Consider the following 57,311-nt stretch of genomic DNA (forward strand, 5'->3'; position numbering starts at 1 on the left):
CAAAGGACATGGCGTAGACAACCACATCCTTGCAGGTCGGGTGCACCTTTCCTTGATCACCCTCGATACCCGCTATCTACTCTGAATAGCGGAGGTCAGGGACGATCCAGGCACTCGCTGGGCCTGAGGTGCTGACATGGCGAATGAGCTGCGGGTACAAGGCCTCCGACGGAGTCTCCCTGACTAGTGCCAGTACGTACGCGTCCGGGCGGTGGCATAGCCTCACCCTTCAGTTCATGGCGACCGACCGCTAGAGCACCGTTCAGTCTGATCCACGATTCCCTTCGTCCATCCCTAAAGGATGCCTGCTCATCATCCTTCGCCTTACCTGGGAGACCTCGTGTTCACGCCCGGCACGTCACAGCCTGACAGTGGAGAAGCTTCCAACTCGACTTGACTCCAAGCATTTCGTGGAGTTCTTGAGTCGCCGACGACGACGAGGACACCGGCTTTCTTCTGGCGGGTGGCCATGCACTGCTGATCCAGAGTCCGTTGACGCGCGAGGGTCCACCTTCGAATAGGCAGCGCCTGTGAGTTGCTGTTCAAGTTCGCGTCCTCGCGCGAGGCCGAACCTGGGTCGGCCGCGCTTTGCGAGCGGTCCGCGGAACAGGGCAGCAGGTAACGCGATTCCGGCGCATCGGCGGTCAGCGCTATACCCGCGACGCCGGACCTGGACGGCTCTCGGGTCGGAGGAAGCGTTTTCACCCGAACTACTGAAGGAGGGCAGTAGCCATAGTCGATTTCGAGATCAGGCCTAATCGGAAGCCGATGCCCGAGGCGGAGCGCCGAGCGGCGGTCGACACCGCTGCGTTCGGTCAGGTGTTCACCGATCACATGATCACTCTGCGCTGGGATGAGGAGCGCGGGTGGCACGACGGACGGGTGGAGGCCTTTCAGCCCATCTCCCTGCTGCCGTCGGCGTCGGTCTTCCACTATGGGCAGGAGATCTTCGAGGGGATGAAGGCGTACCGCCACGCAGGTGGGTCCATCGCCCTCTTCCGGCCGGAGCGCAACGCCTCCCGTTTCAACGCTTCCGCCCGTCGGATGGCGATGCCGGAGATCCCGCGGGAGACGTTTGTCCGCGCCGTTGAACTGCTCGTCCGGCAGGACCGCGAATGGGTGCCGGACGGCGAGGGCAACAGCCTGTATCTGCGGCCGATGATGATCGCGACCCAGCCGACGCTGGGGTTCACGCTTCCGTCCGACAGCTATCTGTTCTGTGTCTTCGCGAGCCCGGTATCCGGGCCCTTCAACGGACGCACCGGGCCGTCTGCGCTGTCCGTCTGGCTGTCCGAGGAATACAGCCGCGCCTCGCCCGGCGGAACCGGTGCCGCGAAGACCGGCGGCAATTACGCCGCGGCGTTCCTGGCTCAGCGAAACGCTGTGAAGAACGGCTGCGACCAGGTCGTCTGGCTGGATGCGGTCGAGCACACGTGGGTCGAGGAGATGGGCGGGATGAACCTCTGCTTCGTCCAGGGTGCCGGTGACTCTCAGACGCTCATGACACCTGCGTTGACCGGAACGCTACTGCCGGGGGTGACGCGGAACTCGCTGCTCCAGCTCGCCGAAAGACTCGGCCTCGGTTGCGAGGAGGGGCGCATTTCGGTAGATCAGTGGCGCAAACAGTGTGAAACCGGCAATACCACCGAGGTCTTCGCCTGCGGGACCGCAGCAGTCATCGCGCCAGTTGGACAGGTGCGCGGCGCCAATGGCGGATGGACGATCGGCGACGGCCGCCCCGGACCGGTCACCATGCGGCTCCGCGAAGCGTTGATCGGCATTCAGTACGGACGCATTCCAGATGAGTTCGGGTGGGTGCATACCGTGTGCTGACCATATTTGGCCGCAGGCAGGACTCACAGAGGAAGGTGTCCCAACTTGAACGAATTTGACAATCCCAACGGCACGTTTGTGGTCCTGGTCAATGACGAGGAACAGTACTCGTTGTGGCCGTCGAAGCTGGAGTACCCGACCGGTTGGCGGGAAGCACGGCAGACCGGCTCTCGCGAAGAGTGCCACGCATTCATCGAATCAACGTGGTCCGACATCCGGCCGGCGAGTGCCCGAGGCACCGCGCCTGAGCACGACCCGGTAGCGCTCATCCACGACATGGTTGCCGACCAGGCCAGGCGTACGCCCCACAATGTGGCGGTCAACCACGCAGGGACCGCGTTGACCTACGAGGAACTGGACACGCAGGCTGAGTCGCTGGCCGCCCGACTGCGTTCGGCAGGCGTGGGCGGCGGGTCCGTCGTCGCTGTCGTTCTCGGCCGGTCATTGCCGCTCATCACAACGCTGCTGGCCATCCTGAAGGCCGGCGGGGCGTACCTCTATCTCGACCCGACCGAATCGCCCGACCTGCGGCGTCGCATCTTGGCGGACTCCGCCGCCCGGTTCGCCGTCGTCAGCGGCGAGACTGCGGACGCGGTCCCGGAGATCGGCCAGATCCTGTGCGTCGACGACGAGACCGCCGACCGGTTCTCGCCGGAGCCGGCCGACGAGACGCCGATCACGGCGGACACCCCCATGTACGTCTGCTACACCTCGGGGTCCACGGGCGAGCCCAAGGGCGTCGTGGTGCCGCACCGCGCGGTCTTCCGGCTGATCAACAAGCCCGATTGGATCGATGTCCAGCCCCAGGACGTCTTCCTCCAGCTCACCCGCGTCGGGTTCGACGTCTCCACCTTCGAGATCTGGACCCCGCTGATCCGCGGCAACCGGCTCGCGCTGGCCAGCACCGGCCACGCCGATTTCGGCGAGCTCATCGCCACGGTACAGAACGAGGGCATCACCGTTCTGTGGCTCACGACCGGGCTCTTCCACAAGATCGTCGACCACCATCTCGACGGCCTCGGTGGGGTCCGCCACCTCCTCGCCGGCGGAGACGTCCTGTCGCCGTCGCACGTCCGGCAGCTCATGGAAGCACACCCGCACCTCATCTTCACCAACGGCTACGGCCCGACGGAGAACACGACGTACACGACCTGCTGGACGTCACGAACGCCACCCAGTGGTCCCCGGGTGTCGATCGGGCGGGCCATTGAAGGCACTACGACCATGATCCTCGACGACGCGCTCCGGCCGGTGAAGCCGGGCGAGGTCGGCGAGCTCTGGGTCGGCGGCCCCGGAGTCGCCACGGGCTACCTGCGCAGGCCGGTGGCCACCGCGGAGAAGTTCGTCGCCGACATCGACCCCTCCAGTCCCGGCGCCCGAATGTACCGGACCGGCGATCTCGTGGTCGTCGACGACTCCGGCGACCTCGACTTCCTGGGCCGTGCCGACCGACAGCTCAAGATCCGCGGCTACCGCGTCGAGCCGAGCACGGTGGAGATGGAACTGATGTCCCATCCGAAGGTGCAGCGGGCTGTGGTGCTCGCTCACACCGACGGTGCGGGCGACGCCCGGCTCATCGCCACCGTTGCCGTCGGGGAACTCCTGGCGGACGAAGCGAGCACTCTGGGCAACGAGTTGCGCGACTACCTGCACAAGAAACTGCCCGCGCACCTCGTCCCATGGGGGATCTTCCCCGTCACAGACATCCCACTGAACCCGAATGGCAAGGTCGATCGCTCGGCCCTGCCCGCGGCCAAGATGCCGCGCAACGTCTGGAACGAATACGTCGAGCCCTCCAACGATCTCCAGAGGAAGCTGGCGGAGATCTGGAGTGACGCCCTCGAGATCGAGCCGATCGGCATCACCGACGACTTCTTCGAACTGGGCGGGCACTCACTGCTCGCGGCCGAACTGCTGGCCGCACTGGAGAGTCGATTCACGGTGGCCATGTCCGCGCGCACCCTGTTCCTGAATCCCACCATCGAGGCTTTGGCCGAAGAGGTCTCGCAGAGGCTGGATCTCGCTGCGGCCGAGGTCGGAAAGGCGTGACGAAGATGACCGATCTGGAGGAGACGCCTGCCCGCCTGGTGGGCAGATGCCCGGTGAGTCACACGGCGGCGTTTGGTCCCGCCGACCCAGTGCTGTTCAGCGACGGTGACTACCGTGCCACCTGGGCCAACTTGCGCGGCCTTGATCGGCTCACCTGGCAGCAGGTGGACGAGCGCCGCGGCTTCTGGTCCGTGGTCAAGTATGACGACGCTGACCGTGTCCTGCGCGACCACGAGACGTTCACATCTGAACGCGGAACGATGCTCGACACCCTGGGTAGCCAGGACCCCGCGGGCGGCCGTCAGATTCCGGTGACCGACCCTCCGCGACACACCGGAATGCGCGCCAGGCTGCAGAGGGCGCTTACGCCCAAGTCGCTGGAGGCCCAGCACGCGGCGATCCAGGGTCTGGTGCGCGAGCTGTTCGCGCCGCTCGGTGACGGCGGTTCGTTCGACTTCGCCCAGGCCATGCTCATGCTCCCCGTGGCGGTGGCCGGCGTCGCGATGGACCTGCCCCGGGAGGACTGGCCGCGGCTGTGCCACCTGCTCAACGCATCGATCGCGGGCAGCGATCCCGACTATCTGGACGCCGGCAGCGGCGATGCCGTGGCGACGGTGGACAACGCACACCGGGAGCTGTTCGCCTACTTCCAAGAGGTCTACCGCGAGCGCAGGCGCAAGCTCGGAGACGACCTCATCAGTATCTTGATGACCACCCAGGTGGACGGTCGCCCGATGGCACCCGGCGAGGTCATGTCCAACTGCTACAGCGTGCTGCTCGGCGCGTCGGTGACAACGCCGCACTCGCCCAACTACGTCATGTCCGAGCACATCGGGGACGGGCTGCTCGACGAGTGGGCCGCCGACATCAGTGTCACCGGGTCGGCGGTCGAGGAGGCCCTGCGGCTCGCGGCGCCCGTGAACTACTTCATGCGCCATGCCACCAGGGACGTCGAGGTGCGGGGAACCGTTGTCCAGGAGGGCGACCCGCTCGTCGTCTGGTTCGGATCGGCGAACCGAGACCCGGACGCGTTTCCCGATCCCGACACGTTCCAGCTGCGCCGCAAGCCGAACCGGCACCTCTCGTTCGGGATGGGACCGCACTACTGCGTCGGCCACTCGCTCGCCCGCACCACCCTGAAGATCCTCTTCGAAGAACTGCTGACCACATACCACCGGTTTGAGCTCGCTGGCACTCCGGTACGGATGCGCTCGACGTTCGTGTCCGGTTACAAGCATCTGCCGATCACGGCACGCCGTATCTGAGGAAGACCGGAAGGTAAGAGGTTCCATGTCCGACGGACATCGCTGGTTCAAGCGATTTCAAAGCCCGGCAGCTGAGGCGACCACGCTGCTGTGCCTACACCACGCGGGCGGCAACGCAGCGATGTTCCGCGAGTGGCCGCGGCTGCTGCCACCGTCGATCGATCCGATCGCGGTGCAGCTGCCCGGCCGTGCCAACCGGATCGACGAACCGCCGTTCCACGCCATGGACGAGTTGGTCGACGGCCTCGTCGATGCCGTCGAGCCGCTGTTGGACCGGCCGGTCGCCGTCTTCGGGGCAAGCATGGGTGCGCGGGTCGGGTGGCAGCTTGCACATGCCCTGCGCGAGAGAGAGCTGCCGATGCTGCGTGCGCTGTACGTCTCGGCGAGCTCGGCGCCGAGCCTTGATCGCGAGGTGCGCGGCTGGGACGGCCCGGACGAGGGCCTGGTGCAGTACATGCAGAGGCTGGGAGGGACACCGGCCCAGTTCCTCGACGATCCCGAACTGTTGGCGGGAATCGTGGCCACCCTGCGCGCTGACCTGACCGTGCTCAGTACGCACACGTATCAACCCGACGTGCTGCTCGACATCCCGATCACAGCCTTCGCCGGCGTGGACGACGAAGAATCCACGCCGCAGCAAATCGAGCCGTGGGGCAAGGAAACCACCGGTCCGTTCGTCATGAACGTCATCGAGGGCGGGCACTTCCTCGACACGTTTGCCATGAGGCTCGTGACCGACGCCATCTCGGAGGACCTGCGATGAACGATGTCAACGCGAGACTGAAACCGAACAAGTGGTTGCCGCGTGTGCCGCTGGCCGACGCGTCGGCGCGCCTGTTCTGCATCCCCTACTCCGGCTGCGGGGCGATGATGTACCGGAATTGGCCGGAGTCCTATCAGGGAATCGACTTCTGCCGCCTGCAACCGCCGGGCCGGGAGAACCGGTTCAACGAGCCGATCTTCGCCACCTACCAGGAGATGGCGGCGGCGCTGGCGGACGTCGTCGAGCCCTACCTCGACGTCCCCTATGGGTTTTTCGGCCACTGCGGTTCAGCGCTCGCGGCGTATGAGGTATCTGCAGAGATCGAGCGGCGCGGATGGCCGACGCCGAGCTCCCTGTTCATTTCGTCGCAGGTCGCACCGCAGGACGGCCCGACCGGGCGATGGCTCGTGATGAACCGCTCCGAGTTGAACGACGAGCTGGACAAGATGACCATAGCGATGGGCGGCACCCCGATCCCCGAGCTCAGCGACGTCTACCTGGACATTCTCGAAGAGGACATCGCCACCAACAAACGGTACGTCATGCCGAATCCTCAGCGGCTGATGACGCCGATCGTTACGATCGGATGGAGCGAGGACATCGAGGTCGATCATCGGAGCATGGGCGGGTGGGCGGCCTGCGGGGACACGAAGTTCGTGCTCCTCAACGGCCCACACCAACAATTCCTCAATGCGCCGGCGGAACTACTCGATACCTTTGCCATGAGCCTACCGAGCCGTGCATGAAGCCCTCCCCGGGTTGGGGGCAGACATAGGCTGAAACCGCCGATCCCGTCCTGTGGTACCGCCTCGGCCTGCTCACCTCGGCAGGGGTGCTGATACCCAGCCAGCCGGGTCAGGACGGCGCTAGGCCGTCGTGTTTCCCGTCGGTGACTGGCGGCGCGTCAGCGACGGAGGCGGGTGCGGCTACGACGAGTGCGGGTGTGCGAGAAGGTGACATCGGGTCCTCGTCGGGTCGTGAACCGCCGCAACTCGATGATCATAGGCGCCGCCTCATGCGCCGACGTCTCCACAGAGGCCGGAATCGCCTCGAAGTTCCTGGTCAGCACCTCGGCTGCCGACTATGCAATTTGCCCTGTCCGGGGCCACCTCCCGTTTAGAGAAGCGGTCTCAGCTGTGGAAGTACGCCCAGGTAAACGCCCACACTCCCGGCCGCTGATCCCGCACACCCCACGAGGAGCACCATCGCCCTGACTGATGTCAGTACGCCTGCCGCCGGAGGGTCGCTAGTGTGCAGTTCCATACAGTCAAAGAAATGCCCCCGCTCAGGGCCTCGCACAAACCGGCAGGAGATGACCTAGCTGCGATAGAGATTGGCTGCCACACATGGAGACGTTCAATCCGACCTAGCTCCCGTCGGAGCAAACCCAGTTTTGGGCTCCTTCTCGTGGCCGTGATAGCCCGTGAAGTGAAACTCAGAATTGCCGACCGAGATGTCGTCCGGCTACCCACCAGCCCGGCTGGGGCGAGGCCGACGCGCCGCTCGCCTAAATCTAAGTGCGCTCCCTTTGCGGCCTGCCGCGGGGGAGCCGCCAGGCCGGGAGCGGCAGTTACTGGACAAACCCGTATGGGAACCGACGATCGCACGAAGGATCTGATTAATGGCACAGCTCTTTGCGCGAACGCTACTGCCTGAGGTGCGCGACCACCTGGAAACGACAGGTCACCTTGGCGACGGCAAGCTCTCCGAGCGAGCCGGGGCAGTGGTCCGCAGCCTCGCCAAACACGACGAGATGCGGTATCTGATAGATCAGACGCTATCGGACGACGGTCAACTCGCCGAGATCGCAGCGCGGTCATATTATCACGCCAACAGCTTTCTCAAGCTTGTTCTGGCGGTCGGCGACGAGAATGCCTGGAAGCTTCGCCTCCATGTATGGCATCCACAGTCGGAGTCGGATCGCCCGCCGAGGGAAGACATCCACTCGCATCGCTGGGACTTCACGACCGCCCTGCTGCTCGGCGAGTACAACGCCCGCGAGTACATGATCGCCCCCGGCGAGGAGTACCACCACTACAAGTACACCCCGGTTCGGGCGGACCAGTTCTTCTCGCTGGAACCCATGGGAACCGGGCAGTTGGCCCAGATGTGCGAATCCATCGTCCCGGCGGGCACGATTTACCACCTTGACCACAGGGTCCTCCACAGCATCGCACGTTCGCACGACGGGCCGACGGCCACACTCGTCCTGCAAGGGCCCACGGTGCGGGACTCGACGAATGTTTATCGCACGACCCCGGTAAGCGAGAAGGGCGGAGTCGGACAAGTCTACGTCGCGCGGCCCTCCGTCCAACAGCTGCGCGCGGAGCTGACCCAGCTCCTCCGCTGGCTGTGACCCCAGGCCGGGAGCACAAAGCCGTGACTCAATACAAATACACAACTGAGGCAGCCGCACGCTTCAGCAAGCACGGCGTCGACCTGAGCGTATACGGACTGGTCGATTCTTCTGTGACTGTCGCCCATGTCCGTGTCGCGGAAGGTCACTTTGAAGAGTTCTACAACCTGAAGAGCACGTACACGCTTTACATCATCAGCGGCTCTGGCACCTTCTATCTCAACGACGAAGCCCTGGATGTGAGCGCCATGGATCTGGTCGTCATTCCACCGAAAACGCGCATCTACTATTTCGGAACCATGGAGATGGTTCTCACTGTCTCGCCGGCGTGGGACGAAGCAAACGAACGGCACGTTAGATTTCTGGAAAAGAGCCACATTTCTAACCTCCCCGCCTCTCTAGATCGCCGCCCGGTCTAGACAACGCTGGACCCAGGCGACGGGCAAAACTCTCTCTAATCGCGTGACGGGAAGGCCGTACAATGAATCCTCTTGAACTGGAAGCAGACCGCAGAGCCGCCTCGCAGTCTGCGGCTGACATCTTCAACTCGGCAGTCGCGTCCTGGGCAATCGCCGCAGGATGGGAGATCGGCGCACTCGATGAGCTGAGCGAGAAGGGCAAGCTCGATACGCGCGACTTCTCCGAGCAGCATGACCTGCATGTCCAGTCGGTGAGGGGCATGTTCACCGCGCTGGCCAGCGTCGGCGTCGTCGAGCGTGATGGCGACACCATCCTCCCTGGCTCATTGTTTGACGAAGTGTTCCAGACTAAGTCATTCTTTCATTGGCTCAGCCGCGGTAGCGCGCCTTTGTTTACGGCGATGCCCACGGTCATGAAGAATGCCAACCGCGTCGGCGACTTCTACACCCGAGACGCGCCGGCGATCAGTTATGCCTGCCGCGAAATCAATGCGGAGGTCTTTGATCCTCTCTTCTGGTCGGTGATGGAGAGTCTGGATTTCCCCTTCACCAAGGTTGCCGATCTCGGTTGCGGCAGCGGTGAACGACTGCGGCAGATCGCCCGACGCCATGCCGGAGTCCAGGGCATCGGGCTCGACATCGCCGCCCGTTCGCTGGAGGCCGCCGAGGCCTCCACCGTGGAGGCCGGGCTCGGCGATCGCATCTCGTTCGGCATCGCAGATGCTCGCGCGCTCGAGCCTCGTCCCGAACTCGTCGACGTCGATCTCGTTACCAGCTTCATGATGGCGCACGACTTCTGGCCGCGCGAGGAGTGCATCTCCTCCTTCCGGAAACTTCGTGAGGTATTTCCGAACGCGCGCCGATTCCTACTGGCGGACACCGCTCGGTTGACCGATCTGCCCGACCACCGATTCCCGATGTTCAACCTGGGCTTCGAAGTCGGACACGACCTCATGGGCGTCTATCTGCCGACGATGGAGGATTGGGAAGGCGTCTTTCCCGAGGCCGGCTGGCGGCTGGTGAAGACGCACCGGGTGCAGGGGTTGACTAACGGATTCATATTTGAGCTCGAATAAACCGTGTTAAGGAGCTGAGAAGTACGTGCAGGAACAATCAATAGAGACCTCCGACCCGTACTATGTCGCGCGACGTGCCGAAATAGCGACCTTGGCGGATCGCTGTGGTCCGGATGATCCGATCCCCACGATCAAGTACACGGAGGAGGAGCACGAGGTCTGGCGTCTGGTGTGCGAAAAACTCGCCGCGCGCCACCGCACGGACGCCTCGAACGAGTACCTTGAAGCCGCGGAAGGTCTCGCAGTTCCACGGGAACGGATTCCGCAGCTGCGAGACATCAGCAGACGTATCGATTCGCTTTCCGGCTTTCGGTTCAGGTCGGCACCCGCGCTCGTTCCTTTTCGAGATTTCTGCAACGGCCTGGCAGGTTCGGTCTTCCACTCCACACAATACCTGAGGCACCCTAGCACGCCCTTCTACACTGCCGACCCGGATATGTTGCACGATGTTGTCGGGCACGGAAATGTTCTGGGGGATAAGCGGTTCGCCCGTCTATACCGCCTGGCTGGAGAGGCGGCCGCGCGAGCCGAAAGTGAGGCGGCGCTGCAGTTCATTGCCAAGGTGTTCTGGTTTACTCTTGAGTGCGGACTGATCCGACAGCAGGGAACGACCAAGGCATACGGTGCTACGATCGTTTCTTCATACGGAGAACTGAACCACTTTCGCGGCGCTGACATCCGTCCGTTGGATCTGAAGAGCCTGGCCGACGTCGATTATGACATCTCGACCTACCAGAAAACCCTGTTCGAGGCGGACTCGATGGACCACCTCGAAGATGTTGTGGGCGGCTTCTGGGAGACCTGCGACGACAATACTATTGAGGCCCTCCTGGAACTCCAGCCGTTCAGATGACGTGACGGCAGATGGGCTGAGGTGAGGCCAAGAAGGGTCAAGTTGGTGTGCGGGTATGGCGTTCGCAGGTGGTTGACCGGCAGTACCCGGTGAGCTAGGTCGTGGTCCGCTCGATGACCCACCTGCGATCGCCGACGTGCCCTGAGGGCTCGATTCCCCTTGCGGGGTATACAGAGCCGATGCGTTAACCGTGGCCAGTCTCCACAGCTCAGGTATACCGGCGCCGTGTCGGCGCCCAGGCGCTGGAGCGCGCTCCTCGTGCAGCCGGTCCCGGAACACCGGCACGTGACTGGAGCAGGGATCGTTCCGCCACTCTGTCGCGACACCTCACCTCCCACAACCGGGGGTGGAACGAGGGGGACCAGTGCTGGAAGCTGGCACGGATCGGCGTGCTGATCACACGGACGTGGCACGCCAACTACACACCCAGCGGGGTGAGCAAGATGCTGCGGCGGCATGGCCCCTCCGCACAGGTGTGCCCAGCACTGGGCCCCGTTCCTTCGTGTCTCAGTCGCAGAACGCGAAATTTTCCGCCGACTCCGTCAGCGGTTCATCACGAACGACGCCAGGAAGCAGGGAAAGGTGTTCCTCGCGGACCAGGTCGAACCTGAGGGCGAATGCGACCAATGCTTCACGCTTGGAGTGCATACGGCCTCCGTCCACATACTTGGCCCAACGGCTGATCGGTAGCTTCTGATCGGCGAGATATTCGACGTGATAGTTGATGCTGCTGCGGTTTGCTCCTCTGAACTGGTCAGTGCACTTCAGCCTCTCGACCACCTCGTGCACGGAGGGCACTGCCGCCATGGATGAACCGCGCAATCGAGGCTCACAGAGCGCAGCGAGCACAGCGAAGTACTTGCTTGTCGTGTCCAGCTTGAACATGTTCGATTCGACCGCTGTAGCGGCCCGCTCAGGTGTAAGCATGGTCGGCGGCGGAGCAAAAACAGTAAGTTCGGTAATTCCTGAATCTGATGGAATTAGAATGCGAGACATTTCAAATGGAATTACCATGCCCAATCGCCGGGGGCGGGCTTTGATCAGCTCCGCACCCCCCTCCAGGTTCTCGATGACAAAAGTCGAGCACGCGGTGAAATTCGAGAGGAGGAGATGGCTGTCTGAAACCTCGAACGCCCCGAAACCTGGTGCAACATTGAGTTGGAATTCCCCGGTGCGGCTTGATATGCCAAATTCCAGACGATCGTCGGCTTTCAGGTTAACGCGACCCGCCTTGGGATTTACTCCGTTAGGGCTGCGATAGTTTCCCCGCCAGGTCACGATCACTTCTACGTCGGATTCAGTTTGCTTAGGCATGAACAGCACTTCCCCGTTTTTGTTTACACGCCATTTTTAACTGTGTCGGCCCGGAAGCCTTTCCATCGCCTCAACTGTCACCGTTTACTCAGTGTGACGTGGGTGTCGATCGGCAGGCTTCATTGACCCGGCAGGACAAACCTGGTATCGAAGCCCGCTGGCATAGGGCTTGACGAACCCACAGCCGGCAACACTCCCAAACGTCGTATCTGACCCGCTTGTCGATCCTACAACGCCCACTGCGAACCTCGCCAGGGTCAATGCGTAATGGGATAAGCGCTGGTCACGGTGGCGATGATGTCGTGTGGCACGGTTGGCCTGGGCGGTGGTTGGCCTCGTCGTTCGTGCGGGGCAGCGGCTTGAAGTGTCGGGCAGGGCAGTAAGGACGGCGGGTCCGATGCCTGTCCGCGGCTTGTGGAGGTCCTTACGGAACGTGACGTCCCGGCTGGGATGTGGGCGGCTCCGGATGTGCTATCTGCAGCCGGTGCGGTCGCGTAGCTTGGCGGTTGGGCCTGCTCGGCGGGTAGCAACACCGCGACGTAGATGGTCTCGCGGCTGTTTCGAGTGACCACAGGTGGATGTGATCTCCATTCTTGACGCTCGACCGCCCCTGGGATAGCATCCTGAATATTTGTGATTTCGCAGAACTTCGTGACGGTCCTGCATTCCGACGCGGATCCCCCCTTGGTGTGATCTCGCATTTTGACGATTCGAATGCAGGCCGCAATCACGCTGCACGTGTCCAGTGTCGAAGAGGTCGAAAAGCGGATGGCCGGCAATTCGAGATCGGGGCATGGAGCAGGTCTCACCTCCTCTACACGAATGGGCGAAGCCGTGAAACCCGCATCCCTCATAAAGCTCGCGACCTGGAACATGGGGGGCGGGATTCTCGGCGCATCCCATCAGCATGGCGCAATCCCCTCGCCGGACTACTATGCATCGGTACTGCGGCGGCATGGCCCCGATGTGGTCTGCCTTCAGGAGGCTCACGACTACCACGGGCGTTTCGAGAGTCAGCCGCACTACCTGGCGCGCCAAGCGGGGTATCCGCACGTGCTGTCGTTTCCGACCAGCGCCTCGCACCTAGCCGAAGACGCCAGCCTTACGCTGGCGGTCCTCTCCCGATTTCCGCTCGGCAACGGGGTGTACAGGCAGTTCCCCAATCCCGGTTTGACTGGCACCGGCCCTGACGGGGAGCCATGGTTGCTGGCGGACAAGGGATATATGATCACGCAGGTAGACCTGGGTGGCCGTCAGATGGGCCTGATCAACGGCCACTGCTTTCCGTTGCGATACTTTGGCGCACGTGCCACCGACCCAGGTTTTGCTGAGGTATGGCACATGCTCACACAGGACATGCTGAAGCTCAAGGAGATCGGCCCGGCGGTGGTCGCCGTCGACCTCAACCACGAACCCATCGAGGACGTGCTGAATGATGCCCTCACGCGAGACAGGTACATCAACGCTTTTGCGAATACCGTCACGACTGTCAGGGGCGCCAAGCGGGACTACATCCTCTACGAGCAGGGGATGCGTCTACTAACGGCTACTGTGACGGCCACGGAATCAGATCACGCGTATCGCCAGGTGAGCCTTGTCCTCTAGGCCGTGACCTCGAAGATGCACAACCATGCCCTCTTCGCCGACGGCAGGTACCTGGACAGCGCTTCCTGCTCGACGTCGGACAACTCGTAGCGACGGACCACGCGCTCCATCATCCGACACCACGAGCCCTTGATGACGCCGCCTAGGGGCGGGCCGGTTCCCCGGCCCGCCCGACGATCAGCGGATCTCGGTGGTGTCCTCGGGCCGCGACTGCCCGCGCGGTGGCGCTGACCAGGGCGACTCGCCGCCCACCCGGCGCGGCAGCGGCTCGGTCGGCGTCGGGTCGGCCGGGTAACCCAGGGTGAGCGGAGCGGTGTCCCGCTCAGCAGGCTCGGCGGGCGGCCAGTCGGTCAGGGTGAAGTTGTCGCCGCGGGGGCCGTCCGAGGGCGCCGGGACCGGCGTCTCAGCGGGAACGGCTACCGGCTGCGGCCACCGCCGCCAGCGCTGCCCGCTGAACGTCGCCATCAGCAGCAGCATGCCGAGCAGGAAGAGCGTGCCGTTCTCCACCGGCAGCCGCAGCGGCAGCGGGTCGCCCAACACCTTCCATCCCTGCGGGACCGCGTCGCGCACCTCGAACGGCGCGACGAACATCCCGACATACGGGGTGACCAGCAGCAGCCCGGCGACCAGCGGACCCAGCGGCGAGAAGCGCAGCGTGCCGAGCAGACCCAGCAGAACACCGCCAACACCGAGGTAGACGGCCGGCTCGATCAGGTTGGCGGTGTTGAACGTGCCGATCTCCACCCAGCGGTCGACCGTCCGGCTCGACCCGTCCTGCCCCAGTGTGACCAGCAACCAGGTGATGGGCGCCACCACCAGCCCGGCGAGGAAGCTCCAGAGATGTCGCATCCGCGCACCGTACCGTTTCCGGCATGACCGAGCACCTCTCCGCCGCTCCGACCGGCAAGCCGACGTCGTACTCCCGCGTCACCCTCAGCAAGATCATGACCGCCGCCGACGTGAACCTCTACGGCACCGTGCACGGCGGGGTCCTGATGAAGTTCGTCGACGACGTGGCGGGCGCGGCGGCGGCCCGCCACAGCGGAGGTACGGCGGTCACCGCGGCGATCGACGAGATCGTCTTCTCCGAGGCGGTCCGGGTCGGTGACCTGGTGCACGCGCACGCACAGGTGAACTGGACCGGGCAGACCTCGATGGAGGTGGGCGTACGGGTGGTTGCCGAGCGGTGGGACTCGGCCGAGGACGCGCCGGTGCGGGTGGCCACCGCGTACCTGGTCTTCGTCGGCGTGGACGTCGGCGGCGCGCCACGGGTCGTCCGCCCGGTGCTGCCGGAGACGCCGGAGGACGAGCGCCGGTACCGGGAGGCGGAGATCCGCCGCGAGCACCGGCTGGCCCGCCGCCGCGCCATCCAGGCCCACCGCGCCGGCTGAACCACATGGGTTGGCCGGGTGGAGTGTGGGCCGGGCACGCGTCGGTCGGTGCACCCGGTGCGCAGAATGGCGCTTCGAGGTAGGGCAAGATGGCGCCACGGCCCGTTCACAGTGTCGTGCCGGGCCAGGGGAGGGTGGACCAGTGGGTGACATGCTGTGGGCGCCGCCGGCGGACGTACTGGAGCGGTCCCGGATCGGCGACTACCTGCGCTGGCTGCGCGAGCACCGCGGGCTGGACTTCGCGGACTACGACGCGCTGTGGCACTGGTCGGTCACCGACCTGGACGGGTTCTGGCGCTCGATCTGGGACCACTTCGAGGTGATCGCGCACACCCCGCCGACCGCCACCCTCGCCGAGCGGGGCATGCCCGGGGCCCGCTGGTTCCCCGGCGCCACGCTCAACTACGCCGAGAACGTGCTGCGGATGCCGGGTCGCGCCGACGACGACCCGGTGGTGATCGCGCACGGTCAGACCCGGGCACCGGTCACTCTGACCGCCGCCGAACTGCGTGAGCAGGTCCGCCGGGTGTCGGCCGGGCTGCGCCGGCTCGGCGTCACCGCCGGGGACCGGGTCGCGGCGTACGCCCCGAACATTCCCGAGACGTACGTGCTGCTGCTCGCCACGGCCAGCCTGGGGGCGATCTTCTCGTCCTGCGCGCCGGAGTTCGGCACCCGCAGTGTCACCGACCGGTGGCAGCAGATCGAGCCGACCGTGCTGGTCGCCGTGGACGGCTACCGGTACGGCGACAAGCCGGTGGACCGCCGGGCCGAGGTCGCCGCGATCCGGGCCGCCCTGCCGTCGCTGCGGCACACCGTCAGCATCGCCTACCTCGACCCCGGGGCCGCGCCGGAGGGCGTACTCGACTGGGCCGAGCTGGCCGCGCCGACCGACGAGCCGTTGACGTTCACGCCGGTGCCGTTCGACCACCCGCTGTACGTGCTGTACTCCTCGGGCACCACCGGGCTGCCCAAGCCGATCGTGCACGGCCACGGCGGCATCCTGCTGGAGCACCTGAAGATGCTCGCCCTGCACCACGACCTGGGCCCGTCCGACCGGTTCTTCTGGTTCACCACCACCGGCTGGATGATGTGGAACTTCCTGGTGTCCGGCCCGGCGGTCGGCGCGGCCATCGTGCTCTTCGACGGCAACCCGGGCCACCCTGACCTGGGTGGGTTGTGGCGCCTGGCGGCGGAGACCGGGACGACGTACTTCGGCACCTCGGCGCCGTACCTGCTGGCCTGCCGCAAGGCCGGGCTGGTGCCCCGGGACATCGCCGACCTGTCCGCGCTGCGCGGTGTCGGTTCCACCGGCGCGCCGCTGCCCGCCGAGGGCTTCCGATGGGTGTACGAGACCGTCAGCGACCGCGTGCAGCTCCAGTCGCTCTCCGGCGGCACCGACGTGTGCACCGGTTTCGTCGGTGGGGTGCCGCTGCTGCCCGTGTACGCCGGTGAGATCGCCTGTCGGGCGTTGGGCGCGAAGGTGGAGGCCCGGTCCGCCGACGGCACGCCGGTCATCGGCGAGCTGGGCGAGCTGGTGATCACCGAGCCGATGCCGAGCATGCCGGTGGGCTTCTGGAACGACCCGGACGGCAGGCGCTACCGCGAGGCCTACTTCGACGTCTATCCGGGCGTCTGGCGGCACGGCGACTGGATCACCATCAACTCCCGGGGCGGTTGCGTGATCACCGGGCGCTCCGACGCCACCCTCAACCGGGGCGGGGTGCGGCTGGGCACCGCGGAGTTCTACTCGGTGGTCGAGGGGCTGGACGAGGTCGTCGACTCGGTGGTCGTGCACCTGGAGGACGACGAGGGCGGCGCCGGCGAGCTGTTGCTCTTCGTGGTGCTGGCCGACGGCCTGGAGCTGGACGACCCGCTGCGCGCGAAGATCTGCCGGGAGTTGCGGACCGCGCTGTCGCCCCGGCACGTACCCGACGAGATCCACCAGGTTCGTGCGGTGCCGCGCACCCTGTCGGCGAAGAAGCTGGAGGTCCCGGTCAAGAAGATCCTGACCGGCGTCCCGGTCGATCGGGCCGCCGCCAAGGGTGCCCTGGCCAACCCCGAGTCCCTGGCGTCCTTCGCCGCCTTCGCCCAACGCCGGACCACCGACAACACGCCCGCCTGACAGATCCTGCCGGCGGCCCACTCGCCCACTCGCTCGCTCGCGGGCCCAGGCTCCGCGAGGTCCCGGCCAGGTGCCGCCACCACCCTCTGCTCTGCTTCAACGGGCGCAACAGGTTGGGCCCGTTGGTGGTGCGTCCCCTGAAGCAGTGCAAAGGGCGCGGACACACCCACCGGCCTCGACGGCGCCGGACGCCCAACCGGGCGCCGGAGTGGGGCTACGGGAGGGTGTGGGTGACTTTTTCCGTGGCCTGGCGGCTGGCCAGGCGGTTCTGGTCGAGGTTCGCGCAGAGGACGACGGTGGCGGCCCGGGTGAGCGGGGCCAGCAGCCAATCCACCGGATCGGGGTAGCGGTCGGCGTCGACGAGCACACGAGCGCCGGGCTCGATGCCCAGCTCCGCGGCGCGAGCCTCCGCGCGGGCCAGCAGGTGCGCGTCGGCGGGACCGGGCCCGGCCTGCGGGGTGAAGTGGTCGCCGTGCCGGCGTACCTCGACCACGTAGTCGGCGAACCCGGGCGGCACCTGGCGTAGCGGAGCGGCGAGCGGGGCCAGCCCCAGGGCGTACCGCTCGTCGGCCGACCAGGACTGCGCCTCGTCGAACCGGTCGACGGCGGCGAACAGCACCTCCACCTCGCCCGGCGTGTCGGTGACGCTCAACGTGGCCGACCAACACCCCAGCAGCACCGCCGCGGTCTGCCAGTGCGGCGGCAGCAGCACGCCGGCCGGTGTGCCCGGCGCGAGGCCGACCTCGTCGACGAGGAGATTGGCGGTCTTCGCCACCCAGTTCGCCAGCGTGGCCCCGGACAGTTCGGTGCGGTCGCCGCTGGCGTCGTCGTACCAGGTCAGCAGCGGTCGGGTCGGGTCACTCGCGATCGCGTCGGCGAAAACCCGGGCAATGTTGTCGGCCATCGGCGCGAACGATACGCCCCTGTGGGCCGTACTCGAAGACGATGACAAGTCGGCGTACGGTCGGGTCGCAGTCAGCGTCGGCCCCGTACTCCGGCGTAGGCTTTACCCCCGGAGTGTTGTTCCCCACAGACCCGCCAGTGCAAGGAGTCGCCCCGTGACCGCCGGTCGCCCGCCCCGCGTGCTCATCGACGCCACGAGTGTCCCCGCCGACCGTGGTGGTGTCGGTCGATACGTCGACGGTCTGCTCGGTGCCCTCGGCAAGGTGTGCGGGTCGGGGGTGGAGTTGGCCGTGGTCAGCCTCCGCACCGACCTGGAGCGGTACACCCGGATGCTGCCCGGCGCGGAGATCATCCCGGCGCCGGCCGCCGTGGCGCACCGTCCGGCGCGGCTCGCCTGGGAGCAGACCGGCCTGCCGCTGCTCGCCCAGCAGGTGGGCGCGCACGTGCTGCACTCGCCCTTCTACACCTGCCCGCTGCGGGCCGGTTGCCCGGTTACGGTCACCGTGCACGACGCGACGTTCTTCACCGAGCCGGAGCACTACGACAAGTCGCGCCGGACGTTCTTCCGCAGTGCCATCAAGACCTCGCTGCGTCGAGCGGACCGGGTGATCGTGCCCAGCAAGGCCACCCGGGACGAGCTGATCCGGCTGCTCGACGCCGACCCGACCCGCATCGACGTGGCCTACCACGGTGTCGACCACTCCGCCTTCCACGCGCCCAGCGAGGAGGAGAAGGCCCGGGTTCGCGCCCGGCTGGGGCTGGGCAACAGCAGCTACGTCGCCTTCCTCGGTGCCAAGGAGCCCCGCAAGAACGTCCCCAACCTGATCCGTGGTTGGGCCCGCGCGGTGGCCGACCGGGCCGACCCGCCGGCACTGGTGATCGCCGGTGGCCAGGGGCACGACGACGACATCGACCGGGCGGTGGCCGAGGTCCCGTCGCACCTGCGCCTGCTGCGCCCCGGCTACCTGCGCTACGCCGACCTGCCCGGCTTCCTCGGTGGCGCGCTGGTCGCCGCCTACCCGTCGTACGGGGAGGGGTTCGGCCTGCCGATCCTCGAGGCGATGGCATGTGCCGCCCCGGTACTCACCACGCCCCGGCTGTCGCTGCCCGAGGTGGGCGGCGACGCGGTGGCGTACACCTCGGAGGACGCGGAGCAGATCGGCACCGACCTGGCGGCCCTGCTGGACGACGAGCAGCGCCGGTTGTCGCTGGCGAAGGCCGGTTTCGACCGGGCCAAGGAGTTCACCTGGGAGTCCAGCGCGGAGGTGCACATCGCCGCGTGGAGCCGCGCCCGGTCGTGACCGTCGGGGGCTCCGGGGGCGACCCGACCACCGGGCGGAACTCTGTCGGGCATGATGTGCGGATGCTCTATGCGGTCATCCCGGCAGGTGGCAGCGGCACGAGGTTGTGGCCGTTGTCCCGCGCCGGCCACCCCAAGTTCCTCCACCCGCTGACCGGCACCAACGCCTCGCTGCTCCAGGCGACGGTGGCCCGGCTCGCGCCGTTGACCACCGTCGAGCGGACCCTTGTGGTCACCGGCGCCGCGCACGTCGCGGCAGTGGCCCGGCAGCTGACCGGTCTGCCCGAGGAGAACATCCTCGTCGAGCCGTCCCCCCGGGACTCCTGCGCGGCGATCGCGCTGGCCGCGGCGGTGATCGCGCTGCGGGAGCCGGAGGCGGTGATGGGTAGCTTCGCCGCCGACCACCTGATCGGTGACCCGGAGAGCTGGGTGCGCACGGTTCGGGAAGCCGCCCGCGGCGCCGAGCGGGGCATGTTGATGACGGTCGGGATCACCCCGACCCGACCGGAGACCGGCTACGGCTACCTGGAGACCGGCGAGGAGACCGACGGCACGCCGTGGCGGCCGGTGGCCGAGTTCAAGGAGAAGCCGGCCGCCGAGGTCGCCGAGGCGTACGTCCGTTCCGGACGACACCTGTGGAACGCGAGCATGTTCGTGTGGCGGGTGGACGTGTTCCTCGCCGAACTGGCCCGGCAGCAGCCGGCCCTGCACGCCGGTGTCACCGCCATCGCCGCCGCGTGGGGCACCCCCGAGCAGGACGAGGTGCTCGGGGCGATCTGGCCGACCCTGCCGAAGATCTCCGTCGACTACGCGGTCATGGAGGGCGCTGCCACCGCGGGTCGGGTGGCCACCGTGCCGGGCGATTTCGGCTGGAACGACGTCGGAGACTTCCACACCCTCGGCGACGTCCTGCCGGCCGACGAGGCGGGCAACGTGGTGCTGGGCACCGATGCCAAGCCGGGTGTGCTGCTGCGGGACAGCGCCAACCTGGTGGTCGTGCCGCAGTCCGGCCGGTTGGTGGCGGTGCTCGGTCTGCGGGACCTGATCGTGGTGGACACTCCGGACGCGGTGCTGGTCTGCCCCCGTGACCGGGCCCAGGACGTCAAGGCCCTGGTCGACGACCTCAAGGAGCGAGGCGAAGAGGGCTACGTCTGAGGGCCGCGAGGGCCGGCGCGACGAGTTGCGCGGTCCCGCTGGCCAGCGGCTCGGGCAGCGCGTCCGGCGGGAACCACCCCAGCGCCTCGGCCTCGTCGCTGACCTGTTCCACCGCGCCGGGCGGCGTGAGTACGGCGAACCGGACGTCGAAGTGCAGGGAGCCGCCCTGGCAGGCCACCGTGTGCACGTCCACGTCGATCGGCACCGGGTCGATGCGCAGGCCGTCGATCCCAGATTCCTCGGTGGCCTCCCGTAGGGCCGCGCCGACCAGGGTGTCGTCGGTCGGCTCGCAGTGGCCGCCGAGCTGCACCCACATGCCGAACTTGCCGTGCAGGCAGAGCAGCACCCGCGAGCCGGTCGAGTCCAGGATCAGCGTGCTGGCGGTGAGATGACCGGGACGGTGCTGCCGGCTCATCGCGACCGGACCGGCGGCGAGCAGTCCCAGGGTCCTGTCGCGTGCTGCGGCGGCGTCCAGGCTGGTGGGCTGCCAGTCGCCGAGCAGCGCGGTCGCGTCGGCGTGCAGCGCGGCGTACGTCTCGGGGTCGGTCGGGTGGGCGGGGGGTCCGGTGAGCACGGTGTCGGGCACCTCGCCACTGTACGAGCGTGTGCTCCGTACCCTGGCGCGGTGACCCTGCGACTCGTTGAATTCGTGGTGGCCGGTAACGAGGCCAGCGACCTGCTGCCGGTGCGTTCGGCCGAGCTGCTGCGCGCGTACGGCGCCCGGCGGGGCTTCTGGACGGTGCTGGACGAGGGGCCGGTGGAGCGTTGCCTGGCCCTGCTGCTGGAGTTGGACGACGGCGAGTGGACGGCACGGCACGTCCTGGCCGACGCCGGATTGGAGAACGGCCGCACCGAGGATGGCGAGGCGCTCGCCCACCACGACGGCTGGGTGTACGTCTTCGGCTCCCACTTCGGGTCCAAGGCCGGCCCGCTGCGCCCCCGACGTGCCTTCGTGGCCCGGTTCCGGGAGGCCGACGCGGCGTCCGGGGTGCTGCCGGTGCAGGTGGTGCGCAACCGGTTCGGCTGCACCGGGCGGTCAACGACGCCCTCGCCGCGGCGCCGCTGAGTCTGCTGCCGCCGGGGGAGCGGGTGCGGGACCGGTTCATCGTGGAGACCCTGGCCCGGGGGACCGCCCGGGCGAAGAGCTGGGTGAGCCGGCTGGCACCGGACGACCTGCCCTTGAACGTGGAGGCGGCGGCCTTCACCCCGGCGGGGACGGCGCTGCTCGGGCTGCGCTACCCGGTCAGCGGGGCCGGTGAGCCGATCGTGGTGGAGGTGGCCGACGTGCCGGGCATGTTCGCGGCGGAGCCGGCGTGGCCTCGGGCGCTGCGAGCGTACGCGGTGGCCGGGGTGACCCCGCCGGGCGTGTTGACCGGGTTCCGGGCGATCACACCGACCGTCGACGGCGGGTACGACGCCGTGATCGGGTCGATCGACGCGTTGGGCAAGGGTTCGGTGCTGCTCGACGACCACCCGGGCGGGGGTGACGTCCGGTCGCGGCACGTCCGGTTCCGGCTGCCTGCGGTCGAGTCGGGCGGCGCGGTGCCGGACACGTACCGGCTCGACGGGGAGGTGGTGGCGGACCTGGCGCCGTTCCACCACGTCGAGGGGCTGGCCACGCTGGACGGGCGGTTCTTCTACGTCACGGACGAGGACCACCGGGTCGCGCTGTGGGTGGGCTGAGCGGGGCGACGATGCGGCGGCGGGATGATCGGACGGCACCTCTGCGGAGCAAGGGCCGCAGACCCTCGTGGTGCCGCCCGATCACGGGTCCTCCCCGGTCCCGGTGCCCAGGCGCCGGATGCGTCCATGACGTACCGGCACCGTGCTCGGGCACTGGAAGCATGCCGAACCGGCACGGGAGACGTCGAGCTTTTTCAGCCCAGGCTTAAAGATGGAGATAACTGCCGGCCGGGTAGAGTCGAACGGTCACTCGGCATCCCCCTGCCGGCGACACGGGAGCGCCCCATGCTGAAAATCCACTTTTCTGGCGAGGACATCCTCCGGACCCGGGTGGCCCCGGCGGCGGACCCGGTCTGGGAGCTGGTCCTCAGCCTGCACGCGTTGCAGAGCCGCAACCGCGACCCACTGACGTCGACGTGGCGACGCACGGTGAGCCGGGAGCTGCGCCAGGATGCTGCCTCCGAGCAGCTCAGACTGCTCTTCGCGCTGAACCCGCCGCGTGGCTACTTTCCCGACTTCCTCACCCCGTACGCCAGCGTCGACGGCCTCGAGGCCGGACTGGACGCGATCCACAGCACGCCCGTCGGGCTGCTGCAACGTGACCTGGGCGTGCTGGCCGCCGAGACGCCGCTGCCGGCGTCGGCCGCCGCGCTGGCCCGGGGTGACGTGGCGGCGCTGTACCACCTCACCGAGTCGATGGAGCAGTACCGGTCGCTGGCGATCAGCCCGTACTGGAACCGGATCCAGGCGGCGGTGGCGGCGGACCGGAACCGCCGCGCCCGGGCGCTGCTCGACGGCGGGGTGGAGGGGTTGCTGACCAGCCTCCGGCCGGCGATGCGCTGGGAGGGTGGGGTCCTCGAGGTTCGCGCCTACCCGCACAGCCGGGAGCTGCACCTGGACGGCCGGGGACTGTTGCTGGTGCCGTCGTTCTTTTGCGCGGCCACCCCGGTCGCCCTGCTCGATCCGGCGCTACCGCCGGTGCTCGTCTATCCGGTGGACCGGCTGGGCGGGTTGGCCCCGACCGACCGCGTCGGGACGGCCGCGCCGGGTGCCGGCCGGGACTCGCTCGCCGCGCTGCTCGGGCGCACCCGGGCGGCGGTGTTGCAGGCCAGCGACGACGGCTGCACCACCGGGGAGGTGGCCCGTCGGCTCAACATCTCACCGGCGGCGGCGAGTCAGCACGCCACCGTGCTGCGCAACGCCGGTCTGCTCGTCAGTCACCGCGAACGCAACACGGTGCTGCACACGTTGACCCCGCTCGGCCGGGCCATGCTCGACGCCTGACCCCGGTCAGCCCTGCCGCGAGGCCGGGCCGCCGCGACGCCGGGCCGCCGCGACGCCGGGCCGCCGCGACGCCGGGCCGCCGCGTCCGGCCGCGACGCCGGGCCGGCCCGGCCCGGCGGTCACAGGGCGAGCGCGGCGCTCGCCGTGCTGCCGGAGGGCGGGGGGAGCAGGGTCGACCCGATGCCCTCGGCGGCCAGGGCGACGCGCAGGCGGTGCAGGTCGGCGCCGAAGCGGACCAGGTCCATCGGGTCCACCGGGGCCGGCGGTGCGCCGAGCACCAGGGCGGTGGCGCTGTCCGGCCAGCCGGGAACGTCGGCGATCAGGCCGGCGCGTACCTCCGATTCGTCGACCAGGGTGAAGACCGTGCCGGGCGCGACCACGCCGGCAACCGCCTCGATCGCCCGTCGCGTGGCCGCCGGATCGGCCGGCGTCGGGCCGGGACCGTCGGTCAACGTGACGGCGTCGGTCAGGCCGGCCGACCGGGCCTCGGCGGTGCCGAGCGAGAACAGGTCCTGCGCGGCGTCGCGGACCAGCACCCGCGCGCCACCGCCGTCGTCCGGGCCGGTGGCGGACAGGTATCCGCGGACCACCGCGACCGGGACCTGGTCACACTTGCCCTTGATCAGCTCACCGGCGCCGGCCAGCTCGTCCACCACGGCCATCTGGGTCAGTTGCAGCTCGTTACCGTACGGGTCGACCTCGCCCCGGTGGTCGCGGATGGCCGGCATCCCCGCCACCCCGAGCGCCACGTCGGTGAGCCCGTTGCGCCAGGGCCGACCCATGGTGTCGGTGATGATCACGGCGACGTCCAGGCCGTAGTGCTCCCGCAGCGCGGCGCGCAGCGCGCGGGCCGACGCGTCCGGGTCCACCGGGAGCAACACCAGCCGCGTCTTGTCCACGTTCGACGCGTCGATGCCGGCGGAGGCCATCACGAAGCCGTGATGCGTCTGCACGATCCGGGTCGGCCCCCGGCTGGCGACGACCCGCGCCGTCTCGGCGGCCAGCACCTCGTCCCGGGCGGCGAGGCGCTCGGGACCGTCCGCCGGAACGTCGACCAGCCGCCCCTCCGCCTTCGACACGATCTTGCTGGTGACCACCAGCACATCACCGTCGTGCAGCCAGGGCGCGGCGGTCGCGATCAACGCCGCCAGGTCGTCCCCCTCGGTCACGTGGCCGATGCCCAGCACCGGCAGGATCTCCAGCCTCACGTCAACACCACCGCGGCGCGGACCATCGCCGCCGTCGCCGCCTCGTCGGTCATCCGCAACGGCACCGCGCGGACCGTCACCTCCGGCACCACCGTGCCCGCGTCCTCCTCGGCCACCAGCCATCCGTCCAGCAGGCCACCGGCCGGCCGGCCGCCGTAGAGCCGGCCCACCCCCGCCGCGCTGCACTCGACACCGAGCACGGCCAGGCAACGGTCGGCCATCCCCCGGACGGGCGCGCCACCGATGATCGGCGAGACACCCACCACCGGCGCGGGCGCGTCGGCCACCGCCTCGCGCAGGCCCGGAACGGCCAGCACCGGCGCGACGCTCACCACCGGGTTGCTCGGTGCGATCAGCACCAGATCGGCCGTACCGATGGCGTCCAGCACCCCCGGCGCCGGCTTGGCCGTCTCCGCGCCGACGAAGACGAAACGGTGGGTCAGGATGTCGGCCCGGTACCGCACCCACCACTCCTGGAAGTGGATCGCCCGCTGGCCCTGGTCGTCCTCGACCACCGCGTGGGTCTCCAGGCGGTCGTCGGTGGCCGGCAGCAGGCGTACGCCCGGCTCCCAGCGGGTCGACAGCGCCTCGGTGACCGCGCTGAGTGGGTAACCGGCGTTGAGCATGGTGCTGCGGACCAGGTGGGTGGCGATGTCCTTGTCGCCGAGGCCGAACCAGGTCGGCTCCGCCCCGTACGCGGCCAGCTCCGTCTTGACCGTCCAGCTCTCCCCGACCCGGCCCCAGCCCCGCTCGGGGTCGGCGCCGCCGCCGAGGGTGTACATGACGCTGTCCAGGTCGGGACAGATCTTCAACCCGTGCAGCCACAGGTCGTCGCCGACGTTGACGACGGCGGTCACCTCGGCGCCGACCTCGCGGGCGTACGCCCGGACGCCGAGCAGGAACCGGGCGCCGCCGATGCCGCCGGCCAGAACCACGATGCGCATGTCGACCATCCTCGCGCACGTGACGCCTCCGGTCCGCCGGTGGCCGGGGAGACTAGGCTCACGTGCGCCCTGTCCGTCCACGCCCCGAGGGGGAGCTCGTGACCAGCCCCGCCGAGCCCGCGTCCACCGATGCGACGCAGGCCCGTCAGCTGACCAAGCCACTACGCGAACTGGGCGCGCTCGCCCTGCTCGGCGCCAACGCCGTGTTCCTCTTCGTGGGCCTGCTCCGGCTGATCGCTCCGAACGACTACAGCGACTTCACCGACCGCGCGGGCGGTGCCTTCTTCGCGTTCATCGGGGTGGAGGCGGTGGTCCTGCCACTGCTGGCCGTGCTGTTGGCCACCCACGTCTCGCCGGTGCTGCCGAAGGCCAAGCTGATCACGCAGGTGGCGCTCGGCGAGTACGCGGTCAGCGCCCTGTTCGGCACGCTGACCATGCTGATCTGGACGGTGGGCCGGCTGGCCAAGGCCGAGGTGCTCGACGCGCTGCTCGGCGTCCTCACCCGCTTCGCCTGGCTGGTGATCTTCGCGGTCGCCGCCTGGGTGGTCTACACCGTCTGGCGCGCCCTCTACTACGTGCCGAGGCCGAAGCCGCAGCCGGGCGTCTACGGTCAGCCCCAGCCGGGCTGGCCGCAGCAGGGTGGTTGGCCGGGTCAGCCCGGTGGCCAGCCGCAGGGCGGGTGGCCCGCTCCCGGCCAGCCGGGCGGATACCCGCAGGCCGGCCAGCCGGGCGGCTACCCGCCGGGGCAGTTCGCCGGCCAGTACGGCCAGCCGTCGCCGACGTTCCCGCAGTCGGCGCCGCCGCACCCCCAGTCCGCGCCGCCGTTCCCGGCCGCTCCGCAGTCGGCGCCGCCGGTGAATCCCGCCCCGCAGTCCGCCCCGCCGTCCCCGGCCGCCCCGCCGTTCGGGCAGCCGCCGTCGGCCGACCCGACGCAGACCATCCCGCGTCAGTCGGCTGCCCCGGCGCCCGGCGACCCGACGTCCGCCGACCCGACCCAGGCGATCCGCCGCCCCGCGGACACGGACACCGACCGTACCCAGCACATCAACCCGGGCGAGCACCCCGACCAGCCGCGCTGAGCCGGCGCCAGCAGAGCTTCTCGATCACCGCCGCACCCCCAAGGGGTACGGCGGTGTCCGGGTCTGCCGTGAGCAGGAGCGGGTGCCGTTTCCCGCGCTGCGGGCCGGGCCTGGTGGTGCGGGCACGCGCGGCGCATAGGGTGAGCGGATGGTTGATCGCACCCACTCCGGCCCGAGCGACGCTGCCGTGCGGCGGGCACTGGGCCGGGCCGCGACCGGTCGGGCACTGGACGTCGACGAGGCGACCGCGCTGCTCTCCGCCCGCGGTGACGCGCTCGACGAGCTGCTCCGGGTGGCCGGTGGGATCCGCGACGCCGGCCTACGCGAGGCCGGGCGGCCGGGCGTGGTCACGTACTCGAAGAAGGTTTTCATCCCGCTGACCCGGCTCTGCCGGGACCGCTGCCACTACTGCACGTTCGCCACCGTGCCGCACCGGCTGCCGGCGCCGTTCCTCGACCGTGACGAGGTGCTGGCCATCGCCCGCGAGGGGGCCGCGCAGGGTTGCAAGGAAGCCCTGTTCACCCTGGGTGACCGGCCGGAGGAGCGCTGGCCGGCGGCCCGGAGCTGGCTGGACGAACGGGGCTACGACTCCACACTGGATTACCTGCGCGCCTGCGCGGTGGCCGTGCTGGAGGAGACGGGGCTGTTGCCGCACCTCAACCCCGGAGTGCTGTCCTGGTCGGAGCTGCAACGGCTCAAGCCGGTCGCGCCGAGCATGGGCATGATGCTGGAGACCACCGCGACGCGGCTCTGGTCCGAGCCGGGCGGCCCGCACTACGGCTCACCGGACAAGGAGCCGGCGGTCCGGCTGCGGGTCCTGGAGGACGCGGGCCGGGTCGGGGTGCCGTTCACGACCGGCATCCTCATCGGCATCGGTGAGACGCCGGCCGAGCGGGTGGACGCGCTCTTCGCGATCCGCCGCGCCCACCGGGAGTACGGCCACCTCCAGGAGGTGATCGTGCAGAACTTTCGCGCCAAGCCGGACACGGCGATGCGCGGCATGCCCGACGCGGAGCTGCACGACCTGGCCGCCACGGTGGCGGTGGCCCGACTGCTGCTCGGCCCGAAGGCCCGGATCCAGGCCCCGCCGAACCTCATCGCCGGCGAGTACGACCTGCTGCTGCGTGCCGGCATCGACGACTGGGGCGGCGTCTCGCCGCTCACCCCGGACCACGTCAACCCGGAACGTCCGTGGCCGCAGATCGAGGAACTGGCCCGGCACACCGAGCTGGCCGGGTTCACGCTGCGGGAGCGGCTGACCATCTATCCCGAGTACGTGCGCGCCGGCGACCCGTGGCTCGACCCGAGGCTGCTGCCGCACGTCAACGCGTTGGCCGACCCGAGTACCGGCATGGCCGTGGAGTCGGCCATGCCGCAGGGTCGCCCCTGGCAGGAGCCGGAGGAGGTGTTCGGCGGGCGGACCGACCTGCACGCCACCATCGACACCACCGGGCGCACCGACGACCGGCGCGGCGACTTCGACAGCGTCTACGGCGACTGGTCCGAGGTGGCCGGCAAGGTCACCCCCGAGGCGGTCGCGCGCCGGGCCGGCGTACCCCCGGTGCCGGCCCGCAGCGGTGCGGACCGTGACCTGGCGGCCGGGCTCAAGCTGGCCGCCGACGACCCGGCGGCGCTGCTCGACCCCGCCAACACCGACGCGGCGCTGGCGTTGTTCGCGGCGGACGGGCCGGCGCTCGACGAGGTGTGCCGGCTCGCCGACGACGTACGCCGCGACACGGTCGGCGACGACGTCACCTACGTGGTCAACCGCAACATCAACTTCAGCAACGTCTGCTACGTGGGGTGCCGGTTCTGCGCGTTCGCCCAGCGTGAGCGGGACGCCGACGCCTACCGGCTCTCCGTCGGGCAGGTCGCCGACCGGGCCGAGGAGGCCTGGGCGGCCGGTGCCAGCGAGGTGTGCCTCCAGGGTGGCATCGACCCGAAGATGCCGGTCACCGGGTACGCCGACATCGTCCGCGCCATCAAGGCCCGGGTGCCGGGGATGCACGTGCACGCGTTCTCCCCGATGGAGATCGTCACCGCCGCCGCGAAGGCGGGCGTGCCGGTTCGCGAGTGGCTCACGCAGCTGCGCGAGGCAGGGCTGGACACCATCCCGGGCACCGCCGCGGAGATCCTCGACGACGACGTGCGCTGGGTGCTGACCAAGGGCAAACTGCCGGCCGCCGCCTGGGTCGATGTCGTCAGCACGGCCCACGAGCTCGGCATCCGGTCCAGCTCCACGATGATGTACGGCCACGTCGACCATCCCGGGCAGTGGCTGGCGCACTTCCGGGTGCTGGCCGGCGTGCAGGACCGTACCGGCGGGTTCACCGAGTTCGTGGCGCTGCCGTTCGTGCACACCAACGCCCCGATCTACCTGGCCGGCATCGCCCGCCCCGGGCCGACCTGGCGGGAGAACCGGGTGGTGCACGCCATGTCCCGGCTGCTGCTGCACGGCCGGATCGACAACATCCAGTGCTCCTGGGTGAAGCTCGGCGACGAGGGCACGGTGGCGATGCTCCAGGGTGGCTGCAACGACCTGGGCGGCACACTGATGGAGGAGACCATCTCCCGGATGGCCGGCTCCGGTAACGGTTCGGCGCGTACCGAGGAGCAGTTGCGGGCCATCGCGAAGGCCGCCGGACGTCCGGCGCGCAAGCGATCGACCGCGTACGGTCACGTTCGGCCCTGAGGTCGAACCTTTTCCCGCCGCCGCCCGTACCACGCGGCATGACCAGTGATCAGCGGAAGCGGCCCTGGCCGCGACTGACCCGCCGGCAGACGTTGACCGCCGCGGCCAGCGCCACCCTCGGCGCCGCCGCGCTCACCGTGCCGGGTCTGTCGGCCGCCCAGAACGCGCCGGGCGCGGCTGGCCGGGCCGACGAGCCGATCGTCGTGCACCTGCGCGACGCGGCCTCCGGAACGATGGACGTCTTCGTCGGCGAGACCCGGATCGAGGTACGTGACCGCGGGCTGGCGGACCGGCTGCGGCGTGCCGCTCGGCGCTGACCCGACGCTCCATTCCCACCATCTGTCCCCGCCCAGTGAGGTTGGTCCGCCATGTCTTCCCACCGCGAGGCACCGGAGATAGCCAAGGATCCGGTCGCCGACAGCTCCGACCTGTACGCGTTCGTGAGCCCCGACAAGCCCGACACGGTGACGCTGATCGCCAACTACGTGCCGTTGCAGCTCCCCTCCGGAGGGCCGAACTTCTTCGAGTTCGGCGACGACGTGCGGTACGAGATCCATATCGACAACGACGGTGACGGCAGTCCGGATGTCACCTACCGCTTCGAATTCACCACCGAGATCACGAACCCGAACAGTTTTCTCTACAACACCGGCCCGATCGATTCGCTGGACAGCAGGAACTGGAACCGGCGGCAGTTCTACAGCCTGACCCGGGTGGCCGACGGCCGGGAGCATCGGCTGGCGCACAAGCTGCCCTGCCCGCCGTGCAACGTCGGCCCGCTGTCCACCCCGAAGTACGCCGATCTGGTCCGGCAGGTCACCTACACGCTCTCCACCGGGGAGCGGGTCTTCGCGGGGCAGCGCGCGGACGGCTTCTTCGTCGACCTGGGTGCGATCTTCGATCTGGGCACGCTGCGGCCGTTCCAGCAGTTGCACGTCGCCGGCAAGAAGATCTTCAAGGCCGAGGGGGAGCCGGTCAACGCCACCGACCGGATGAACGTGCACAGCCTCGCGGTGCAGGTGCCGCTGAACCGGGTGCGCCGGCGCGCCAGTCGGTACGGCGCGGCTGATTCGGCTTCGATCATCGGAGTGTGGACGTCCGCGTCGCGCCGGCAGGTCCGGGTGCTCGGCGACCGGGTTGCGGCGGACACGTCGACCGGCCCGTTCACCCAGGTCTCCCGGCTGGGCAATCCGCTGTTCAACGAGGTCATCGTGCCGATGTCCAAGAAGGACCTGTGGAACTCGCTGCCGCCGTCGGAGGACAAGCGGTTCGCGCAGTTCGTCGAGCGGCCCGAGTTGGCGGCGCTGCTGCCGGCGCTCTACCCGGACGTCTTTCCCAACCTGGACAAGCTCAACAAGGCGAAGAAGGCCCGCGCCGACCTGGTGGCGATCCTGCTCACCGGCGTGCCCGCGGGCCTGATCGACGGCTTCACCAACGCCGCCGGCGACGTGCAGGCCGACATGCTGCGGCTGAACACCGCGATCCCGCCGACCAAACGGCCGGACCGGTTCGGGGTGCTCGGCGGCGACCTGGCCGGCTTCCCGAACGGGCGACGGGTCGGCGACGACGTGGTCAGCATCGCGTTGCGGGCGATCGCCGGGGTGACCGTCCCGCTGGTGGACAAGACGTTCCGTCCGGACGCGGCGGCCGGCGCGGTCACGCCGGGGTTGAGCGCCGCCGACGTGACCGCCCCGTTCCTCGGCAACTTTCCCTACCTGGGTACGCCGTACGACGGGTTCAACAACCCGCCGGCGTCGTCCTGACCGGGGCGGGGGACCAGCGGATGCACGAGCACGCGTACGGGGCGTCGGAGACCGCGAGCGTCGTCCTGGAACTGGGCGGCGAGACCGGCGCGTTGATCCTCTACACCGGTCGGGATCTGCACGGCCGGGAGATCGAGATCAGCCGGGGTGGTGACCGGCGGGTCCACTCGGCGGTGCGGGAGCGCCGGGTGCGGGACGGCTCGTTCCACAGTGCGGTCTATCCGGATCTGCCCGCCGGCATCTATACCGTCTGGTGGGACGAGGACACGTCCGTCGGCACAGTTTCTGTCCATGGTGGAGAGATTGCCGAGTTCGTGTGGCCCAGCAGCGGTTTTGGTGCTGCAGGCTGACCTCCCCGCGCTGGTTCCACCGTCGCGCCCCGTCCACATCGTGGACGGGGCGCGAACGTCGTCCTCGGCTCGACGGGCGGTCTGCGCCGCGTCGCGTTAACCTGTCCCCCACCAAGATCAGCTTTACGGGAGGGGGTCGTCCGATGTGTCTGGCGCCGTCATGGCGACGACTCGTCGGAGGCGCGCCACGGCAGAAAAGTCGGGCAACTCGCCGGAGAGGGCGTTACTCGGCCGGGGTCTGAATCGATAGGGCAGGTTGCGAGGCTGGACGACCCGAGTGGTCGGCCGGGGGTGTCGGGAGGGCGACCCCATTATCAAGTTTGGCTTGACGGCGCACGCATTACACGCGTGTAATTTGAATGGGGTTGTTCGCACGGAACGCAACAAAACGGGACCGGACGGACAAGCACGCCTTTCGCGTGGGGGTTGCAGCGGCGATGACGCCGGTGCGCGACAAGGAGGCATTTGATGGACGGCCAGCTTGAGGTGGCCGACCTGCTCGGAAACGCGCCGGAGTGGCAGGAGCGGGCGCTGTGCTCGCAGACCGACCCCGAGGCGTTTTTTCCCGAGAAGGGCGGCTCGACCCGCGAGGCGAAGCGAATCTGCTCGCGCTGCGAGGTCAAGACCGAATGCCTCGAATACGCTCTCGGGCACGACGAGCGGTTCGGCATCTGGGGCGGGCTCTCGGAGCGGGAACGGCGCAAGTTGAAGCGGCGGGCCGCCTGAGCGGTGCGAGTCGGGGCGGTGGGGGCCGCCCGGCTCAGGCCAGCTCGTCGGGGTCGACCCCGAGCAGGTTCGCCACCTGTTCGATGATCACGTCATGCACGAGGTCGGCGAGGTCCTCACGGTCCATCGCCCGGAACTCCAGAGGCCGCCGGTACAGCACGATCCGCGGCGGCACCTCCTGCCGGCCCGGGCGGCCGGGCAGCAGCCGGGCCAACGGGACCTCGCCGTCCTCCAGCACGTCGGAGTCGTAGACGTTCAGGTCCGGCGGGACGTCCTCGACCGCGAACTCGACGCCGGCCAGCTCCTTGGCGAACCGCCGCTCCAGCGTTTCGACGGTGTCCAGGACCAGGTCGTCGAAGACCTCCGCCTTCGTGCGGGCCAGCGGTACGGTGGCCGGCACCAGCCGTCCGCGCAGGCCACGCCCGTGCCGGTCGCGGTGCGCACGGCGACCGGAACCGGGGCGGCGGTGTTCCGGACTCGTCATGAGGGAAAGCGTAGCCCCCGCTCCGGGCTGGTCAGCGGCAGCGCCGCCCGCGTGGCGCGGCGCGTACCGGACCGGTGAATTGTGATCACCGCGACGGGCGTGTCGCAACGCGAAGCGATGCGCCGGACCCGGTAATGGAGATACCCTGCCGCCGTGAGGTCACCACGGCGCTGCTCCCGTAACGGCTGCCCCCGGCAAGCGGTCGCCACATTGACCTATGTCTACAACGAGTCGACGGCGGTGGTGGGTCCGCTGGCCGCGTTCGCCGAGCCGCACACATACGACCTGTGTGAGCCGCACGCCCGCAGCCTCACCGCCCCCCGCGGCTGGGACGTGGTCCGGCACGAGGGTGAGTTCGAGCCGCCACCGCCCACCACCGACGACCTCGTCGCGTTGGCCGAAGCCGTCCGTGAGGCCGCCCGTCCCGCTCCCCGCCCTCCGGAGCCCGACCAGACCCACGACAACCCGCACCAGACCGGCCGGCGCGGCCACCTCCGGGTGATCCCTCCCAACCACTGATCCGATCAGTGGCCGAGGAGGCGGGAGAAGGCTGCCGCCCGTCGGGAGGGGCGGTCGGTTCGGGATTCCGCCGCGACCACCCGGCCCACCTCGCGGACCGTGTCCTGGATGGCCCGCTGCATGGCGATCGCCGCGTCCCGGCCGTGCCGGCGGGCCAGCCCGGTCAGTGACGTGGGCAGGAGCGCGGAACACCAGCCTCCGTTGCGGCCGGAAGCCCCGTACCCCGCGATCTCCTTCTCCAGGACGACGACCCGCAGCGAAGGGTCGGCGCGGGCCAGGTGGTACGCCGTCCACAGCCCGGTGTAACCGGCCCCCACGATCACCACGTCGACGTCTGCGTCGCCGGGCAGTGCCGGCCGCGGGGTCAACGGTTCGTCCAGGGTGGACAGCCAGTACGACAGGTCCCGGTAGCGACCGGCGCCGCTCAGAGCCGCGCCCATGCCTCGGTGAGCACCGTGCGCAGGATCTGCTCGATCTCGTCGAAATGCTGCTGCTCGGCGATCAGCGGCGGGGCGAGCTGCACGACGGGGTCGCCCCGGTCGTCGGCCCGGCAGTAGAGCCCGGCTTGGAACAGCGCGGTGGACAGGAATCCGCGCAGCAGCCGCTCCGACTCGGCCTCGTCGAACGTCTCCCGGGTCGTCTTGTCCTTGACCAGCTCGATGCCGTAGAAGTAGCCGTCGCCCCGGACGTCGCCGACGATCGGCAGGTCGTGCAGCTTCTCCAGGGTGGACCGGAAGGCGTCCTCGTTGGCGCGTACGTGCCCGACCAGGTCCTCGCGGGCGAAGACCTCCAGGTTGGCCAGGGCCACCGCGCAGGAGACCGGGTGCCCGCCGAAGGTCACCCCGTGGGCGAACATGCCGGTCTCGGTGAGGAACGGCTCCATCAGCCGGTCGCTGGCGATCATCGCGCCGAGCGGGGCGTACCCGGAGGTGATGCCCTTCGCGGTGGTGATGATGTCCGGTTGGTAGCCGTAGCGCACGGCGCCGAAGTACTCGCCGAGCCGACCCCACGAGCAGATCACCTCGTCGGAGACGAGCAGCACGTCGTACGCGTCGCAGATCTCCCGGACCCGCTCGAAGTAGCCGGGCGGGGGCGGGAAACATCCGCCGGAGTTCTGCACCGGCTCCAGGAAGACCGCCGCGACCGTGTCCGGACCTTCCCGCTCGATGGCCCGGCCGATCTCGTCGGCGGCCCAGCGGCCGAACGCCTCGGCGTCGTCACCGTGCTCGGGCGCCCGGTAGAAGTTGGTGTTCGGTACCTTGATCGCGCCCGGCACCAGCGGCTCGAAGTCGCTCTTGATGCCCGGCAGGCCGGTGATCGACAGGGCGCCCATCGAGGTGCCGTGGTAGGCGATGTACCGGCTGATCACCTTGTACTTGTTGGGCTGACCGGTGCGCTTGAAGTAGGCGCGGGCCAGCTTCCATGCCGCCTCGACGGCCTCGGACCCACCGGTGGTGAAGAAGACCCGGTTGAGGTCGCCCGGGGTGAGGGTGGAGATCTTCTCGGCCAGCTCCACGGCCTTCGGGTGGGCGTACGACCACAGCGGGAAGTAGGCCAGCTCGCCGGCCTGCTTGGCGGCGGCCTCGGCCAGCTCGGTGCGGCCGTGCCCGGCGTTGACGACGAAGAGCCCGGCGAGCCCGTCCAGGTAGCGGCGACCCTGCGCGTCCCAGACGTACGCGCCCTCGCCGCGCACGATGGTCGGCACCTCGCTGGCGGAGTAGCTCGCCATCCGGGTGAAGTGCATCCAGAGGTGGTCGGTGGCGTTGGCCATGTCAGCCCCATCGGTCCGTCGGGCCGGTCAAAGGGGTGAGGCCGGCCGCACTGCCAACGGTTATCGCACAGTCCGGGGCTCGGAGGCAAGTGGTATCAGTGGTGTTATGAGGCCGAAGCAACGGAATCAGCGAGCGGTTTCGGTCTCAGCAACGGATTCCGCATCGCCGTGCGGCCCTGTCGGTAGGGGGCGCGACGCTGTAGAGCTGCCCCAGATCTGGGGCAGCCGCCTGGCGCACTGGCCCCCTGGCGCCGCGCTTATTGGTTGATCCACTCCGGTTCGCCGATGTCGGGGTATCGGGGCGTGGTTGATACCGCGTTTTCGGCGATGTCGAGTGGATCACCATCAGGGCCGGCGTGGATCGGCATGGATCGGCGTGGACCGGGCTCGGGACGCTCGCTGGACACCTTCGGGGCAGGCGGGGGCATCCTGGGTGCGCCCCAACACGTCCCACCGCAACACGCCGGTAGGCCGCAGACACGAGCACGCAGCGTGGCTAACGTGCGCCGCAACGTGCATGGTGACGCGTCGCGGTGCGTCTAATGGGCGGGGGATCCCCGCCACGGCACGCAGGAACGGCGGGAGGATCGGTGGCGAACGAGGCGTTGCGGGTGGCGATGGCCGAGGCGGGGGAGACGGTCGAGTCCCTGGCCGAGAAGGTCCGCGTCGACCCCAAGACGGCGGCACGGTGGCTCGCTGCGGGACGGATTCCGCATCCGCGTACCCGGATCGCGGTGGCCGAGGTCCTGCGCCGGGACGCGGCAGACCTCTGGCCGGAGCCGTTCCGCCGCCGCGACCTGCCGTGGTTCCGACCGTGGGCCGAGCTGGAACAGGACGCCGCCTCGCTGCGCTCCTACCAGCCGCTGCTCGTGCCGGGCCTGCTCCAGACCGAGGGGTACGCCCGCGCGATCCTGAGCACCGGTGGACTCGTCGCACCGTCCGAGGTGGACGAGATTGTGGCGAGCCGTATCCAGCGGCAGGCGATCCTTCGGCGCGATGCCCCTCCGCAGCTCGTGGCGGTGATCGACGAGGTGGTGCTGCGCCGGCCGGTCGGCGACCGCGCCGTGATGGCCGGTCAACTGGCCCACCTCGCAAGAGTGGCTGAGGGGGAGCACGTGCAGGTCCGCGTGATCCCGGCCGAGAGTCCGTGGCACACCGGTCTGGCTGGACCCTTCGTCCTTGGTCGGCTGCCGGACGGGACGGAATTGGCGTATCTCGACAACCAGCTCCGTGGTCAGGTCGTGACCGATCCTCTCGACGTCGCTAACCTGGGACGCAGGTGGGAGAGCGTCACCGGTGAGGCGTTGCCCCAACGTCAGTCGATCGAGCTGATCAGGGAAGTGGCCACGACATGGACATGACCGACGCGCGCTGGCGCACCGCGACCCGCAGCAGCAACAACGGCGGTGACTGCGTCGAGGTGGCCGACAACCTGCCCGGCCGGGTGCTGGTGCGCGACAGCAAGGACCGCGACGGCGGCACCCTGACCTTCGCGCCGACCGCCTGGACGTCGTTCGTCGGCGCGGTGGGCACAGTCCGCGCGGCCGGGCGCTGATCCCCTCGGATCACGGAAATCGGGGCATCAGCGCAGCGCGGACACCCCGACTTCCCGCCAAGAAGTGAGCGTCAGGCCGTACCCCAGGTGTAGGTCTGCTTGCGCAGCTTGAGGTAGACGAACGCCTCGGTGGAGAGCACCCCGGGCACCGCGCGCAGTCGTTGCAGGATCTCCAGCAGGTGGTCGTCGTTGCGGCAGACCACCTCGGTGAGCAGGTCGAACGACCCGGCGGTGATGACCACGTAGTCGACCTCCTCCAACTCGGCGAGCCGGTCCGCGACCGCCTCCAGGTCGCCGTCGGTGCGCAGCCCGATCATCGCCTGGCGGGGGAAGCCGAGTTGGAGCGGATCGGTCACGGCGACGATCTGCATCACGCCGGAGTCGAGTAGTCGCTGCACCCGCTGGCGGACCGCCGCCTCGGAGAGCCCGACCGCCTTGCCGATGGTGGCGTACGGTCGGCGGCCGTCCTCCTGAAGCTGTTCGATGATCTGCTTGGCCACGTCATCCAGCAGAGCGTGATTGGCGCCTTCACGGACAGCGACGCGCCGACCGCCGTTGTTGCTGTCCTGCTGCCGGTTCGTCATCGTGCGCTCCCCATGTCCCGAATCGTGATGTCGCGCGTGTGTCCCCGCGCAGTCTGGCGTATTTCGTCGTACATCGCTAATCCCGCAACGGAATCCCTTGTAAGGGAGGGGTCCTCATGTCAGGATCAGTCGTCCATGGCAACTGACCCTCCCGACATTCCCGCCGGCGCGCCTCCCCCCGTCCCGCCCGCCGACGATGACCCCCTAGGAGTCGTCATGCGTACTCCCCTCCGGCCCCTCTCCCGGCGTGGACTGCTCACCGGCACTCTCGGTTCGGCCGCTCTGCTCGCCACGGGCGGCAGCCTCGCCGGCTGCGGCACCAAGGGCGCGCAGCAGACCGAGGCCGGCTGCGTCAGCGAGGACCTGTCCGGCACCGAGAAGAAGCTTGCCTTCTCCAACTGGCCGCAGTACATGGACGTGGACGAGAAGGACGAGTCCAAGCGGCCCAGCCTGGACGAGTTCATCACGAAGAGCGGCATTCAGGTCACCTACACCGAGGACATCAACGACAACAACGAGTTCTTCGGCAAGGTGCAGAACCAACTGGCGGCCTGCCAGAGCACCGACCGGGACATCATCGTGCTGACCGACTGGATGGCGGCGCGGATGATCCGCCTCGGCTGGATCCAGAAGCTCGACCCCGCGAAGATCCCGAACGTCCAGGCGAACCTGCTGCCGTCGCTGCTCAACCGTTCCTTCGACAAGGACAACCGGATCTCGATCCCGTGGCAGTCCGGCCTGGCCGGGTTGGCGTACAACGGCAGCGTCACCAAGGAGCTGCGGACGGTCGACGAGCTGCTCACCCGGCCCGACCTCAAGGGCAAGGTGACGGCGCTCAGCGAGATGCGCGACACGATGGGCCTGCTGATGCAGTCCAACGGGCACGACCCGGCCAACTTCACCGCCGCCCAGTTCGACGATGCCCTCAACAAGCTCAAGAAGGCCGTCGACTCGGGGCAGATCCGCAAGTTCACCGGCAACGACTACGCACCGGACCTGGCCAAGGGCGACATCGCCGCGTGCATCGGCTGGTCCGGGGACGTCATCCAGCTCTCCAGTGAGAACGAGAAGGTGCAGTTCGTCGCGCCCGACTCCGGCGTGATGCTCTACAGCGACAACATGATGGTCCCCAACAAGGCCACCCACAAGGGCAACGCCGAAGCACTGATCAACTACTACTACGAGCCGGCCGTCGCCGCGACACTCGCCGCGTACGTCAACTACATCTGCCCGGTCAAGGGCGCCCAGGCCGAGATGGAGAAGATCGACCCGGAGCTGGCCGCCAACCCGCTGATCTTCCCCGACGAGGCGCTGCTGTCGAAGTCCACGGTGTTCATGGCCCTGGACGAGAAGCAGGAGAGGGAGTACGAGGGCAAGTTCCAGCAGGTCATCGGGGCGTGACGGGAATGGCGAGCGAGACAACGGCCGGCGACCTGCGCCTGGCCAACCTCACCAAGCGGTTCGGCATCTTCACGGCTGTTGACGACCTCAGCCTGACGATTCCGCAGGGCTCGTTCTTCGCGCTGCTGGGCGCGTCCGGCTGCGGCAAGACCACCACCCTGCGGATGATCGCCGGGCTGGAGGAACCGACAAGCGGTCAGGTGCTGCTCGGCGACCGCGACATCGCCCGGCTGCGGCCGTACAAGCGGCCGATCAACACCGTGTTCCAGAGCTACGCGCTCTTCCCGCACCTCACCATCTTCGAGAACGTGGCCTTCGGGCTGCGCCGTCGCGGCATCCGCTCGGTCGACGACGAGGTCACCCGGATGCTGTCGCTCGTGCAGCTCGACGGCTTCGGCCCGCGCCGCCCGGCCCAGCTCTCCGGCGGCCAGCAGCAGCGGGTAGCGCTGGCCCGCGCGCTGATCAACCAGCCGCAGGTGCTACTGCTCGACGAGCCGCTCGGCGCGCTCGACCTGAAGCTGCGCCGGCAGATGCAGATCGAGCTGAAGCGGATCCAGACCGAGGTCGGCATCACCTTCGTGCACGTCACCCACGACCAGGAGGAGGCCATGACGATGGCCGACACCGTCGCGGTGATGAACGCCGGCCGGATCGAGCAGCTCGGCGCCCCGGCCGACATCTACGAGTTCCCGGCCACCGCGTTCGTCGCGAACTTCCTCGGCCAGTCCAACCTGCTCGCCGGCGAGGCCGCCGGCACGAGCGGCGGCGAGGTCGCGGTGACGGCGCACGGCGCGCGCTTCTCGGTGCCCGCCGGCCGGTCGCGGGCCGACCGCGGACCGGTCCACCTGGGGGTACGCCCGGAGAAGCTGCATCTGGTCGGCTCCGCCGACCAGGTGCCCGCAGGACATCAGCACGTCACCGGGGTGGTCAGCGACGCCTCCTACGTCGGGGTCAGCACGCAGTACCTGCTGCGCACCGGCTGGGGCACCGAACTGTCGGTCTTCGCGGCGAACAGCGGGACGTCGGCGCGGGTGCCGGTCGGCAGTGAAGCCGTGGCGTACTGGGATCCACGGCACGCGTTCCTGCTGCCCCGCGACGCCGCCGACACCGACCGGACGGCACCGGTGCTCGACGAGCCGGTGGGTGCGTCGTCGTGACCCTCCTGGCCCCCACCGGATCGGGGCAGGCGCCACCCGCGCCACCGGCAGCCCGGTCCGGGCGACACCGGCTCCTGCCGTACCTCCTGCTGCTGCCCGGCGCGGCCTGGCTGCTCATCTTCTTCGGTGTGCCGCTGGTGCAGCTCGCGGCGGCCAGCCTGTACGACCCCGGCGGGTCGCTGTCCACCGGGTACGCGCTGACCTGGGCGTTCGGCAACTATCCGGACGTGGTGCAGGCGTATTGGCCGCAGTTCCTGCGCTCGTTCGGCTACGCCGGTCTGGCCCTGGTGCTGGCGCTGCTGCTGGGCTACCCGCTGGCGTACGCGATCGCGCAGAAGGCCGGCCGGTGGAAGAACCTGCTGCTGGTGTGCGTGGTCGCGCCGATGTTCACCAGCTTCCTGGTCCGCACTCTGGCCTGGAAGACGATCCTGTCGGACAACGGCGCGCTCGTCGGCCTGCTGCGTGACGTGCACCTGCTCGCCCCGGACGGCCGGCTGCTGGCCACCCCGTTCGCGGTGGTGCTCGGCCTGACGTACAACTTCCTGCCGTTCCTGGTGCTGCCGCTGTACGCGAGCCTGGAGCGGCTCGACTACCGGCTGCTGGAGGCCGCCACCGACCTGTACGCGAGCCCGGTGCAGGCGTTCCGCCGGGTGACGCTGCCGCTGTCCATGCCCGGCCTGGTCGCCGGCACGCTGCTGTTCTTCATCCCGGCCAGCGGCGACTACATCAACGCCGAACTGCTCGGCACCCCGAACGAATACATGATCGGCAACGTCATCGACTCGGCGTTCCTGGTCCGGCTGGACTACCCGCAGGGCGCCGCGCTGTCGTTCCTGCTGATGGCGGCGATCCTCGCGGTGGTCTTCGGCTACCTCCGTCGAGCCGGCACTGAGGAGGTGCTGTGAGGGTCTCCCGTTGGCTCGCGGACCGTTGGGTGATGATCGTGGCGTTGCTGGTGCTCGGTTACCTGGCGTTGCCGATCCTGGTGGTGGCCGGGTTGTCGTTCAACCGGCCGTCGAGCCGGCTGTCGTACGACTTCAACGAGTTCACCCTGGACAACTGGCGTCAGCCCTGCGCCACCTCGGACATGTGCGACGCCGTCGTCCGCAGCGTGCAGATCGGCTTCATCGCCACGGTCGTCGCCACCGTGCTCGGCACGCTGATGGCGTTCGCGCTGGTCCGGCACCGCTTCCGTGGCCGGGCCGGCATCAACGTGCTGATCTTCCTGCCGATGGCCACCCCGGAACTCGTGATGGGCACCTCGCTGCTGGCCCTGTTCGTGTCCGCGGGGGTGCCGCAGGGCTTCTGGACCATCGTGATCGCGCACGTCATGTTCTGCGTGTCGTTCGTGGTGGTCACCGTCAAGGCGCGCCTCGCCGGGATGGACCGGCGGCTGGAGGAGGCCGCCATGGACCTGTACGCCAGCGAGTGGCAGACCTTCCGGCGGATCACGCTGCCGCTGGTGCTGCCCGGCATCGTGGCCGCCGCGCTGCTGGCGTTCTCGTTGAGCTTCGACGACTTCATCATCACGAACTTCAACGCCGGCACCACCGTCACGTTCCCGATGTACGTCTGGGGCGCTGCCCAACGGGGCATCCCGCCGCAGGTGAACGTCATCGGCACCGCGATGTTCGCGATCGCCCTGCTGCTGGTGGGCCTCAGCTCGCTGCGCGGACGGCGGGCCCGCCGGGCCAACCTGCTGGCCGCCGCGCCCGCTGCCCGTCCGGCACGCCGGCCGTCATGAACCTCCCGCATACCAGCCGGGCGCTGGCCGACGCGGCGCCCGTGCCGTACTGGCTGGACCGCCCGGAACGCCCCGACCCGCTGCCGCCGCTCACCGGCCCGCAGCACGCCGACCTGCTGGTGATCGGCGGCGGGTTCGGCGGGCTCTGGGCCGCACTGCTGGCCAAGCAGGCCGACCCCGATCGCGACGTGCTGCTCGTCGACGCCGGGACCTGCGGCTGGGCCGCGTCCGGGCGCAACGGCGGGTTCTGCGCCGCCTCCCTCACCCACGGCCTCGCCAACGGCGTCGACCGGTTCCCCGCCGAGGTCGGCGAGCTGGAACGCCTCGGCCGGGAAAACCTGGAAGCCATCGCCGCCACCGTTGCGGAGTTCGACATCGACTGCGACTTCGAGCGCACCGGCGAACTGGCCGTCGCCGTCGAGCCGTACCAACTCGACGGGCTGGCCGCCGACGCCGACCTGGCCCGCCGGTACGGCCACCGGGTGCGGCTGCTCGACCGCGACGAGGTGCGCGCCGAGGTCGACTCGCCGACGTACCTCGGCGGGATGATCGACGCCGACCGGGTGGCCATGGTGGACCCGGCGAAGCTCGCGTGGGGTCTACGCCGAGCCTGCCTCGACCTCGGCGTACGGGTGCACGAGCACACCCGGGTCACCGGGCTGCGCGCCGACCGTGCGGCGCTGCACGCGGTGACCGCCGGCGGGCCGGACGCCGCGCCCGGATCCGTGCGAGCCCGGCGGGTCGTGCTGGCCACCAACGCGTTCCCACCGCTGCTGCGCCGGCTGCGGGCATACGTGGTGCCGGTCTACGACCACGTGCTGATGACCGAGCCGCTCACCCCCGCCCAACGGGACGCGATCGGCTGGCGCAACCGGCAAGGGCTGGCCGACACCGGCGACCAGTTCCACTACTACCGGATCACGTCCGACGGGCGGATCCTCTTCGGCGGCTACGACGCCGTCTACCACTACGGCAACCGGGTCGCTCCGGAGCTGGAGCAACGCCACGCCACCTTCACCACCCTCGCCGAGCACTTCTTCACGACGTTCCCGCAGCTCGCGGACGTGCGCTTCAGCCACCGCTGGGGCGGCGTCATCGACACCTGCACCCGGTTCTGCCCGTTCTACGGCACCGCGTACGGCGGGCGACTGGCGTACGCCGCCGGCTACACCGGCCTCGGCGTGGGCGCGACCCGCTTCTCCGCCCGCGTGCTGCTCGACCTGCTCGACGGCCGGGACACCCCGCTGACCCGGCTCGACCTGGTCCGCCGCAAGCCCCTGCCGTTTCCGCCGGAACCCGTCCGCGCGGTCGGCATCAATCTCACCCGCCGGTCCCTGGCCCGCGCCGACGCGCGCGAGGGCCGGCGCGACCTGTGGCTCCGTACTCTCGATCGTCTTGGTTTGGGGTTTGATTCCTGATGCGTGTCCTGCTCGTCGGCGCCGGTGGCGTCGGCTCCGCCGCCGTAGCCATCGCCGCCCGACGGTCCTTCTTCGAGACGGTGGTGGTCGCCGACTACGACCTGGACCGCGCCGGCCGCGCGATCACCGGGCACGGCGACCGCTTCGTCGCCGCCCAGGTGGACGCCTCCTCGGCCGACGCCGTCGCGGCGCTCTGCCGGGAGCACCGGATCACCCACGTGTTCAACGCCGTCGATCCGCGCTTCGTCATGCCGATCTTCAACGGCGCGTTCTCGGCCGGCGCGGACTACCTGGACATGGCGATGTCGCTGTCACACCCGCACCCCTCGCAGCCGCACGTGCGGACCGGGGTGAAGCTGGGTGACGAGCAGTTCGCGGCGGCCCCCGCCTGGGAGGAGGCCGGCCGGTTGGCGCTCGGCGGCATCGGTATCGAGCCCGGCCTGTCCGACGTGTTCGCCCGGTACGCCGCCGACGAACTGTTCAGCGAGATCGACGAGATCGGCATCCGGGACGGGGCGAACCTCACCGTCGACGGCTACGACTTCGCGCCCTCGTTCTCCATCTGGACCACCGTCGAGGAATGCCTCAACCCGCCGGTGGTCTGGGAGGCCGACCGCGGCTGGTACACCACGGAACCGTTCTCCGAGCCGGAGGTCTTCCACTTCCCCGAGGGCATCGGGCCGGTCGAGTGCGTCAACGTGGAGCACGAGGAGGTGCTGCTCATCCCGCGCTGGGTCGACGCCAAACGGGTCACCTTCAAGTACGGCCTGGGCGACGAGTTCATCGGCGTGCTGAAGACGCTGCACAAACTCGGCCTGGATTCCACCCGGCCGGTCTCCGTGCGGGGCGCTTCGGTCTCTCCCCGGGACGTGGTGGCGGCCTGCCTGCCCGACCCGGCCACTCTGGGTGAGCGGATGCGCGGCAAGACCTGCGCCGGCACCTGGGTACGTGGCCTCGGCCCCGACGGGCAGCCCCGCGAGGTCTACCTCTACCACGTCGTCGACAACGAATGGTCGATGCGGGAGTACGGCCACCAGGCGGTGGTCTGGCAGACCGCCGTCAACCCGGTGGTCGCGCTGGAGCTGCTCGCAACCGGCGCCTGGTCCGGTGTGGGGGTGCTCGGCCCGGAGGCGCTGCCCCCGGTGCCCTTCCTCGACCTGCTCACCGCCTACGGCTCTCCGTGGGGCATGGAGGAGCGCTAACCCCCACCCCCGCTGACGACATCCCGACACATCGTCGGAGGCCCTCTCGGGTTTGCATGAACCGATCGCAGGAGGCCGCGATGCGCGGGGATCCGCGGCTTTTGCCCGCACGATCGGCCCTACCCGTTCAACCCGAGGGATCGCACCAGGTGTCAACTCGTCGCCGCGGAAATCGCCCATCGATCATCCCGGTCGGAGCGAATGTCGCAGGTGACCGGCGTGACGGCGGATCGGTAGCGGGAACGGCCCCGCCTACGTCGATGGCGTCGTCAAGGTCGTCGGCAGCGACATCTACGACCTGGACCGCGACAACGACGGCTACGGCTGCGATTGACCCCGCCCGTTCAGCCTCGCGTCGATCATGGAGTTGTGGTGGCCGATCCGTGCCATTTCGAGGCATCTATCCGGCACCACAACTCCATGGTCGACCCGGTGGGTGAGTCGGGGCGCGTAGCACGGTCGGAGCTCTTTTGGGCGTTGTGCACAGGGGCGGTGGTTGTCCACAGGGCGCTGGGTCGGGGTGGCAGGCTTCCGGCTTGGTGCTGCAGATTCCTGCGACATGGCAGAGCGTCTGTATCGATACTCGGAGCTACTCGCCGCGGGCCTGAGTCGGGAACAGGTGCGCAGGCTGGCTGACAGGTCCCGACTGCACCGACTGTCGCGGAGCGTGTACGCGCCCTCGGGCGATCCGGCTCGGCACCTGCCGGCGATCTTCCGACGGTTGCCGGACACCGCTGTTGTTGGCTTCCACACCGGTGCGCAGCTGCACGGTTTCGGAGACGCCCGCAGTTCCGACGTGCACATAATCGTGCCGGCAGGGGAGCGGGTGCCGCATATTCGCGGGGTCGTCGCCCACGAGGCGGTGCTGCCGGTACGCGACCCGGTGGTTCTGGCTGGAGTGCCGTGTGCGCCCGCTGCCCGGTGCGCGGTCGACCTCGCCCGATCATTGTGCCGGCTGGACGCGATGCCACTTCTGGATCTGTGTCTTCGCTCAGGCGCGTGTCGACCCGAGGACCTTCTGGTTGAGGTCGCTCGGCACGAGCGCCTGCGTGGCATCTGCCAGGCGCGGGATCTGGTGCCGCGGGCGGACCCTCGTGCGGAGTGCCGGCAGGAGAGTCAGCTTCGCATGGTGATGATCGACGGTGGACTGCCCGCGCCGGAGCCGCAGATCTGGGTCCCGGACAGCAACGGGGTGCCGCTCTACCGTCTCGACCTTGGCTATCGGAAGCGCCGAGTCGGTGTCGAGTACGACGGATCGTCCCACCTGGACCGTGACCGCCTCCGCCGCGATCGATCCCGGATGAACTGGTTATCCGCTCACGGCTGGCAGATGCGTCACTTCACCGACGTGGACCTCTACCGCCGCCCCAGTCACATAATCGCCACTCTGACCCCCTCCTCCACCCCTAAACCCGCCGTTTGCTCCAACCCGCCGCCCCTACCCCTCCCTGGGCCCAGCCCTCACCGTCGATCATGGAGTTGTGGTGCCTCGCAAAGGGTGCATTAAGGCATCTTCTCCCCACCACAACTCCATGATCGACGCGGCGGGGTGGGGGTGGGGCGGGCGCGGCGGGGTGGGGTGGGGTGGGGTGGGGTGGGGGACTGTTAGGGCGCTAGGTGGGAGCGGATGAGGAAGCGGAGGCCTTCGGGGGCTTCCAGGGAGAAGCCGCTGCCTCGGCCGGGGACCACGTCGACGGTCAGTCTCGTGTGTTTCCACAGGTCCCACTGGGCGGTCGACATCCAGAACTCGACCGGCTCGGACACCCCGTCGACCGAGAGCGAGGCGAGCAGCACGTCCGACGAGCCGGTGCGGAACTCGCCTGCCGGGAAGCACATCGGGGCGCTGCCGTCGCAGCAGCCGCCGGACTGGTGGAACATCAGCGGCCCGTGCCGCCCCCGCAGCGACCGGATCAACTCGGCCGCTGCGGGGGTGAGTGAGACGACGGACATCAGAAGAATCCGAGCTTCTGGGTGGAGTAGCTGACCAGCAGGTTCTTGGTCTGCTGGTAGTGCTCCAGCATCATCTTGTGGTTCTCCCGGCCGATGCCGGACTGCTTGTACCCGCCGAACGCGGCGTGCGCCGGGTACGCGTGGTAGCAGTTGGTCCACACCCGCCCGGCCTGGATGGCCCGCCCGGCCCGGTAGGCGGTGTTCATGTCCCGGGACCACACGCCGGCGCCCAACCCGTACAGGGTGTCGTTGGCGATCTTGACGGCGTCGTCGAGGTCGGCGAAGGAGGTCACCGAGACCACCGGGCCGAAGATTTCCTCCTGGAAGATCCGCATCGAGTTGTCGCCCTCGAAGATGGTCGGCTCGACGTAGTACCCGCCGGACAGGTCGCCGCCCAGGTCGGCGCGCGACCCGCCGGTGAGCACGCGAGCGCCCTCCTGCCGGCCGATGTCCAGGTAGGACAGGATCTTCTCCAACTGGTCGTTGGAGGCCTGCGCGCCGATCATCGTGTCGGTGTCCAGGGGGTGCCCCTGCGTGATCTGCTCAGTGCGGGAGACCGCGGCGGCCAGGAAGTCGCTGTAGTGGCCCTGCTGGATCAGCGCCCGGGACGGGCACGTGCACACCTCGCCCTGGTTGAGCGCGAACATGGTGAAGCCTTCCAGGGCCTTGTCCAGGAAGTCGTCGGAGGTGGCGCTGACGTCGTCGAAGAAGATGTTCGGGCTCTTGCCGCCCAGCTCCAGGGTGACGGGTTTGATGTTCTCGCTGGCGTACTGCATGATCAGCCGCCCGGTGGTGGTCTCGCCGGTGAACGCCACCTTGGCCACCCGGGCCGAGGACGCCAGCGGCTTGCCGGCCTCCACCCCGAAGCCGTTGACGATGTTGAGCACGCCCGGCGGCAGCAGGTCCGCCACCAGCGACAGCCAGTAGTGGATGGACGCCGGGGTCTGCTCGGCCGGCTTGAGCACCACGGCATTGCCGGCCGCCAGAGCGGGTGCCAGCTTCCAGGTGGCCATGAGGATCGGGAAGTTCCACGGGATGATCTGCCCGACCACACCGAGCGGCTCGTGGAAGTGGTAGGCCACGGTGTCGTCGTCGATCTCGCCGAGCGAGCCCTCCTGGGCCCGGATCGCTCCGGCGAAGTATCGGAAGTGGTCGATGGCCAGCGGAATGTCCGCGGCGAGGGTCTCCCGGACGGGTTTGCCGTTCTCCCAGCTCTCGGCGATCGCCAGGGACTCCAGGTTGTCCTGCATGCGGTCGGCGATTCGGTTGAGGATCAGGGCCCGCTCGGCCACCGAGGTGCGCCCCCAGGCGTCGGCGGCGCCGTGGGCGGCGTCCAGGGCCTTCTCGATGTCCGGGGCGGTGCCCCGGGCCACCTCGGTGAAGGTTTGGCCGGTGACCGGGGTGGGGTTCTCGAAGTAGCCACCGCCGTGCGGCTTGACGTACTCGCCGCCGATGAAGTGGTCGTAACGGGACTGCCAGTGGGTGGGCGCGTCGTAGCGCGTCATGGTTACCTCCGCCGTCGTGGTGCGGGTGTGCCGACGGCGACGCTAGTTTCCAGAACGTTGCAGCCACGTTGCGCGCGTGAGGTCTTACTCCCCGGCAAGCTGGTCGATGCGGGCCAGGGCGAGCGGCCGGCGGGGCGTGCCCACTGGCAACGCCCGCGCCAGGGCCTGCCAGGCGGCCAGGTCGTCGGCGCCGGCGGGCGTCGCGGTCCACGCCGTGAGCAGCGCCGGGTCCGCGGTGGCCAGCACGGCCGCGCGGAGCTGGCCGTCGATCAGCCGGCGCAGTCGCGCCACTCCCGGCGCGTCCGATCCGGGCAGCAACGGCCCGGGGTACGCGTCGAGCGCGCCCGCGACATCGCCCTGGTCGAGCCGTGCGGCCATGGTGGTGAAGTCGGCCCGGATGGTGCCGCGCAGCCGGTACGGGCGGGAGTCGAGCAGCTCCGGCCCGAGCACCCGGCGCAACCGGGACAGCTCCGCGCGCAGGGTGACCGGGTGCAGCCGGTCGTCGCCGTAGAGGTCGAGGCCGAGCTGTTCGCCGGTGCGGCCTTCGGGGTGGTGCAGCAGCAGCACCAGCAGCTCGCTGTGTCGGCGGCCGAGTCGGATGCGTCGCCCGTCGATGCGCAGTTCCGCCTCGTCGCGACCGAGCGCGGTCACGACGGCGACGCCCGGCTGCACCGGTCGGTCCCCGGCGAGTTGCGCCTCGGCGGCGCGGGCGGTGGCCCGGACCAGCGCGAGGCTGTGCGGGTTGGCCAGGTTGTCGCCGCCGGTGATGTCGACCGCGCCGAGCAGCAGCCCGGTGGCCGGGTCGTGGATCGGCGCGGCCGCGCAGGTCCAGCGCTGCACCGGCCGGCTGAAGTGCTCGGTGGCGAAGATCTGCACGCTGTGGTCGACGGCCAGCGCGGTGCCCGGGGCGTTGGTGCCGGCGTGGGTCTCGTCCCAGCGTGCGCCGGGCACGAAGTTCATCCGCTCGGCGTGCCGGAGCACCCCCGGGTGCCCCTCGACCCAGAGCAGCCGCCCGTACGCGTCGCACACGGCCATCAGGTGCGCGCCGTCCTGCGCGATGCCGCCGAGCAGGTCCCGGAAGAGTGGCAGCACGCGGGCCAGCGGATGCGCGGCCCGGTACGCGGCCAGCGCGTCGTCGGTCAGGTCGACCGGCGGGGTGGCCTCCGGGTCGAGTCGCGCCGAGCGTTCCCAGGATCGACGGACCACCTCACGGACCCGGTGTGGCGCCGCGCCGGCGGTGAGGAACGCCTCGTGGGCGGCACCGACCTGCGCGATCCGCTCGGCCGGATCGACGCCGAACTCCAGGGCGAGCCACGGGTCAGCCATGGGGCGACCTCCTCGACCCCCATCGTGACGCAGCTCACCCTCGATCGCCAACCGTCGGGTCCGGCGGGACGGAGGTGCGGAGAGTGTCGGCTGCGGCTGAACGGTAGGGCGCTCCCGTCCGTACCACGCGGTGAAGAACACCATCGAGGACGGGAGCGACGGGCGATGAGGGTGCAGCGCAAGCACGTGCTGGCGGCGACGGTGGCGGTGCTCGCCACGGCGGGTGTGGCGGTGGGGACCGGGTTCGGGTTCGCCGGCACCGCCCCGGCACGGTCGTCGGTGTGCTCCGGCTCGGTCACCTTCTCGGCCGAGGGCGGGGCCCCGGCGGCGACCAGCGACCGGTTTCCGGTGGGTACCCGGCTGCGGGTGACCAACCTGGACAACAACCGGGCCGCCACGGTGACGGTGACCGGTCCGTCGGGCAGTTGTGTGCTGCTCAACGCGGCGGCCATGGACCTCGTGCGGGAGCCGGGCAAGAACGTGATCCGCCGCAACGTGGTGGAACGCCTCGACGCCGCGCCGCCGGCCGCCGACGCGCCGCCCGCCGGCACGGTACGCCCCGGTGCCGCGTCCCCCGGTGCGCCCGGCCCGGCGCCCCGCTCGGCGTGCCCGGGTGCGATCACGTTCTTCGAGGAGGCGGCCGGGCCGGCGGCGACCAGCGGTCAGTTCCCGGTGGGCACCCGGCTGCGGGTGACCAACCTGGACAACAACCGGGCGACCACGGTGACGGTGACCGGCCCGTCGGGCAGTTGCGTGCTGCTCAACTCGGCGGCGATGGACCAGATCCGTGAACCCGGCAAGAACCTGGTCCGCCGCAACACGGTGGAGGTCGTCCGCTAGGCGTCAGTCAGGTCTCCCGAGGGCGCCGTCGAGGATGTCGGCGCCCCGGGTGAGCTGCTCGTCGGAGATCACCAGCGGGGGCAGGAAACGCAGCACGTTGCCGTACGTGCCGCAGGTCAGGGTGAGCAGGCCGGCGGCGTGGCAGGCCGCCGAGATGGCCGCCGTGGCGACCGGGTCGGGGACGAGGGTGCCCGGCTGCACCAGCTCCACGGCGAGCATCGCGCCGCGCCCGCGTACCTCGGCGATCCGGGGATCCCGTTCGGCGACGGCCCGCAGCCGGGGGGCCAGCACGGACTCGATCCGGCGGGCCGCGCCGGCCAGGTCCAGCTCGTGCATGGTGTCGATGGTCGCCAGCGCGGCGGCGCAGGCGATCGGGTTGCCGCCGTACGTGCCGCCGAGACCGCCCACGTGCACCGCGTCCATCAGCTCGGCCCGCCCGGTCACCGCGGCGAGGGGCAGGCCACCGGCGATGCCCTTGGCCAGGGTGACCAGATCCGGTTCGACCCCCTCGTGCTCGCAGGCGAACCAGTCGCCGGTACGGCAGAAGCCGGTCTGGATCTCGTCGGCGACGAACACCACCCCGGCGGCCGTGGCCCAGGCCCGCAGCGCCGGCAGGAACCCCGGCGCCGGCACCACGAAGCCGCCCTCACCCTGGATCGGCTCGATCACCAGCGCGGCGACGTTCTCCGCTCCCACCTGCTTCTCGACCATCTCGATCGCCCGTGCCGCCGCCTCCGCCCCGGAGAGCCCGCCGTCGCGCAGCGGGTACGACATCGGCACCCGGTAGATCTCTCCGGCGAACGGCCCGAACCGGTGCTTGTACGGCATGTTCTTCGCGGTCAACGCCATGGTCAGGTTGGTCCGGCCGTGGTACGCGTGGTCGAAGACCACCACCGCCGGACGACCGGTGGCGTGTCGGGCGATCTTGACCGCGTTCTCCACCGCCTCCGCGCCGGAGTTGAACAGCGCCGAGCGTTTCTCGAACCCGCCCGGCGTCAGCGCGTTGAGCTGCTCGCACACCGCCACGTACGACTCGTACGGCGCGACCATGAAGCAGGTGTGGGTGAACCGCTCCACCTGGGCGCGGACCGCCTCGACCACCTTCGGGGCGGAGTTGCCGACGCTGGTCACCGCGATGCCGGCGGCGAAGTCGATCCACTCCCGGCCGTCCACGTCGGTGATCGTCCCGCCGGACGCGGTGTCCACGTACGACCCGATGACGCTGCCGACACCCCGGGCGACGGCATCGCCCCGGCGCTTGTGCAGCTCCTCGCTCGAGGGCGCAGCGCCGCTCTTCGTTCGCGACTGCGGGGCTCGCAAACCCGGCTCACTCCTCGCGCTCACGGGTCAGCCCTCGATGTTGTGCATGACGTGCTTGATCCGGGTGTAGTCCTCCAGGCTGTAGACCGAGAGGTCCTTGCCGTGCCCGGAGTGCTTGAAGCCGCCGTGCGGCATCTCCGACACGAACGGGATGTGCGTGTTGACCCAGACGCACCCGAAGTCCAGCCGGCGGGTCATCCGCATCGCCCGGCCGTGGTCGCGCGTCCACACCGACGCGGACAGGCCGTAGTCGACGCCGTTGGCCCAGCGCACCGCCTCGTCCTCGTCGGAGAACCGCTGCACGGTGATGACCGGTCCGAACACCTCGTCCTGGATGATCTCGTCGGCCTGGCGCAGCCCGGAGACCACCGTCGGCGCGTAGAAATAGCCGCGCTCACCCTGCCGGGAGCCGCCGGTCTGGATGGCGGCGTGGTCCGGCAGCCGGTCGACGAAGCCGCTGACCCGGGCGAGCTGGTTGGCGTTGTTCAACGGACCGTAGAGCACGTCGGCGTCGTCCGGAGCACCGGTCTTCGTGCCGCGGGCCTGCTCGGCGAGCGCCGCCACGAAGTCGTCGTGGATGCCCGGGCCGGCCAGCACCCGGGTCGCCGCCGTGCAGTCCTGCCCGGCGTTGAAGTAGCCGCCCACCGCGATGGCCCCGGCCGCCGCCGCCACGTCCGCGTCGTCGAAGATCACCACCGGGGCCTTGCCGCCCAACTCGAGGTGGGTCCGCTTCAGGTCGGGGGCCGCCGCGGCGGCGACCTCCATGCCCGCGCGGGTCGAGCCGGTGATCGACACCAGCTGCGGGGTCGGGTGCGACACGAGGGTACGACCGGTGTCCCGGTCGCCGCAGACCACGTTGAACACACCCGGCGGGAAGAACTCGGCGGCGATCTCGGCGAGCAGCAGCGTCGACACCGGCGTGGTGTCCGACGGCTTGAGCACCACCGTGTTGCCGGCGGCGAGCGCCGGGGCGATCTTCCAGACCGCCATCATCAGCGGGTAGTTCCACGGGGTGACCTGGGCGCAGACGCCGATCGGCTCCCGCCGCACGTACGAGGTGTGCCCGGCCATGTACTCCCCGGCGGACCGCCCCTCCAACATCCGGGCGGCGCCGGCGAAGAAGCGGAACTGGTCCACCGCCGGGGGCAGTTCCTCCTCGGCGGTGAGCTGGCGGGGCTTGCCGGTGTTGCGCACCTCGGCGTCGACCAGCTCGGCCGCCCGCGCCTCCACCGCGTCGGCGAGCTTGAGCAGCGCCTTCTGCCGCTCGGCGGGCGTGACGTCGCGCCAACTCTCGAACGCGGTGGCGGCGGCGCTCATCGCCGCGTCCACGTCGGCGGCCCCGGAGACCGGGGCCTGGGCGAACACCTCACCGGTGCAGGGGTCGATCAGGTCGGCGTACCCGCCGTCGGCCGGTTCGACGGAGGAGCCGTTGACGAAGTTGCGCAGCTGCTGCTGATCACTCATGAGGGGATCTCTCCGAGGGCCGGGGTTGCGGTCTGCGGCGGTTATCGCAATCTGTCTGCCATCTTGGCTACTGAATTCGCGGCAGACAAGGGCTACGGCGACTGTTTCCGTCGACCGCTGTCTCGTCTACGCTGCTCGGCGTGGAGCCCGCAGCCTTCTTCGTCGCGTCCCGCCCCGCCCACGGCGAGGGTGAGCTGACCGTCCACCACCCGTACGACGGCCGCCCGGTGGGGCGTACCACCCTCGCCACGCCCGACCAGGTCGACGCCGCCGTCGCGGCAGCGGCCGGTGTGGCCGCGCAGGCCGCGGCCCTGCCCGCGCACGCCCGCGCGGCGGCCCTCGACCACGTGTCCCGGCGGCTCGCCGAACGCGCCGACGAGGTCGCCGCGCTGATCACCGCCGAGAACGGCAAGCCGGTGAAGTGGGCTCGCGCGGAGGTCGGACGCGCCGTCTCCACCTTCCGGTGGGCCGCCGAGGAGACCCGGCGCTTCTCCGGAGACCTGCAACGACTCGACACCGACCCGACCGCCACCGGCCGGATCGCTCTGGTCCGGCGGGTACCGAAGGGGCCGGTGCTGGGCATCGCGCCGTTCAACTTTCCGCTCAACCTCGTCGCGCACAAGGTGGCGCCGGCCATCGCGGTCGGTGCCCCGATCATCGTCAAGCCGGCGCCGGCGACACCGCTGTCCGCGTTGCTGCTCGGCGAGCTGCTGGCCGAGACCGACCTCCCGGCCGGCATGTTCTCGGTGCTGCCGCTGCCCAACGACCGCGCCGCCGAGCTGGTCAGCGACCCCCGGCTGCCGGTGGTGTCGTTCACCGGGTCCGGTCCGGTCGGCGCGGCCATCCGCCGTCAGGTGCCGGAGAAGCACGTCACGCTGGAACTGGGCGGCAACGCGGCGGCCGTGCTCTGCGCCGACTGGACGTCGGACGACGATCTGGACGTCGCCGCGCGGCGGATCGCCACGTTCGCCAACTACCAGGCCGGCCAGTCGTGCATCGCCGTCCAGCGGGTGTACGTGCACCACACGGTGTATGCCGACTTCCTGCCCCGGCTGGTCGCGGCGGTACGCGCGCTGCGCACCGGCGACCCCACCTCCGAGTCGACCGACGTCGGCCCGATGGTGTCCGAGGACGCGGCCCGCCGGGTCGAGACGTGGGTGGCCGAGGCCGTCGCGGCCGGCGCCACCGTCGAGGTCGGCGGCGACCGCGACGGCGCCACGTACCCTCCGACCGTGCTCACCGGCGTGCCCGCCGACGCCAAGGTCGTCGCCGAGGAGGTGTTCGGGCCGGTGCTGGTGGTCGCGCCCGTCGCCGACGACCAGGCCGCGTTCGCCGCGGTCAACGACTCGGCGTACGGGCTGCAGGCCGGCGTGTTCACCCACCGTCTGGACGTGGCCTTCTCCGCCGCGCGGACCCTCGACGTGGGTGGGGTGATCGTCGGCGACGTGCCGTCGTACCGGGCCGACCAGATGCCGTACGGCGGCGTCAAGGGCAGCGGCGTCGGCCGGGAGGGACTGCGCAGTGCGATGGACGACTACACCGAGCCGCGCGTCATGGTGCTGACCGGCCTCGCGCTCTAGCCGGCCTGCCAGGTGCCGTCGTCGCGGACCCGGGCCGGCGCACGGCCGAGCAGCAGGGTGGTCAGCGCGGCGTCGATCGTGTCGCCGAGGAACCACTCGCCGGCCTGATCGAGGGCGAAGACCCGGCCGCGCTCGTCCACCGCCAGGATGCTGTCCTGCTGCTCGGTGCCGATCGGAAAGAGCCGGACGCCGAGCACCGCGCCGAAGTCGGCGAGCGTGTCGGCGGTGTGCGCGATCGTGTGCGGGCGGATGTCGAACCGGGAGATCCACACCTGCTCGCCGGGGCCGCGCCGCGCGCCGACCAGGCTGGGGAACGCGGTCAACGCCTCGATGGCGGCCGGGAAGACCGTGTGCCGGTGGGCGCGCCCCGCCACGGCGGTGACGTCCCGCACGGCGGCGGCAGCCATGATCTGGTCGCCGATGTGCGGACGCCAGCCGGCCGCCACCAGCGCGTCGGCCACCTCGCGCGGGAAACGGCCCGGGTCCGGGTCGGGCGCCGTCGGCGGCAGCCAGGTTTCGGTGTACGCCCGAGCCGACTCCGGCAGAACGTTCGCCCGCACCAGGAAGTTGACGCACGAGTCGCAGGGCCGATCGGCCGCGCCACCGGCCGGATCGCCCGGCTCACGCATCCGGAAAATCTCGAACCGCGCGCCGTCCAGCAGTGCCGCCGCCTCGGCCCGCCCCATCGGGGCGATGCCCTCGGCCGCCCGCAGGTGGTCGTACTCGTGCAGCACGTCGGACACCACGATCAGCTCGGCGTGGCCCTCGCCGCCGCGGACCAGCTCGCCCGGGGGCAGCCGATCCAGGTAGGTGCGCACGAGCGGGTGATGGTTGAGCGGGACGTCGCCCTTCGTGCCGTGGGCCGTCCAGATGCGACCGTCGATGGTCAGATGGGCGGTGGTGTTCGGGGTGGCGACCCGGCTGATCTCGCGGACCAGCAGGCTCGACTGGTCCACCGTGCGGGCGGCCGTCGGCCCGGTCGGCTGGCTGCGCCGGTACATGTCGGCCACCACGTCGCTCGGCACCCGCGGCCAGGTGGTGACCTTCCCGGTCTGCTTGTCGATGACGGTCGTCGGCAGGTCACCGGGGACCGTCCGCGCCTCGGTGGGCACGATGGACGTGATGACGTAGCCGAGATCGAACTCGTCGACCATCGGTGTGCACTCGTGGCCGAGACGCTGCGAATCACGGCGAGCCCAGGTGGCCGCGAGCTGCTCGGCCTGTTGACGGTCGATCACACACCGAAACTACCGGATTACGCGGATCGATGGCGGCCGGTATGGTTCGGCCTACCGACGGTGACGGGAGGAGCGGCGGTGAGCGAACGCGTGGACCGGGACGCCAATCGCGAGCTACGGGCCCGATTCGACGACGTGTACGGGCAGTATCAGCAGCTCAGGTCCAATCTGGACGAGCTGCGAGCCCGACTCGCCGCGGTCCGGGTGACCCGGCGGTCGGCCGACGGGCAGGTCACCGCGACCGTCGGTGCCCGGGGCGAGTTGGTGGCCGTCGACCTCGACCCGGCCATCTATCAGGCCCGGGACGCCGAGGCGTTGAGCCGCACAATTACCGAGACGATCCGGGCCGCCACGACCGCCGCCGGCGCCGCCACCCGGGAGTTGGTGGCCGAGCACGTGCCGGCCGGCGCCGGCCCCGTCGAGTTCCTGCGCACCGGAGATTTCGGCGCGCTGCTCGGGCGCGCCGAGGCCGTACTCGGCCGGGGCGAGGGGCCGGCATGACCGACGGGCAGCTCTGGCTCGATCCGTCCCGAGCACGCCGGGGCGGTGCCGACCTCGCCCTCGCCGGCGACGCCGTGACCGCCCGACGGGCGGCGGAGGGCGGCGAGATCGAAACCGCCAGCGGCGCCCGCCCGTGGGGCCGCGACGACATCGGCGCCGCGTTCGAGCGCAGCTACCGAGGCTTCGAGCAGACCGTCCTGCGGGCCTGGACGGGCATCGGCCACCGGCTCACCGAGCTGGGCACCGACGTGGTCCAGGCGGTCGACGCGAGCGTGCAGACCGACGGCAGCAGCGCCGCCCGGCTCGACCGGGCCGCCGACCGGCGCTGACAGCGGGGCGATCCGGATGAGCGTGCTCCCCAGCCCGATCCCGCACCCGCTCGACTACGCACCCTGGGACGTGCCCGGCTGGATCTACGAGGCACTCGACTGGGTCGTCGGCGTGCAGTGGCCGGAGGGCGACGAGCGGGCCGTCTGGGACGTCGCCGACCGGTGGTACGCCGTCGCCGCCGTACTCGCCGGGCCGCACAGCGACGCCGCCGCGGCCGCCACCGAGGTACGCGCCGGATACGGCGGCGTCGGTGCGGTCGACGCCGCGTTCGAGGCAGCCTGGCGGGGGATCGCCGAGGGCGCCGACGCACCGCTGCCGGTGCTGCTCGCCGTCACCAGCGACCTGGGCCGACTGGTCGAGGAGTGCGGCTGCGACATCGAGGGTGCCAAGCTCGAAGTCTGGATCGAGCTGGGCATCCTGGTCATCGAACTGCTGACGGTGGCGGTGGCGGCGGTGCTCACCGCCGGTGCCGCGTCGCCCGCCGCCGGAGCGGCGATCACCGCGACCCGCCTGCTGATCCAGCAGATCTTCAAACGTCTGATGGGGCAACTGGCCAGCAAGTCCCTCAAACACGGGCTGAAGGAGGCCGGCGAACGGGCCGCCAAGGAGGTCGCCCGTGGCGGCGTACGCGGGCTGGCCACGCGCGCCACCCGGGAAGGACTGGAGGAGGCGGCCGAGGAGGCCGGGGTCACCCTGGCGACCCAGGCGTACCAGAATTCCACCGGCCGGGCACACGGCCTGGACCTGACCGACCTCGGCGCGTCGGCCGTCGGCGGCCTCGCCGGCGGGGCGGTCGCACCGCTGGCCGGCCTGGGGCGGCGCGCCACCGGTCGGGCCGCGCGGGTCGGTGAACACCTGGGCCGGGAGATGACCGGTGAGGTGCTCGCCGAGGCTGCCGCCGGCCTGGCCACCGGGCAGGGCCTGACCTCGATCGAGGACGTCGCCCGCGCGGCCGCCTCCGGGGCCACCGGCTCGGCCACCGCACAGACCGACCACGCCCTGCACGCCAAGCTGGACGCGCAGGCCAACGCCCTGGCGGGAGCCTCGCTCGCGGGCCAGCCGCTGTCTCCGGCGTCCCCTCTGGCCTCTGCATCCGGCTCTGCCTCGGCGTCGGGCGCGGCGGCTTCGGTGTCCACCGGGGTGGCGTCTACGGTGTCGGCGTCTACGGATGCGGCGTCTTCGGTGTCGGCCGCCTCGGGTGCTGCCGCTTCGGGCGCGGCCTCCTCGGCGTCGGTGTCGGTCTCTGCGGAGGCGGCCGGGCCGGTGGTCGGGTCGCCGGTGGTTGCGGC

At 69.8% G+C, this 57,311-nt stretch carries 52 protein-coding genes and 1 pseudogene (1 of these 53 running past the window's edge); 37 read left to right on the plus strand and 16 right to left on the minus strand.

What is annotated here, in order from left to right; genetic code table 11:
- Positions 1-732 precede the first annotated feature (732 nt).
- The 10 genes from AB0H52_RS00005 (at position 733) to AB0H52_RS00050 (ending at position 11,225) form a co-directional block, all read left to right on the plus strand.
- Positions 733-1,833 (plus strand): branched-chain amino acid aminotransferase, encoded by a 1,101-nt coding sequence (locus AB0H52_RS00005; RefSeq protein WP_225854343.1) that lies wholly within the window; start codon positions 733-735, stop codon positions 1,831-1,833.
- A gap of 6 nt (positions 1,834-1,839) precedes the next feature.
- On the plus strand, positions 1,840-3,882 hold the full coding sequence (locus AB0H52_RS00010; RefSeq protein ID WP_357944163.1) for an amino acid adenylation domain-containing protein: 2,043 nt from the start codon (positions 1,840-1,842) through the stop codon (positions 3,880-3,882).
- A 5-nt stretch (positions 3,883-3,887) separates the two neighbouring features.
- Positions 3,888-5,147, plus strand: coding sequence for a cytochrome P450 (locus tag AB0H52_RS00015; protein WP_151489337.1), 1,260 nt, complete (start codon positions 3,888-3,890; stop codon positions 5,145-5,147).
- A gap of 25 nt (positions 5,148-5,172) precedes the next feature.
- Positions 5,173-5,910, plus strand: a complete 738-nt coding sequence (locus tag AB0H52_RS00020; protein WP_151489336.1) for an alpha/beta fold hydrolase — start codon at positions 5,173-5,175, stop codon at positions 5,908-5,910.
- Positions 5,907-6,656, plus strand: coding sequence for a thioesterase domain-containing protein (locus AB0H52_RS00025; RefSeq protein WP_357944166.1), 750 nt, complete (start codon positions 5,907-5,909; stop codon positions 6,654-6,656). Before AB0H52_RS00020 ends, AB0H52_RS00025 begins: the two co-directional genes overlap by 4 nt.
- An 875-nt stretch (positions 6,657-7,531) precedes the next feature.
- A complete protein-coding gene (locus AB0H52_RS00030; RefSeq protein ID WP_192580212.1) occupies positions 7,532-8,266 on the plus strand; it encodes a hypothetical protein in 735 nt (244 codons plus the stop codon).
- A gap of 23 nt (positions 8,267-8,289) precedes the next feature.
- Positions 8,290-8,685 (plus strand): cupin domain-containing protein, encoded by a 396-nt coding sequence (locus tag AB0H52_RS00035; RefSeq protein WP_151489334.1) that lies wholly within the window; start codon positions 8,290-8,292, stop codon positions 8,683-8,685.
- A 62-nt stretch (positions 8,686-8,747) separates the two neighbouring features.
- On the plus strand, positions 8,748-9,761 hold the full coding sequence (locus AB0H52_RS00040; RefSeq protein ID WP_151489333.1) for a class I SAM-dependent methyltransferase: 1,014 nt from the start codon (positions 8,748-8,750) through the stop codon (positions 9,759-9,761).
- A gap of 25 nt (positions 9,762-9,786) precedes the next feature.
- The gene (locus AB0H52_RS00045; protein WP_357944171.1) at positions 9,787-10,614 is read left to right on the plus strand and encodes a phenylalanine 4-monooxygenase; all 828 of its coding nucleotides are present in this window, start codon (positions 9,787-9,789) and stop codon (positions 10,612-10,614) included.
- A 314-nt stretch (positions 10,615-10,928) separates the two neighbouring features.
- The gene (locus AB0H52_RS00050) at positions 10,929-11,225 is read left to right on the plus strand and encodes a winged helix-turn-helix domain-containing protein (protein WP_225854341.1); all 297 of its coding nucleotides are present in this window, start codon (positions 10,929-10,931) and stop codon (positions 11,223-11,225) included.
- On the opposite strand, the gene AB0H52_RS00055 is transcribed toward AB0H52_RS00050, so the two are convergent.
- Positions 11,122-11,937 (minus strand): hypothetical protein, encoded by an 816-nt coding sequence (locus AB0H52_RS00055; protein WP_357944174.1) that lies wholly within the window; start codon positions 11,935-11,937, stop codon positions 11,122-11,124. The genes AB0H52_RS00050 and AB0H52_RS00055 overlap by 104 nt on opposite strands.
- A gap of 705 nt (positions 11,938-12,642) precedes the next feature.
- Here AB0H52_RS00055 and AB0H52_RS00060 point away from each other — a divergent pair.
- Positions 12,643-13,533 carry an endonuclease/exonuclease/phosphatase family protein gene (locus tag AB0H52_RS00060; RefSeq protein ID WP_357944177.1) on the plus strand — a complete coding sequence of 297 codons (891 nt, stop codon included), beginning with the start codon at positions 12,643-12,645 and terminating at the stop codon, positions 13,531-13,533.
- 177 nt (positions 13,534-13,710) lie between these two features.
- On the opposite strand, the gene AB0H52_RS00065 is transcribed toward AB0H52_RS00060, so the two are convergent.
- Positions 13,711-14,382 carry a hypothetical protein gene (locus tag AB0H52_RS00065; protein ID WP_151492287.1) on the minus strand — a complete coding sequence of 224 codons (672 nt, stop codon included), beginning with the start codon at positions 14,380-14,382 and terminating at the stop codon, positions 13,711-13,713.
- A 23-nt stretch (positions 14,383-14,405) separates the two neighbouring features.
- Between AB0H52_RS00065 and AB0H52_RS00070 the strand changes: the two genes are divergently transcribed.
- Entirely contained in the window at positions 14,406-14,924 is a 519-nt protein-coding gene (locus tag AB0H52_RS00070; protein WP_151492286.1) for a hotdog domain-containing protein, read from the plus strand.
- Positions 14,925-15,066: 142 nt separating this feature from the next.
- Positions 15,067-17,046: an acetoacetate--CoA ligase gene (locus tag AB0H52_RS00075; protein ID WP_357944182.1), complete on the plus strand. Its 1,980-nt coding sequence runs from the start codon at positions 15,067-15,069 to the stop codon at positions 17,044-17,046.
- A gap of 214 nt (positions 17,047-17,260) precedes the next feature.
- Here the strand turns inward: AB0H52_RS00075 and AB0H52_RS00080 are convergent, their stop codons facing one another.
- The gene (locus AB0H52_RS00080; protein ID WP_151492284.1) at positions 17,261-17,950 is read right to left on the minus strand and encodes a TIGR03089 family protein; all 690 of its coding nucleotides are present in this window, start codon (positions 17,948-17,950) and stop codon (positions 17,261-17,263) included.
- Positions 17,951-18,104: 154 nt separating this feature from the next.
- On the opposite strand from AB0H52_RS00080, the gene AB0H52_RS00085 reads away from it, so the two are divergent.
- Positions 18,105-19,250, plus strand: coding sequence for a glycosyltransferase family 1 protein (locus AB0H52_RS00085; protein ID WP_151492283.1), 1,146 nt, complete (start codon positions 18,105-18,107; stop codon positions 19,248-19,250).
- A 62-nt stretch (positions 19,251-19,312) separates the two neighbouring features.
- Positions 19,313-20,404, plus strand: a complete 1,092-nt coding sequence (locus AB0H52_RS00090; RefSeq protein WP_151492282.1) for a sugar phosphate nucleotidyltransferase — start codon at positions 19,313-19,315, stop codon at positions 20,402-20,404.
- Here AB0H52_RS00090 and AB0H52_RS00095 read toward each other — a convergent pair.
- Complete coding sequence (locus AB0H52_RS00095; protein ID WP_278124139.1) at positions 20,373-20,990, minus strand: NUDIX hydrolase; 618 nt, start codon at positions 20,988-20,990, stop codon at positions 20,373-20,375. The genes AB0H52_RS00090 and AB0H52_RS00095 overlap by 32 nt on opposite strands.
- A gap of 39 nt (positions 20,991-21,029) precedes the next feature.
- Between AB0H52_RS00095 and AB0H52_RS00100 the strand changes: the two are divergent.
- Positions 21,030-22,087: pseudogene (locus tag AB0H52_RS00100) on the plus strand (hypothetical protein).
- Positions 22,088-22,372: 285 nt separating this feature from the next.
- Complete coding sequence (locus AB0H52_RS00105) at positions 22,373-23,371, plus strand: winged helix-turn-helix domain-containing protein (protein WP_151492279.1); 999 nt, start codon at positions 22,373-22,375, stop codon at positions 23,369-23,371.
- 119 nt (positions 23,372-23,490) lie between these two features.
- On the opposite strand, the gene AB0H52_RS00110 is transcribed toward AB0H52_RS00105, so the two are convergent.
- Together AB0H52_RS00110 and cofD are read right to left on the minus strand one after the other, a co-directional pair.
- A complete protein-coding gene (locus tag AB0H52_RS00110) occupies positions 23,491-24,579 on the minus strand; it encodes a coenzyme F420-0:L-glutamate ligase (RefSeq protein ID WP_278124133.1) in 1,089 nt (362 codons plus the stop codon).
- Positions 24,576-25,523 carry a 2-phospho-L-lactate transferase gene (cofD, locus tag AB0H52_RS00115; RefSeq protein WP_357944189.1) on the minus strand — a complete coding sequence of 316 codons (948 nt, stop codon included), beginning with the start codon at positions 25,521-25,523 and terminating at the stop codon, positions 24,576-24,578. The genes AB0H52_RS00110 and cofD overlap by 4 nt, the downstream gene beginning before the upstream one ends.
- A gap of 98 nt (positions 25,524-25,621) precedes the next feature.
- Between cofD and AB0H52_RS00120 the strand changes: the two genes are divergently transcribed.
- From AB0H52_RS00120 to AB0H52_RS00145, 6 genes are all read left to right on the plus strand, one after another.
- The gene (locus tag AB0H52_RS00120; RefSeq protein ID WP_357944192.1) at positions 25,622-26,602 is read left to right on the plus strand and encodes a hypothetical protein; all 981 of its coding nucleotides are present in this window, start codon (positions 25,622-25,624) and stop codon (positions 26,600-26,602) included.
- Positions 26,603-26,750: 148 nt separating this feature from the next.
- Positions 26,751-29,294, plus strand: a complete 2,544-nt coding sequence (locus tag AB0H52_RS00125; RefSeq protein WP_151492590.1) for a bifunctional FO biosynthesis protein CofGH — start codon at positions 26,751-26,753, stop codon at positions 29,292-29,294.
- Between the two features lie 38 nt (positions 29,295-29,332).
- Positions 29,333-29,611: a hypothetical protein gene (locus AB0H52_RS00130; RefSeq protein WP_151492592.1), complete on the plus strand. Its 279-nt coding sequence runs from the start codon at positions 29,333-29,335 to the stop codon at positions 29,609-29,611.
- Between the two features lie 51 nt (positions 29,612-29,662).
- Complete coding sequence (locus tag AB0H52_RS00135) at positions 29,663-31,057, plus strand: DUF4331 domain-containing protein (RefSeq protein ID WP_151492594.1); 1,395 nt, start codon at positions 29,663-29,665, stop codon at positions 31,055-31,057.
- A gap of 20 nt (positions 31,058-31,077) precedes the next feature.
- A complete protein-coding gene (locus tag AB0H52_RS00140) occupies positions 31,078-31,407 on the plus strand; it encodes a phospholipase (protein WP_278124126.1) in 330 nt (109 codons plus the stop codon).
- 468 nt (positions 31,408-31,875) lie between these two features.
- Positions 31,876-32,133 carry a WhiB family transcriptional regulator gene (locus AB0H52_RS00145; RefSeq protein ID WP_007455784.1) on the plus strand — a complete coding sequence of 86 codons (258 nt, stop codon included), beginning with the start codon at positions 31,876-31,878 and terminating at the stop codon, positions 32,131-32,133.
- Positions 32,134-32,167: 34 nt separating this feature from the next.
- Here the strand turns inward: AB0H52_RS00145 and AB0H52_RS00150 are convergent, their stop codons facing one another.
- Positions 32,168-32,617: a metallopeptidase family protein gene (locus AB0H52_RS00150; protein ID WP_074316962.1), complete on the minus strand. Its 450-nt coding sequence runs from the start codon at positions 32,615-32,617 to the stop codon at positions 32,168-32,170.
- A gap of 153 nt (positions 32,618-32,770) precedes the next feature.
- Here AB0H52_RS00150 and AB0H52_RS00155 point away from each other — a divergent pair, with 153 nt between their 5' ends.
- Positions 32,771-33,136 carry a DUF3499 domain-containing protein gene (locus tag AB0H52_RS00155; RefSeq protein ID WP_151492597.1) on the plus strand — a complete coding sequence of 122 codons (366 nt, stop codon included), beginning with the start codon at positions 32,771-32,773 and terminating at the stop codon, positions 33,134-33,136.
- Between the two features lie 5 nt (positions 33,137-33,141).
- Here AB0H52_RS00155 and AB0H52_RS00160 read toward each other — a convergent pair whose 3' ends face one another.
- The gene (locus tag AB0H52_RS00160; protein WP_305069496.1) at positions 33,142-33,576 is read right to left on the minus strand and encodes an FAD-dependent oxidoreductase; all 435 of its coding nucleotides are present in this window, start codon (positions 33,574-33,576) and stop codon (positions 33,142-33,144) included.
- On the minus strand, positions 33,561-34,907 hold the full coding sequence (locus AB0H52_RS00165; protein WP_151492599.1) for an aspartate aminotransferase family protein: 1,347 nt from the start codon (positions 34,905-34,907) through the stop codon (positions 33,561-33,563). Before AB0H52_RS00165 ends, AB0H52_RS00160 begins: the two co-directional genes overlap by 16 nt.
- A gap of 542 nt (positions 34,908-35,449) precedes the next feature.
- Here AB0H52_RS00165 and AB0H52_RS00170 point away from each other — a divergent pair.
- Both AB0H52_RS00170 and AB0H52_RS00175 read left to right on the plus strand, forming a co-directional pair.
- Positions 35,450-36,268, plus strand: coding sequence for a helix-turn-helix transcriptional regulator (locus tag AB0H52_RS00170; RefSeq protein WP_357944199.1), 819 nt, complete (start codon positions 35,450-35,452; stop codon positions 36,266-36,268).
- Complete coding sequence (locus tag AB0H52_RS00175; protein ID WP_151492601.1) at positions 36,259-36,462, plus strand: DUF397 domain-containing protein; 204 nt, start codon at positions 36,259-36,261, stop codon at positions 36,460-36,462. The genes AB0H52_RS00170 and AB0H52_RS00175 overlap by 10 nt, the downstream gene beginning before the upstream one ends.
- A 71-nt stretch (positions 36,463-36,533) precedes the next feature.
- Here the strand turns inward: AB0H52_RS00175 and AB0H52_RS00180 are convergent, their stop codons facing one another.
- Positions 36,534-37,046, minus strand: coding sequence for an Lrp/AsnC family transcriptional regulator (locus AB0H52_RS00180; RefSeq protein WP_151492603.1), 513 nt, complete (start codon positions 37,044-37,046; stop codon positions 36,534-36,536).
- A 216-nt stretch (positions 37,047-37,262) separates the two neighbouring features.
- Between AB0H52_RS00180 and AB0H52_RS00185 the strand changes: the two genes are divergently transcribed.
- From AB0H52_RS00185 to AB0H52_RS00210, 6 genes are read left to right on the plus strand one after another with little or no spacing between them, the layout of a single operon-like run.
- Positions 37,263-38,447: a spermidine/putrescine ABC transporter substrate-binding protein gene (locus tag AB0H52_RS00185; RefSeq protein ID WP_357944203.1), complete on the plus strand. Its 1,185-nt coding sequence runs from the start codon at positions 37,263-37,265 to the stop codon at positions 38,445-38,447.
- A gap of 5 nt (positions 38,448-38,452) precedes the next feature.
- On the plus strand, positions 38,453-39,604 hold the full coding sequence (locus AB0H52_RS00190; protein ID WP_357944206.1) for an ABC transporter ATP-binding protein: 1,152 nt from the start codon (positions 38,453-38,455) through the stop codon (positions 39,602-39,604).
- Entirely contained in the window at positions 39,601-40,509 is a 909-nt protein-coding gene (locus tag AB0H52_RS00195; RefSeq protein WP_151492891.1) for an ABC transporter permease, read from the plus strand. Before AB0H52_RS00190 ends, AB0H52_RS00195 begins: the two co-directional genes overlap by 4 nt.
- Positions 40,506-41,348 (plus strand): ABC transporter permease, encoded by an 843-nt coding sequence (locus tag AB0H52_RS00200; RefSeq protein WP_225854826.1) that lies wholly within the window; start codon positions 40,506-40,508, stop codon positions 41,346-41,348. The genes AB0H52_RS00195 and AB0H52_RS00200 overlap by 4 nt, the downstream gene beginning before the upstream one ends.
- Positions 41,345-42,766 (plus strand): FAD-dependent oxidoreductase, encoded by a 1,422-nt coding sequence (locus AB0H52_RS00205; protein WP_357944210.1) that lies wholly within the window; start codon positions 41,345-41,347, stop codon positions 42,764-42,766. Before AB0H52_RS00200 ends, AB0H52_RS00205 begins: the two co-directional genes overlap by 4 nt.
- Positions 42,766-43,968 carry a saccharopine dehydrogenase C-terminal domain-containing protein gene (locus AB0H52_RS00210; protein ID WP_151492889.1) on the plus strand — a complete coding sequence of 401 codons (1,203 nt, stop codon included), beginning with the start codon at positions 42,766-42,768 and terminating at the stop codon, positions 43,966-43,968. Before AB0H52_RS00205 ends, AB0H52_RS00210 begins: the two co-directional genes overlap by 1 nt.
- Positions 43,969-45,573: 1,605 nt before the next feature.
- Here AB0H52_RS00210 and AB0H52_RS00215 read toward each other — a convergent pair.
- The 3 genes from AB0H52_RS00215 to AB0H52_RS00225 all read right to left on the minus strand — a co-directional run bounded on the left by AB0H52_RS00215 (position 45,574) and on the right by AB0H52_RS00225 (position 48,749).
- Positions 45,574-45,921 carry a DUF779 domain-containing protein gene (locus tag AB0H52_RS00215; RefSeq protein WP_151491886.1) on the minus strand — a complete coding sequence of 116 codons (348 nt, stop codon included), beginning with the start codon at positions 45,919-45,921 and terminating at the stop codon, positions 45,574-45,576.
- Positions 45,918-47,423 carry an aldehyde dehydrogenase gene (adh, locus tag AB0H52_RS00220; protein ID WP_357944214.1) on the minus strand — a complete coding sequence of 502 codons (1,506 nt, stop codon included), beginning with the start codon at positions 47,421-47,423 and terminating at the stop codon, positions 45,918-45,920. Before adh ends, AB0H52_RS00215 begins: the two co-directional genes overlap by 4 nt.
- A gap of 84 nt (positions 47,424-47,507) precedes the next feature.
- A complete protein-coding gene (locus AB0H52_RS00225; RefSeq protein ID WP_357944217.1) occupies positions 47,508-48,749 on the minus strand; it encodes a GAF domain-containing protein in 1,242 nt (413 codons plus the stop codon).
- Positions 48,750-48,914: 165 nt separating this feature from the next.
- Between AB0H52_RS00225 and AB0H52_RS00230 the strand changes: the two genes are divergently transcribed.
- Positions 48,915-49,589: a DUF5979 domain-containing protein gene (locus AB0H52_RS00230; RefSeq protein WP_151491877.1), complete on the plus strand. Its 675-nt coding sequence runs from the start codon at positions 48,915-48,917 to the stop codon at positions 49,587-49,589.
- 3 nt (positions 49,590-49,592) lie between these two features.
- On the opposite strand, the gene gabT is transcribed toward AB0H52_RS00230, so the two are convergent.
- Both gabT and AB0H52_RS00240 read right to left on the minus strand, forming a co-directional pair.
- Positions 49,593-50,909 (minus strand): 4-aminobutyrate--2-oxoglutarate transaminase, encoded by a 1,317-nt coding sequence (gabT, locus tag AB0H52_RS00235; protein ID WP_151491878.1) that lies wholly within the window; start codon positions 50,907-50,909, stop codon positions 49,593-49,595.
- 27 nt (positions 50,910-50,936) lie between these two features.
- Positions 50,937-52,373, minus strand: coding sequence for a gamma-aminobutyraldehyde dehydrogenase (locus AB0H52_RS00240; protein WP_151491879.1), 1,437 nt, complete (start codon positions 52,371-52,373; stop codon positions 50,937-50,939).
- A 140-nt stretch (positions 52,374-52,513) separates the two neighbouring features.
- On the opposite strand from AB0H52_RS00240, the gene AB0H52_RS00245 reads away from it, so the two are divergent.
- Entirely contained in the window at positions 52,514-53,953 is a 1,440-nt protein-coding gene (locus AB0H52_RS00245; RefSeq protein ID WP_151491880.1) for an aldehyde dehydrogenase family protein, read from the plus strand.
- On the opposite strand, the gene AB0H52_RS00250 is transcribed toward AB0H52_RS00245, so the two are convergent.
- Complete coding sequence (locus AB0H52_RS00250; RefSeq protein ID WP_151491881.1) at positions 53,950-55,191, minus strand: SUKH-3 domain-containing protein; 1,242 nt, start codon at positions 55,189-55,191, stop codon at positions 53,950-53,952. The two genes, AB0H52_RS00245 and AB0H52_RS00250, sit on opposite strands and share 4 nt — an antisense overlap.
- A 78-nt stretch (positions 55,192-55,269) precedes the next feature.
- Here AB0H52_RS00250 and AB0H52_RS00255 point away from each other — a divergent pair, with 78 nt between their 5' ends.
- The 3 genes in view from AB0H52_RS00255 to AB0H52_RS00265 are tightly spaced (at most 16 nt apart) and all read left to right on the plus strand, a layout consistent with a single transcriptional unit that may run on beyond the window.
- Positions 55,270-55,692: a YbaB/EbfC family nucleoid-associated protein gene (locus AB0H52_RS00255; protein WP_151491882.1), complete on the plus strand. Its 423-nt coding sequence runs from the start codon at positions 55,270-55,272 to the stop codon at positions 55,690-55,692.
- Positions 55,689-56,021, plus strand: a complete 333-nt coding sequence (locus AB0H52_RS00260) for a hypothetical protein (protein WP_151491883.1) — start codon at positions 55,689-55,691, stop codon at positions 56,019-56,021. Before AB0H52_RS00255 ends, AB0H52_RS00260 begins: the two co-directional genes overlap by 4 nt.
- Before the next feature lie 16 nt (positions 56,022-56,037).
- Positions 56,038-57,311, plus strand: partial view of a toxin glutamine deamidase domain-containing protein gene (locus AB0H52_RS00265; RefSeq protein ID WP_357944224.1) — the 5' end (the start) only. Its footprint extends 3,067 nt past the window's final position; 1,274 of the gene's 4,341 nt are visible here — the first part of the coding sequence; it begins with the start codon at positions 56,038-56,040; the stop codon falls past the right edge of the window.

This window comes from Micromonospora sp. NPDC050695, from assembly GCF_040654415.1.
Lineage (GTDB): Bacteria > Actinomycetota > Actinomycetes > Mycobacteriales > Micromonosporaceae > Micromonospora.

Coding starts and splice junctions, on each gene's coding strand:
- adh (WP_357944214.1), bottom strand. CDS start 47,423: ATGACGCGCTACGACGCGCCCACCCACTGGCAGTCCCGTTACGACCAC.
- AB0H52_RS00150 (WP_074316962.1), bottom strand. CDS start 32,617: ATGACGAGTCCGGAACACCGCCGCCCCGGTTCCGGTCGCCGTGCGCAC.
- AB0H52_RS00185 (WP_357944203.1), top strand. CDS start 37,263: ATGCGTACTCCCCTCCGGCCCCTCTCCCGGCGTGGACTGCTCACCGGC.
- AB0H52_RS00175 (WP_151492601.1), top strand. CDS start 36,259: ATGGACATGACCGACGCGCGCTGGCGCACCGCGACCCGCAGCAGCAAC.
- AB0H52_RS00015 (WP_151489337.1), top strand. CDS start 3,888: ATGACCGATCTGGAGGAGACGCCTGCCCGCCTGGTGGGCAGATGCCCG.
- AB0H52_RS00180 (WP_151492603.1), bottom strand. CDS start 37,046: ATGACGAACCGGCAGCAGGACAGCAACAACGGCGGTCGGCGCGTCGCT.
- cofD (WP_357944189.1), bottom strand. CDS start 25,523: ATGCGCATCGTGGTTCTGGCCGGCGGCATCGGCGGCGCCCGGTTCCTG.
- AB0H52_RS00040 (WP_151489333.1), top strand. CDS start 8,748: ATGAATCCTCTTGAACTGGAAGCAGACCGCAGAGCCGCCTCGCAGTCT.
- AB0H52_RS00165 (WP_151492599.1), bottom strand. CDS start 34,907: ATGGCCAACGCCACCGACCACCTCTGGATGCACTTCACCCGGATGGCG.
- AB0H52_RS00025 (WP_357944166.1), top strand. CDS start 5,907: ATGAACGATGTCAACGCGAGACTGAAACCGAACAAGTGGTTGCCGCGT.
- AB0H52_RS00170 (WP_357944199.1), top strand. CDS start 35,450: ATGGGCGGGGGATCCCCGCCACGGCACGCAGGAACGGCGGGAGGATCG.
- AB0H52_RS00190 (WP_357944206.1), top strand. CDS start 38,453: ATGGCGAGCGAGACAACGGCCGGCGACCTGCGCCTGGCCAACCTCACC.
- AB0H52_RS00240 (WP_151491879.1), bottom strand. CDS start 52,373: ATGAGTGATCAGCAGCAGCTGCGCAACTTCGTCAACGGCTCCTCCGTC.
- AB0H52_RS00140 (WP_278124126.1), top strand. CDS start 31,078: ATGCACGAGCACGCGTACGGGGCGTCGGAGACCGCGAGCGTCGTCCTG.
- AB0H52_RS00105 (WP_151492279.1), top strand. CDS start 22,373: ATGCTGAAAATCCACTTTTCTGGCGAGGACATCCTCCGGACCCGGGTG.
- AB0H52_RS00225 (WP_357944217.1), bottom strand. CDS start 48,749: ATGGCTGACCCGTGGCTCGCCCTGGAGTTCGGCGTCGATCCGGCCGAG.
- AB0H52_RS00145 (WP_007455784.1), top strand. CDS start 31,876: ATGGACGGCCAGCTTGAGGTGGCCGACCTGCTCGGAAACGCGCCGGAG.
- AB0H52_RS00230 (WP_151491877.1), top strand. CDS start 48,915: ATGAGGGTGCAGCGCAAGCACGTGCTGGCGGCGACGGTGGCGGTGCTC.
- AB0H52_RS00125 (WP_151492590.1), top strand. CDS start 26,751: ATGGTTGATCGCACCCACTCCGGCCCGAGCGACGCTGCCGTGCGGCGG.
- AB0H52_RS00080 (WP_151492284.1), bottom strand. CDS start 17,950: ATGGCCGACAACATTGCCCGGGTTTTCGCCGACGCGATCGCGAGTGAC.
- AB0H52_RS00260 (WP_151491883.1), top strand. CDS start 55,689: ATGACCGACGGGCAGCTCTGGCTCGATCCGTCCCGAGCACGCCGGGGC.
- AB0H52_RS00205 (WP_357944210.1), top strand. CDS start 41,345: ATGAACCTCCCGCATACCAGCCGGGCGCTGGCCGACGCGGCGCCCGTG.
- AB0H52_RS00070 (WP_151492286.1), top strand. CDS start 14,406: ATGACCGAGCACCTCTCCGCCGCTCCGACCGGCAAGCCGACGTCGTAC.
- AB0H52_RS00135 (WP_151492594.1), top strand. CDS start 29,663: ATGTCTTCCCACCGCGAGGCACCGGAGATAGCCAAGGATCCGGTCGCC.
- AB0H52_RS00210 (WP_151492889.1), top strand. CDS start 42,766: ATGCGTGTCCTGCTCGTCGGCGCCGGTGGCGTCGGCTCCGCCGCCGTA.
- AB0H52_RS00030 (WP_192580212.1), top strand. CDS start 7,532: ATGGCACAGCTCTTTGCGCGAACGCTACTGCCTGAGGTGCGCGACCAC.
- AB0H52_RS00130 (WP_151492592.1), top strand. CDS start 29,333: ATGACCAGTGATCAGCGGAAGCGGCCCTGGCCGCGACTGACCCGCCGG.
- AB0H52_RS00065 (WP_151492287.1), bottom strand. CDS start 14,382: ATGCGACATCTCTGGAGCTTCCTCGCCGGGCTGGTGGTGGCGCCCATC.
- AB0H52_RS00020 (WP_151489336.1), top strand. CDS start 5,173: ATGTCCGACGGACATCGCTGGTTCAAGCGATTTCAAAGCCCGGCAGCT.
- AB0H52_RS00060 (WP_357944177.1), top strand. CDS start 12,643: ATGCAGGCCGCAATCACGCTGCACGTGTCCAGTGTCGAAGAGGTCGAA.
- AB0H52_RS00090 (WP_151492282.1), top strand. CDS start 19,313: ATGCTCTATGCGGTCATCCCGGCAGGTGGCAGCGGCACGAGGTTGTGG.
- AB0H52_RS00160 (WP_305069496.1), bottom strand. CDS start 33,576: ATGGGCGCGGCTCTGAGCGGCGCCGGTCGCTACCGGGACCTGTCGTAC.